The sequence below is a fragment of the Pseudomonas sp. MOIL14HWK12:I2 genome (assembly GCF_000510745.1).
GTDB lineage: Bacteria > Pseudomonadota > Gammaproteobacteria > Pseudomonadales > Pseudomonadaceae > Chryseomonas > Chryseomonas oryzihabitans.
The window spans coordinates 1-57671 of record NZ_AZOA01000014.1; the positions used below are offsets into that span (position 1 = coordinate 1).

General features: G+C 67.6%; 46 protein-coding genes and 1 pseudogene (1 of these 47 running past the window's edge). 21 read left to right on the forward strand and 26 right to left on the reverse strand.

Annotated elements, in window-relative coordinates; genetic code table 11:
* The coding region (gene ilvA / locus PSK12I2_RS0113105) for a threonine ammonia-lyase, biosynthetic (protein ID WP_027598762.1) at positions 1 to 1010 on the reverse strand (1010 nt) is incomplete at its 3' end.
* Between the two features lie 125 nt (positions 1011 to 1135).
* Here ilvA and rpiA point away from each other — a divergent pair.
* Complete coding sequence (gene rpiA, locus PSK12I2_RS0113110; protein ID WP_027598763.1) at positions 1136 to 1810, forward strand: ribose-5-phosphate isomerase RpiA; 675 nt, start codon at positions 1136 to 1138, stop codon at positions 1808 to 1810.
* A gap of 250 nt (positions 1811 to 2060) precedes the next feature.
* On the opposite strand, the gene serA is transcribed toward rpiA, so the two are convergent.
* Positions 2061 to 3290 (reverse strand): phosphoglycerate dehydrogenase, encoded by a 1230-nt coding sequence (serA, locus tag PSK12I2_RS0113115; RefSeq protein WP_027598764.1) that lies wholly within the window; start codon positions 3288 to 3290, stop codon positions 2061 to 2063.
* A 224-nt stretch (positions 3291 to 3514) separates the two neighbouring features.
* On the opposite strand from serA, the gene PSK12I2_RS0113120 reads away from it, so the two are divergent.
* The 3 genes from PSK12I2_RS0113120 (at position 3515) to PSK12I2_RS0113130 (ending at position 6168) form a co-directional block, all read left to right on the forward strand.
* Positions 3515 to 4180: a fumarylacetoacetate hydrolase family protein gene (locus PSK12I2_RS0113120; RefSeq protein WP_027598765.1), complete on the forward strand. Its 666-nt coding sequence runs from the start codon at positions 3515 to 3517 to the stop codon at positions 4178 to 4180.
* Positions 4181 to 4268: 88 nt separating this feature from the next.
* A complete protein-coding gene (locus PSK12I2_RS0113125; protein ID WP_027598766.1) occupies positions 4269 to 5174 on the forward strand; it encodes an SdiA-regulated domain-containing protein in 906 nt (301 codons plus the stop codon).
* A gap of 70 nt (positions 5175 to 5244) precedes the next feature.
* Positions 5245 to 6168, forward strand: a complete 924-nt coding sequence (locus tag PSK12I2_RS0113130; protein ID WP_027598767.1) for an SdiA-regulated domain-containing protein — start codon at positions 5245 to 5247, stop codon at positions 6166 to 6168.
* 511 nt (positions 6169 to 6679) lie between these two features.
* Here the strand turns inward: PSK12I2_RS0113130 and PSK12I2_RS0113135 are convergent.
* Positions 6680 to 7204, reverse strand: a complete 525-nt coding sequence (locus PSK12I2_RS0113135) for a gamma carbonic anhydrase family protein (RefSeq protein WP_027598768.1) — start codon at positions 7202 to 7204, stop codon at positions 6680 to 6682.
* A gap of 301 nt (positions 7205 to 7505) precedes the next feature.
* On the opposite strand from PSK12I2_RS0113135, the gene PSK12I2_RS0113140 reads away from it, so the two are divergent.
* From PSK12I2_RS0113140 to PSK12I2_RS0113160, 5 genes are all read left to right on the forward strand, one after another.
* On the forward strand, positions 7506 to 8957 hold the full coding sequence (locus PSK12I2_RS0113140; RefSeq protein ID WP_027598769.1) for an anion permease: 1452 nt from the start codon (positions 7506 to 7508) through the stop codon (positions 8955 to 8957).
* 1039 nt (positions 8958 to 9996) lie between these two features.
* Positions 9997 to 11532, forward strand: coding sequence for an acetyl-CoA hydrolase/transferase family protein (locus tag PSK12I2_RS0113145; protein ID WP_027598770.1), 1536 nt, complete (start codon positions 9997 to 9999; stop codon positions 11530 to 11532).
* Positions 11533 to 11774: 242 nt separating this feature from the next.
* On the forward strand, positions 11775 to 12686 hold the full coding sequence (gene pbpG / locus PSK12I2_RS0113150; protein WP_037006760.1) for a D-alanyl-D-alanine endopeptidase: 912 nt from the start codon (positions 11775 to 11777) through the stop codon (positions 12684 to 12686).
* Positions 12687 to 12862: 176 nt separating this feature from the next.
* Positions 12863 to 13579 carry a carbonic anhydrase gene (locus PSK12I2_RS0113155; protein ID WP_027598772.1) on the forward strand — a complete coding sequence of 239 codons (717 nt, stop codon included), beginning with the start codon at positions 12863 to 12865 and terminating at the stop codon, positions 13577 to 13579.
* Positions 13580 to 13638: 59 nt separating this feature from the next.
* Entirely contained in the window at positions 13639 to 13881 is a 243-nt protein-coding gene (locus PSK12I2_RS0113160) for a hypothetical protein (protein ID WP_027598773.1), read from the forward strand.
* Between the two features lie 12 nt (positions 13882 to 13893).
* Here PSK12I2_RS0113160 and PSK12I2_RS0113165 read toward each other — a convergent pair whose 3' ends face one another.
* The 8 genes and pseudogenes from PSK12I2_RS0113165 to PSK12I2_RS0113195 all read right to left on the reverse strand — a co-directional run bounded on the left by PSK12I2_RS0113165 (position 13894) and on the right by PSK12I2_RS0113195 (position 26820).
* Positions 13894 to 14328, reverse strand: a complete 435-nt coding sequence (locus PSK12I2_RS0113165; RefSeq protein ID WP_037007716.1) for an NUDIX hydrolase — start codon at positions 14326 to 14328, stop codon at positions 13894 to 13896.
* A complete protein-coding gene (locus tag PSK12I2_RS0113170) occupies positions 14328 to 15338 on the reverse strand; it encodes an AI-2E family transporter (RefSeq protein WP_007161081.1) in 1011 nt (336 codons plus the stop codon). The genes PSK12I2_RS0113165 and PSK12I2_RS0113170 overlap by 1 nt, the downstream gene beginning before the upstream one ends.
* Before the next feature lie 309 nt (positions 15339 to 15647).
* Positions 15648 to 16589: a diguanylate cyclase domain-containing protein gene (locus PSK12I2_RS0113175; RefSeq protein WP_027598774.1), complete on the reverse strand. Its 942-nt coding sequence runs from the start codon at positions 16587 to 16589 to the stop codon at positions 15648 to 15650.
* A complete protein-coding gene (locus PSK12I2_RS0113180; protein ID WP_027598775.1) occupies positions 16586 to 21448 on the reverse strand; it encodes a PAS domain S-box protein in 4863 nt (1620 codons plus the stop codon). Before PSK12I2_RS0113180 ends, PSK12I2_RS0113175 begins: the two co-directional genes overlap by 4 nt.
* 344 nt (positions 21449 to 21792) lie before the next feature.
* Complete coding sequence (locus tag PSK12I2_RS0113185) at positions 21793 to 23682, reverse strand: methyl-accepting chemotaxis protein (protein ID WP_027598776.1); 1890 nt, start codon at positions 23680 to 23682, stop codon at positions 21793 to 21795.
* A 120-nt stretch (positions 23683 to 23802) separates the two neighbouring features.
* Positions 23803 to 24567, reverse strand: coding sequence for a methyl-accepting chemotaxis protein (locus PSK12I2_RS25540; protein ID WP_371100587.1), 765 nt, complete (start codon positions 24565 to 24567; stop codon positions 23803 to 23805).
* A gap of 93 nt (positions 24568 to 24660) precedes the next feature.
* Positions 24661 to 25695: pseudogene (locus tag PSK12I2_RS25545) on the reverse strand (cache domain-containing protein); the annotation flags it as partial.
* A gap of 183 nt (positions 25696 to 25878) precedes the next feature.
* On the reverse strand, positions 25879 to 26820 hold the full coding sequence (locus PSK12I2_RS0113195) for an AEC family transporter (RefSeq protein WP_027598778.1): 942 nt from the start codon (positions 26818 to 26820) through the stop codon (positions 25879 to 25881).
* Between the two features lie 333 nt (positions 26821 to 27153).
* Between PSK12I2_RS0113195 and PSK12I2_RS0113200 the strand changes: the two genes are divergently transcribed.
* From PSK12I2_RS0113200 to PSK12I2_RS0113235, 9 genes are all read left to right on the forward strand, one after another.
* Complete coding sequence (locus PSK12I2_RS0113200; RefSeq protein WP_051398725.1) at positions 27154 to 29586, forward strand: glucose/quinate/shikimate family membrane-bound PQQ-dependent dehydrogenase; 2433 nt, start codon at positions 27154 to 27156, stop codon at positions 29584 to 29586.
* Positions 29587 to 30050: 464 nt separating this feature from the next.
* On the forward strand, positions 30051 to 32441 hold the full coding sequence (gene pqqF, locus PSK12I2_RS0113205; protein ID WP_027598780.1) for a pyrroloquinoline quinone biosynthesis protein PqqF: 2391 nt from the start codon (positions 30051 to 30053) through the stop codon (positions 32439 to 32441).
* 184 nt (positions 32442 to 32625) lie between these two features.
* Positions 32626 to 32697, forward strand: coding sequence for a pyrroloquinoline quinone precursor peptide PqqA (gene pqqA, locus PSK12I2_RS24610; RefSeq protein WP_003243383.1), 72 nt, complete (start codon positions 32626 to 32628; stop codon positions 32695 to 32697).
* Between the two features lie 55 nt (positions 32698 to 32752).
* Entirely contained in the window at positions 32753 to 33664 is a 912-nt protein-coding gene (pqqB, locus tag PSK12I2_RS0113210) for a pyrroloquinoline quinone biosynthesis protein PqqB (RefSeq protein ID WP_027598781.1), read from the forward strand.
* Between the two features lie 5 nt (positions 33665 to 33669).
* A complete protein-coding gene (pqqC, locus tag PSK12I2_RS0113215) occupies positions 33670 to 34419 on the forward strand; it encodes a pyrroloquinoline-quinone synthase PqqC (protein WP_027598782.1) in 750 nt (249 codons plus the stop codon).
* Positions 34416 to 34691: a pyrroloquinoline quinone biosynthesis peptide chaperone PqqD gene (gene pqqD / locus PSK12I2_RS0113220; RefSeq protein WP_027598783.1), complete on the forward strand. Its 276-nt coding sequence runs from the start codon at positions 34416 to 34418 to the stop codon at positions 34689 to 34691. The genes pqqC and pqqD overlap by 4 nt, the downstream gene beginning before the upstream one ends.
* Positions 34692 to 34838: 147 nt before the next feature.
* Entirely contained in the window at positions 34839 to 35990 is a 1152-nt protein-coding gene (gene pqqE, locus PSK12I2_RS0113225; protein ID WP_027598784.1) for a pyrroloquinoline quinone biosynthesis protein PqqE, read from the forward strand.
* A 163-nt stretch (positions 35991 to 36153) separates the two neighbouring features.
* Positions 36154 to 36678, forward strand: coding sequence for a GNAT family N-acetyltransferase (locus PSK12I2_RS0113230; protein ID WP_027598785.1), 525 nt, complete (start codon positions 36154 to 36156; stop codon positions 36676 to 36678).
* Positions 36679 to 36797: 119 nt separating this feature from the next.
* Positions 36798 to 38204, forward strand: coding sequence for a YncE family protein (locus PSK12I2_RS0113235; RefSeq protein ID WP_051398726.1), 1407 nt, complete (start codon positions 36798 to 36800; stop codon positions 38202 to 38204).
* Between the two features lie 974 nt (positions 38205 to 39178).
* Here PSK12I2_RS0113235 and pcaC read toward each other — a convergent pair.
* The 7 genes from pcaC to PSK12I2_RS0113270 all read right to left on the reverse strand — a co-directional run bounded on the left by pcaC (position 39179) and on the right by PSK12I2_RS0113270 (position 46133).
* A complete protein-coding gene (gene pcaC / locus PSK12I2_RS0113240) occupies positions 39179 to 39574 on the reverse strand; it encodes a 4-carboxymuconolactone decarboxylase (RefSeq protein ID WP_017642968.1) in 396 nt (131 codons plus the stop codon).
* A gap of 11 nt (positions 39575 to 39585) precedes the next feature.
* On the reverse strand, positions 39586 to 40374 hold the full coding sequence (gene pcaD, locus PSK12I2_RS0113245) for a 3-oxoadipate enol-lactonase (RefSeq protein WP_027598787.1): 789 nt from the start codon (positions 40372 to 40374) through the stop codon (positions 39586 to 39588).
* Between the two features lie 16 nt (positions 40375 to 40390).
* Positions 40391 to 41749, reverse strand: a complete 1359-nt coding sequence (locus tag PSK12I2_RS0113250; protein WP_027598788.1) for a 3-carboxy-cis,cis-muconate cycloisomerase — start codon at positions 41747 to 41749, stop codon at positions 40391 to 40393.
* Positions 41750 to 41765: 16 nt separating this feature from the next.
* Positions 41766 to 43058: an MFS family transporter gene (locus PSK12I2_RS0113255; protein ID WP_027598789.1), complete on the reverse strand. Its 1293-nt coding sequence runs from the start codon at positions 43056 to 43058 to the stop codon at positions 41766 to 41768.
* A gap of 226 nt (positions 43059 to 43284) precedes the next feature.
* On the reverse strand, positions 43285 to 44499 hold the full coding sequence (gene pcaF, locus PSK12I2_RS0113260; RefSeq protein ID WP_027598790.1) for a 3-oxoadipyl-CoA thiolase: 1215 nt from the start codon (positions 44497 to 44499) through the stop codon (positions 43285 to 43287).
* Positions 44496 to 45281 carry a CoA-transferase subunit beta gene (locus PSK12I2_RS0113265; protein WP_027598791.1) on the reverse strand — a complete coding sequence of 262 codons (786 nt, stop codon included), beginning with the start codon at positions 45279 to 45281 and terminating at the stop codon, positions 44496 to 44498. The genes pcaF and PSK12I2_RS0113265 overlap by 4 nt, the downstream gene beginning before the upstream one ends.
* A gap of 3 nt (positions 45282 to 45284) precedes the next feature.
* Complete coding sequence (locus PSK12I2_RS0113270) at positions 45285 to 46133, reverse strand: CoA transferase subunit A (protein WP_027598792.1); 849 nt, start codon at positions 46131 to 46133, stop codon at positions 45285 to 45287.
* A gap of 207 nt (positions 46134 to 46340) precedes the next feature.
* On the opposite strand from PSK12I2_RS0113270, the gene PSK12I2_RS0113275 reads away from it, so the two are divergent.
* Positions 46341 to 46562 (forward strand): VF530 family DNA-binding protein, encoded by a 222-nt coding sequence (locus PSK12I2_RS0113275; RefSeq protein ID WP_027598793.1) that lies wholly within the window; start codon positions 46341 to 46343, stop codon positions 46560 to 46562.
* A gap of 102 nt (positions 46563 to 46664) precedes the next feature.
* On the opposite strand, the gene PSK12I2_RS0113280 is transcribed toward PSK12I2_RS0113275, so the two are convergent.
* Complete coding sequence (locus tag PSK12I2_RS0113280; protein WP_027598794.1) at positions 46665 to 47612, reverse strand: class I SAM-dependent methyltransferase; 948 nt, start codon at positions 47610 to 47612, stop codon at positions 46665 to 46667.
* 230 nt (positions 47613 to 47842) lie between these two features.
* Between PSK12I2_RS0113280 and PSK12I2_RS0113285 the strand changes: the two genes are divergently transcribed.
* Positions 47843 to 49996 (forward strand): TonB-dependent siderophore receptor, encoded by a 2154-nt coding sequence (locus PSK12I2_RS0113285; RefSeq protein WP_027598795.1) that lies wholly within the window; start codon positions 47843 to 47845, stop codon positions 49994 to 49996.
* 25 nt (positions 49997 to 50021) lie between these two features.
* Here the strand turns inward: PSK12I2_RS0113285 and PSK12I2_RS0113290 are convergent, their stop codons facing one another.
* The 5 genes from PSK12I2_RS0113290 to PSK12I2_RS0113310 all read right to left on the reverse strand — a co-directional run bounded on the left by PSK12I2_RS0113290 (position 50022) and on the right by PSK12I2_RS0113310 (position 55601).
* Complete coding sequence (locus PSK12I2_RS0113290; protein WP_027598796.1) at positions 50022 to 50819, reverse strand: ABC transporter ATP-binding protein; 798 nt, start codon at positions 50817 to 50819, stop codon at positions 50022 to 50024.
* Positions 50816 to 51874, reverse strand: coding sequence for an iron ABC transporter permease (locus tag PSK12I2_RS0113295; RefSeq protein ID WP_027598797.1), 1059 nt, complete (start codon positions 51872 to 51874; stop codon positions 50816 to 50818). Before PSK12I2_RS0113295 ends, PSK12I2_RS0113290 begins: the two co-directional genes overlap by 4 nt.
* Positions 51871 to 52893, reverse strand: a complete 1023-nt coding sequence (locus PSK12I2_RS0113300) for an ABC transporter substrate-binding protein (RefSeq protein ID WP_256203980.1) — start codon at positions 52891 to 52893, stop codon at positions 51871 to 51873. The genes PSK12I2_RS0113295 and PSK12I2_RS0113300 overlap by 4 nt, the downstream gene beginning before the upstream one ends.
* Before the next feature lie 358 nt (positions 52894 to 53251).
* The gene (locus PSK12I2_RS0113305; RefSeq protein ID WP_235389957.1) at positions 53252 to 54628 is read right to left on the reverse strand and encodes an MFS transporter; all 1377 of its coding nucleotides are present in this window, start codon (positions 54626 to 54628) and stop codon (positions 53252 to 53254) included.
* A 118-nt stretch (positions 54629 to 54746) separates the two neighbouring features.
* Positions 54747 to 55601 carry an IclR family transcriptional regulator C-terminal domain-containing protein gene (locus tag PSK12I2_RS0113310; protein WP_017642952.1) on the reverse strand — a complete coding sequence of 285 codons (855 nt, stop codon included), beginning with the start codon at positions 55599 to 55601 and terminating at the stop codon, positions 54747 to 54749.
* Positions 55602 to 55744: 143 nt separating this feature from the next.
* Between PSK12I2_RS0113310 and PSK12I2_RS0113320 the strand changes: the two genes are divergently transcribed.
* Positions 55745 to 56263 carry a DUF962 domain-containing protein gene (locus PSK12I2_RS0113320; RefSeq protein WP_027598800.1) on the forward strand — a complete coding sequence of 173 codons (519 nt, stop codon included), beginning with the start codon at positions 55745 to 55747 and terminating at the stop codon, positions 56261 to 56263.
* Here the strand turns inward: PSK12I2_RS0113320 and PSK12I2_RS0113325 are convergent.
* Both PSK12I2_RS0113325 and PSK12I2_RS0113330 read right to left on the reverse strand, forming a co-directional pair.
* Positions 56248 to 57012 (reverse strand): ABC transporter ATP-binding protein, encoded by a 765-nt coding sequence (locus PSK12I2_RS0113325; RefSeq protein WP_027598801.1) that lies wholly within the window; start codon positions 57010 to 57012, stop codon positions 56248 to 56250. The two genes, PSK12I2_RS0113320 and PSK12I2_RS0113325, sit on opposite strands and share 16 nt — an antisense overlap.
* Positions 57009 to 57671: the 3' portion of an iron ABC transporter permease gene (locus PSK12I2_RS0113330; protein WP_017642949.1), read on the reverse strand. 372 nt of this gene lie beyond the right edge of the window; the window shows 663 of its 1035 coding nt (coding positions 373–1035); its start codon lies beyond the right edge, outside the window; its stop codon occupies positions 57009 to 57011. Before PSK12I2_RS0113330 ends, PSK12I2_RS0113325 begins: the two co-directional genes overlap by 4 nt.

A 57671-nucleotide genomic window follows, 5' to 3' on the forward strand; every position in this document is an offset into this window, starting at 1 on the left:
TCGGGGATGGTCACGGCGATGATGGCTTCGCGCTGCTCGCCCAGTTCGGCGCGCTCGGCCACGTGTCTCAGCCGATCGAAATTGATGTTGGCGCCGGAGTCGATGGCCACCAGCACCTGGCCGCTCGAACCTTCCCGCTCGGCGTATTTCTTGATCCCCGCCACGCCCAGGGCGCCCGAGGGCTCGGTGATGGAGCGGGTATCGTCGTAGATGTCCTTGATCGCCGCGCAGATCTCATCCGAGCTGACGGTGATGACCTCGTCGACATAACGGCGGCAGATCTCGAAGGTGTGGTGGCCGATCTGGGCCACGGCCACGCCGTCGGCGAACAGCCCCACCCGCGGCAGCACCACCCGCTCACCGGCGGCCATGGCCTGCTGCAGGCAGTTGGAATCGTCCGGTTCGACACCGATGATCCTGATCTCGGGGCGCAGGTATTTCACATAGGCGGCGACACCGGCGATCAGGCCACCACCGCCCACGGGGACGAAGATGGCATCCAGCCGCCCCGGATGCTGGCGCAGGATTTCCATGGCCACGGTGCCCTGGCCGGCGATGACGTCAGGATCGTCATAGGGCGGGACGAAGGTGTAGCCCTGCTCATCGACTAGGCGCAGCGCCTCGGCCAGGGCCTCGGGGAAGGCGTCGCCGTGCAGCACCACCTCGCCGCCACGCGATTGCACGCCGATGACCTTGAGCTCCGGCGTGGTGCGCGGCATCACGATGATCGCCCGCACCCCCAGTTCGCGGGCCGCCAGGGACAGGCCCTGGGCGTGGTTGCCGGCGCTGGCGGTGATGACGCCACGGGCCTTTTCGCTGGCCGAAAGGCTGGCCAGCTTGGTGTAGGCACCACGGATCTTGAAGGAGAACACCGGCTGCAGGTCTTCGCGCTTGAGCAGCACCTGGCAGCCCAGCCGCTCGGACAGCGCCCGCGCCGGTTGCAGGGGCGTTTCGATGGCCACGTCGTAGACGGGGGCGAGCAGGGTCTTCTTCACATAGTGTTCGAGCATCGGCGGAGCGATCCGGTGGGTGCGGCGGGGGCGAAAAGTCTACTACGGGCACCTCCGGGTGGGTTAGCCAGGCCGTCCGAGCGGCTATAATCGGCGACCCTCCACCCGTTTTCGCGGATACCCCCATGAATCAGGACCAGCTCAAGCAGGCCGTCGCCCAGGCCGCGGTCGACCTCATCCTTCCCCAGCTCTCCCGCGACAGCGTGGTCGGCGTGGGCACCGGCTCGACCGCCAACTTCTTCATCGACCTGCTGGCCAAGCACAAGCTGGAGTTCGATGGCGCCGTGGCCAGTTCCCAGGCCACCGCCGACCGGTTGAAAAGCCATGGCATCACCGTCTATGACCTCAACGGTGTCAGCGACCTTGAATTCTATGTGGACGGCGCCGACGAAGCCGACGGCCACCTCAATCTGATCAAGGGCGGCGGCGCGGCCCTGACCCGCGAGAAGATCGTCGCCGCCGTAGCACGCAAGTTCATCTGCATCGCCGACGCCAGCAAGCGCGTCGACGTCCTCGGCGAATTCCCGCTGCCGGTGGAAGTCATCCCCATGGCCCGCAGCCACGTGGCCCGCGAGCTGGTGAAACTGGGCGGCGACCCCGAGTACCGCGACGGCGTGGTGACCGACAACGGCAACGTCATCCTCGACGTGCACAACATGCACATCGTCGATCCGGTGGGCCTGGAAGCCAGGATCAACAACATCGTCGGCGTGGTCGCCAACGGCCTCTTCGCCGCCCGCCCGGCGGACGTGCTGCTCTTGGGCACCGCCCAGGGCGTGGAGCGGCTGGAGCGCAGCTGAGCCACCCGTAGCGTGGAAAACCGCGCCAGCGTTTTCCACAGGTGAGCTCATGCACGGCCAGTGGATAAGGCTGCGCCGTTATCCACGCTACGGCGTTTATCGCGGCCATGGCGGTCCGCCGATGCGGCCGCTCCTACAGGGGGCGATATTTTTGTAGGAGCGGCCCATGGCCGCGATTAAAAGCACCACCTCACAAAAAAAGCCCCGGTCAGGCGAACCCGACCGGGGCTTTTTCATGCCGCCTGACGGCTTAGAACAGCACGCGGCAGCGGATGGTGCCCTTGACGTTCTGCAGCTTTTCCTGGGCCAGGTCGGAGTACTCGGCGTCGACGTCGATCACCACGTAGCCGACCTTCTCGTCGGTCTGCAGGTACTGACCGGAGATGTTGATGCCGCTCTCGGAGAAGACGCGGTTGATCTCCGACAGCACGCCCGGCACGTTCTGGTGGATGTGCAGCAGGCGGTGCTTGCCCGGGTGCGACGGCAGGGCCACTTCGGGGAAGTTGACCGAGGACACCGAGGTGCCGTTGTCGCTGTACTTGACCAGCTTCTCGGCCACTTCCAGGCCGATGTTGGCCTGGGCCTCGGCGGTGGAGCCACCGATGTGCGGGGTCAGGATGACATTGTCCAGGCCACGCAGCGGCGAGACGAATTCGTCGTTGTTGGAGCGCGGCTCCACCGGGAAGACGTCGATGGCGGCGCCGATCAGGTGCTCGTCCTTGATGGCGGCGGCCAGGGCGTCGAGGTCGACCACGGTGCCGCGGGCGGCGTTGATCAGAATGCCGCCCTTCTTGATCGCGCGGATCTCGCGCTCGCCGATCATCAGCTGGGTGGCGGGGGTTTCCGGTACGTGCAGGGTGACGATGTCGCTCATGCCGAGCAGTTCGGTCAGGGAGCCGACCTGCTGGGCGTTGCCCAGGGGCAGTTTGGTGATGACGTCATAGAAGAACACCTGCATGCCCAGGCCCTCGGCCAGGACCGACAGCTGGGTGCCGATGGACCCGTAGCCGATGATGCCCAGCTTCTTGCCGCGGATCTCGAAGGAGTTGGCCGCGCTCTTGATCCAGCCGCCGCGATGGCAGGAGGCGTTCTTGGCCGGGATGCCGCGCAGCAGCAGGATGGCCTCGGCCAGCACCAGCTCGGCCACCGAACGGGTGTTGGAATAGGGGGCGTTGAACACGGCGATGCCGCGCTCGCGGGCGGCCTGCAGGTCGACCTGGTTGGTGCCGATGCAGAAGCAGCCGACGGCGACCAGCTTCTTGGCGCAGTCGAACACCTCTTCGGTGAGCTGGGTGCGCGAGCGGATGCCGATGAAGTGGGCGTCGGCGATCTTTTCCTTGAGCTGGGCATCCGGCAGAGAGCTGGTGACGTACTCGATGTTGCTGTAACCCGCGGACTTGAGGATATCCACGGCGGACTGGTGGACGCCTTCCAGGAGAAGGAAGCGGATCTTGCTCTTGTCGAGGGAAGTCTTGCTCATCTGCGTTGAATCCAGAGTGTCCAGGGAGAAGGATGCCGGCGCGGCGCAGGCCAGGTCAGCCAGCGGCAAAGGGGTCGCTATCTTAGCATGAGCCACCGGATGCAGGTCCGGTTGCGACCTGAAGCTTTCTCAGGGCGACCATGAGCGCCTTGCGACCAGGACCGCGCCGCGGCCTCCGCTTTTGGTTAAGATCGCCAGCAGACGCCACTCACCAGGAGCACAAGATGGCCTACCAGCACCAGTACCTCGATGGCACCAAGATCCACTTCCCCCTGGGCAAGGTCGTCTGCATCGGCCGCAACTACGCCGAGCACGCCAAGGAGCTGAACAACCCGGTTCCCACCGAGCCCCTGCTGTTCATCAAGCCGGCCAGCTGCGTGGTGCCGGTGGCCGAGGGTTTCGCCATTCCCACCGATCAGGGTTCGGTGCACTACGAGGCCGAGATCGCCGTGCTGATCGGCAAGCCGCTGTCGAAGAAGCCGTCGGCCGAGGAAGTGCGCGATGCCATCTCCGGCTTCGCTCCCTCCCTGGACCTGACCCTCAGGGACGTGCAGAGCCGCCTCAAGGAAAAGGGCTATCCCTGGGAGATCGCCAAGAGCTTCGACGGCGCCTGCGTGCTCGCGCCCTTCGTGCCGGGCGATGCCTTCGAGGACCTGGCCGACATCCCGGTGCGCCTGACCATCAACGGCGAAGTGCGCCAGGACGGCAACAGTCGCGACATGCTCAACCCCATCCTGCCGCTGATCCAGACCATCGCCGGACATTTCTCCCTGCAACCGGGCGACGTCATCCTCACCGGCACGCCGGTAGGTGTCGGACCTCTCAACGTGGGCGATGACCTGGTACTGGAGCTGCCGGACGTTAGCCGCTTCGAAACGCGCGTGCTATAACCCCGCCACCCACCGTCGCCTGGCCGGTGCCTGGCGACGGTGTGTCGGCACGGCCGCGACGCTCTAACAAGAAGCCGTCCGAGCCCGCATGTCCAGACTTCCCCGCCTCATCCTGTCGCGCCTCCTCCCCGCCTTCGTTTTGCTGGTGCTGATCGTCCTCACCTTCGTCTGGCACTGGAACGACCGGGCGCTGCTCTGGTGGCAGGAATACCGCACGCCGCCGGAAGTGCGCGCCCAGGCGGTCTGGCTGCCGGACTACCAGGCGGTGATCCAGGGCAAGCCGCTGCCGGGTCTGGCCGAGGCCGAGACCTCCGACCTCACCTACGATCCCCGTACCCGCACCCTCTTCGCCGTCACCGGCAGCACCCCCTATCTGGTGCAACTGAGCCTGACCGGCGACATCCTCAGACGCATCCCGATCCGCAACGTCTCCAACCTCGAAGGGGTGACCGCTCTGGAAGACGGGCGTCTGGCCATCGTCGACGAGCGCCAGCGGCGGCTATCGCTGTTCCAGCTGGCCGACGACGCCCGCGAACTGGACGCCAACACCTTCGAACACCACGACCTGGGCTTTCCCGACGCCGGCAACAAGGGCTTCGAAGGCATCGCCTGGGATCCGCGGCACCAGCGGCTGATCCTCAGCAAGGAACGCGATCCGGCCGCTCTCTTCACCCTGGCCAGCGACGGCCGCGGCGTCTCCGGCAACCTGCAGCCCTTTGCGCTCAAGCAGCTGGTAATCGACTATTCCGCAGTGGCGGTCGATCCGCGCACCGGTCACCTGCTGGCACTGTCCGACCAGTCCCACACCCTGGTGGAGCTGACCGCGGACGGCCAGCCGGTCAGCTTCATCAGCCTCAGAAGCGGCCTGCACGGTCTCAAGGCGACCATGGAGCAACCGGAAGGCGTGGCCCTAGACGAAGCCGGCAATCTCTACATGATTGGTGAACCCAATCTCTTCCACGTGTTTCACAAGGTGTCCGGCGCGGCGCAATGAGCGCCTATTCAGCTTGAATTCAGGGTCGCGCCCTTAGGCTGCGCGGCATTACCGCCTCAGGACCCTGTCGATGTTTCCGCTGTTTTCCCCTCGCACCCTGGGTGCCCTGCTGGGCGGGGCCCTGCTGCTGGCCCTGACCCTGGTGGCCCAGCAGCACCGGCTGTTCGAGCGGCTCTGGTTCAACGTCCAGAGCCAGCTCCAGGCCGAAAGCCGCCAGGCCCGCTCGCTGTGGCTGCCGGGCTACCGGGTCACCGTCGAGGCCAGGACCATCGGCGACGGCATCACCGACGTCTCGGCGCTGAGCTTCGACCCCGACCGCCGCACCCTGGTCAGCGTCACCAACAAGCCGGCACGCTTTCTCGAACTGGACCTGGACGGCCGCCTGCTGCGCCAGGTGGAGCTCAGGGGCTTCAGCGATCCGGAGGCCATCGAATACATAGCCCCGGGCGTCTACATGATCAGCGAAGAACGCCGCCAGCGCCTGGTGCGGGTACGGATTGGCGCCGACACCCGGGTGGTGGACATCGATGATCGCCAGGTCAGCCACCCCTTCAGCCTCAGCGACGTGCAAAGCGACAACCGCGGCAACGAAGGCCTGGCCTACGACGCGGCGCGCGAGCGCTTCTTCGTCGCCAAGGAAAGCGATCCGGTGCGCATCTACGAGATCGAAGGTCTCGGCAGCGAAGCCTTCGAAGGTCTGCAGGCGCTGTCGCTGCGCACGGATCCGCAACGCGATCGCCGCCTGTTCGTGCGCGATCTCTCCAGCCTGCAATTCGACCCCGGCACCGGCCACCTGCTGGCGCTCTCGGATCAGTCGCGGCTGGTGCTGGAACTGGACGACGACGGCAAGCCGATCAGCTCGCTGTCACTGCTGCGCGGCCAACACGGCCTGAATCGCAGCGTGCCCCAGGCCGAAGGCGTGGCCATGGACGACCAGGGCCGGCTGTATGTGGTCAGCGAGCCGAATCTGTTCTATCGGTTCGAGAAGCCGTGAGGTAGAGGCTCATCGCGGCCATGCCGGTGCGCCGTAACGACCGCTCCTACAGGTGTTTCCTGATCCGTAGGAGCGGCCCATGGCCGCGATCAGTTCCTGGCCTTCCCTCACCTGGAGAGGAGTGGTTCCGCGCTAGCGGATGGCCTGGCGACAATGGAGCGAATCTACCTTTGGCGCCAAAAACGAACGCCCTCACCCCGACCCTCTCCCCTGAGGGAGAGGCGGTGGTTCCGCGCTAGTGGATGGCGTGGCGACAATGGAGCGAATCCGCCCTTGGCGCAAAAAACGAACGCCTGCTCGAACAGCCCCCTCTCCCACTGGGAGAGGGTTGGGGTGAGGGCGCGCCTGGCACCTGATCTCCCTGTGGAAAAGGCTGCGCCGTTTTCCACGCTACGCAGCCGGTGTTGAGCGCAGCGAAGCCCAACAGGCGGGAGCGGCTCAACCCTCACCCCGGCCCTCTCCCAAGGGGAGAGAGGGTCATCCAGCGCGGAGTGCGGCTCCCGAGCCCCTTCTACTCCCCCTGCTCGAACAACTCTTCCAGATAGCGCCGCGCATTGGCCACATAGACCTGGGCATTGGCTGCCAGCTGCGCCTGCTGGGCTTCGCTGAGGGCGCGGACCACCTTGGCCGGCGAGCCGAGCACCAGGGAGCCGTCGGGGATCACCGCGTTCTCGGTAACCAGGGCATTGGCGCCCACCAGGCAGTTGCGCCCGATACGCGCGCCGTTGAGCACCACGGCGTGGATGCCGATCAGGCTGCCGTCGCCGATCTCGCAGCCATGCAGCATGGCCTGGTGGCCAACGGTGACGCCGCGCCCCAGGGTCAGCGGCGAGCCGGGATCGGTGTGCAGCACGGCGCCGTCCTGGACATTGCTGTCCGGACCGATATGGATCAGCTCGTTGTCGCCACGCAGCACCGCGCCGAACCAGACGCTGGCGCCCTCATCCAGGCGTACTTTGCCGATCACCGCGGCGGTGGGCGCGACCCAGCTCTGTGGATGGGCCTCGACCCGCTGTTCTCCCAGGCGGTATTTCATGGTGTCGCTCCTCGTATTGTTGTCGTTGGCGGAACGCCCGATTGTTCGCCAGCGCGGGGCCTGGGCGCAATCGACGCCGACAGGAGCCCCGGCTTTGTTGCAAATCATTCTCGATAGCGAAAGAATGCCAGGGGAACCTAAGCCCGCCCGACTGCGACGAATGACCACGGCCAGAACGCTGGGAAAGGCCCTCGGCCTTTGCAAAGCTGGCGGCCGCTGACCGCACCGTCCTTGTAACCGCAGCGTCAGCCGTCCCGGCCCAGGCCGGTTTCCCGAGACCACCGGAATCTGCGAGCGCCCGATGCGTACCACCTGGAAATTCCTGCTGCCCCTCGCCGTCACCGGACTGCTGGCGCTGCTGCCGGCTCCCGACGGCCTGCCCGTTCATGCCTGGCTGTACTTCGCCCTGTTCGCCGGCGTGGTGGTGGGGCTGATCCTCGAGCCCCTGCCCGGCGCGGTGATCGGCCTGATCGGCGTGGCCCTGGCGGCCCTGCTGGCGCCCTGGGTGCTGTTCAGTCCGGCGCAACTGGCCACCCCCGGCTTCCGGGCGCCCCAGGAGGCGCTGAAATGGGGCCTGGCGGGCTTTTCCAACAACACCGTCTGGCTGATCTTCAGTGCCTTCATGTTCGCCCTGGGCTACGAGAAGACCGGACTCGGGCGGCGCATCGCCCTGCTGCTGGTCAAGGCCATGGGTCGGCGGACCCTGACCCTGGGCTATGCGGTGATGCTGGCGGACCTGGCCCTGGCGCCCTTCACCCCGTCCAACACCGCACGCAGCGGCGGCACCGTCTACCCGGTGATCCGCAACCTGCCGCTGCTCTACGATTCCAAGCCCAACGACCCCAGCGCGCGGCGCATCGGCTCCTACCTGATGTGGGTGGCGATCTCCTCCACCTGCGTCACCAGCACCCTCTTCCTCACCGCCCTGGCGCCCAACCTGCTGGCCGCCGCCCTGATCGAGAAGACCGCCCAGGTGCACATCAGCTGGGGCCAGTGGTTCATCGCCGCCGCGCCCATGGGCATCCTCCTGCTGGCCCTACTGCCGCTGCTGGCCTACTGGCTGTATCCGCCGGAGATCAAGCGCAACGACCAGGTGCCGCTGTGGGCGGCCAAGGAACTGGCCGCACTCGGCCCGCTGACGCGCGACGAAAAGCTGCTGCTGGCCCTGGTGATCGGTGCCCTGGCGCTGTGGATCTTCGGTGCCGCCTGGGCCGATCCGGCGCTGGTGGGCATCCTGGTGATCGTGCTGATGTTGTTGCTCAAGGTCATCACCTGGAACGACGCCCTGGGCAACAAGGCCGCCTGGAACACCTTCGCTTGGTTCGCCACCCTGGTGGCCCTGGCCGACGGCCTGACCCGGGTCGGCTTCGTCGCCTGGTTCGGGCAGTGGGTCGCCGGCCATCTGGGCGGCTTCCATGCCGGCACCGCCATGGTGGTGCTGGTAGCGGTCTTCTATCTCGCCCACTACCTGTTCGCCAGCTCCACCGCCCACACCACCGCGCTGCTGCCGGTGATGCTGGCCGCCGGCATGGGCATTCCCGGCATCGACCTGCCGGTGTTCGCCCTGCTGCTGGGTACCTCCCTGGGGCTGATGGGCATCATCACCCCCTACGGCACCGGACCGAGTCCCGTGTACTACGGCAGCGGCTACCTGCCCAGCGCCGACTACTGGCGGCTGGGGACGATCTTCGGGGCGCTGTTCCTGCTGGTGCTGCTGGGGATCGGGGTGCCGTGGATCATGATGGTGGCGTGAGGGGTAGTTGGGCGTTCGGTGCCCAACGCCTGGGTCGTGGTGATCCGGGCGGATCGGCGTAGGTTGGGCTGAGCAATAGCGAAGCCCAACTAAGCGGAGCCAGTACCAAGACTCATTGGTGCCCTGGCTGTTTACCGAGTTTTGCTGGCACTTCTTGTTTCGCTCTCCCGAGCGAGTCACTTTTGTCAGTCGCGACAAAAGTAACCAAAATCGCTTGCCCCGACCATCCGGCCCTACGCTTCGCTCCGGGTCCGCTCACACCAGCGCCGTTCCGGGGTCGTTCCAGATGGGCCGTCCTTGGCCCACTGGACCTCTCGCCGCATCCATGCGGCTCGACCCACTCCACGACACCGGCGTTCGCCCTTCTGAACGGGGCGGTTTCGCGCGCCTGAAGTTTTAGTTGAAGAGCCATAACCGTCCGTAGCGTGGACAACGGCAAAGCCTTATCCACTGGTCCCGACTAAGCTCACTTGTAGAAAACGCCGTTGCGACCTGACACCGGAAATCGCGGCCATGGGCCGCTCCTACGGGATATCTGACTTCTGTAGGAGCGGCCCATGGCCGCGATAAGGACGTGGTTTTCACGCTACAGATCTTGTGAACACTGAAGTCCTAGGCTGGCGCCCCCGTCCCCGTCAGTGAGGCCGAGTTCCGGTGTCGTGGCGGGGGTTGCGAGGCAGGACGCCGAGCAAGGCGCGAGGGGCAGGAGGCCCCTTCGTGCCGTGCCCCTGCCACGGCGCCGGAGCGAGGGGACCCGGAGCGCAGCGGAGGGCCGAAACGTGGGGACAAGCGTTTTTGGTTACTTTTTTGGCGAATGCAAAAAGTAACTCGCCCGGGTGGGCGAAACAAAAGCCCTCAGAGCACTCGATAAACAGCCAGGTCACCCATAACTCTAATCCGTTGGGCCTCGCTATCGCTCAACCCACCCCACTTTCCAAATTTCCCCTTCCACCCGACCTTTTGCTTAGGGACCTAAGCATCCCTTCGGCGTAGAATCCACATTCTTAGTGTGCTTTCGATAACACCCGCAGAGGTCGTCATGTCCCACCGTATTCGCCATCCCGGTTTCGCCGCCAAGCGCCAGAGCGCCGAGCAGGCCTCGCAGTTCATTCGTCACGGCATGACCGTGGGCATGAGCGGCTTCACCGGGGCCGGTTATCCCAAGGCCGTGCCCGGTGCCCTGGCCCAGCGCATCACCGCCAGTCACGGCGCCGGCGAGCCCTTTCGCATCAAGGTGCTGACCGGCGCGTCCACCGCACCGGAGCTGGACGGCGCCCTGGCGCGGGTCGATGGCATCGAGTTGCGGGTGCCCTTCCAGTCCGATCCGGAGCTCCGTAGCCGCATCAACGCTGGCGGCCTGGACTACATGGACATCCACCTGGGCCAGCTGGCGGAAAAGGTCCGCTATGGCTTCTTCGGCAAGATCGACGTGGCCGTGGTGGAGATCGCCGCCATTCGCGAAGACGGGCTGCTGGTGCCCTCCTCCTCGGTGGGCAACAACAAGACCTGGCTGGACATGGCCGATGCGGTGATCCTCGAGGTCAATCGCTGGCAGCCCGACGCTCTGGACGGCATGCACGACATCTACACCGACGGCGCCCTGCCGCCCCACCGCACGCCGATTCCACTGGCGCACCCCGGCGACCGCATCGGCTCGCCCTATCTCGAGGTGCCGCTGGACAAGGTGGTGGCCGTGGTGGAGACCGACGCCCCCGACCGCAACAGTCCGTTCAAGGCGCCGGACGCCTCCTCCCAGGCCATCGCCACGCACCTGCTGGATTTCCTCCGCTTCGAAGTCCGCCAGGGGCGCATCCCGGCCAATCTGCTGCCCATCCAGTCGGGGGTCGGCAACATCGCCAACGCCTTCATGCAGGGCCTGGCCGAGAGCGAGTTCGAGGGGCTGACCGCCTTCACCGAGGTGATCCAGGACGGCATGCTGGAACTGCTCATCAGCGGCAAGATGGAGCTGGCCTCGGCCACCTCCTTCTCCCTGAGCCCGGCGGGCATCGAACGCTTCGTCGAGCACGCCGAGTCGCTGCGCAAGCGCATCATCCTGCGCCAGCAGGGGGTCAGCAATCACCCGGAACTGGTGCGGCGGCTGGGTTGCATCGCCCTCAACGGCATGCTCGAAGCCGACCTCTATGGCAACGTCAACTCCACTCACCAGATGGGCACGGGGATGATGAACGGCATCGGCGGCTCCGGCGACTTCGCCCGCAACGCCTATCTGTCGGTGTTCATGGCGCCAAGCACCGCCAAGAACGGGCTGATCTCGACCCTGGTGCCCATGGTCAGCCACGTCGACCACACCGAGCACGATGTCTCGGTGATCGTCACCGACCAGGGCCTGGCCGACCTGCGCATGCTCAGTCCCAAGCAGCGCGCCCGGGCCATCCTCGAGCACTGCGTGCACCCGAGTTTCCGTCCGGCGCTGGCGGATTACTTCGAGCGCGCCCTGGCCGGCAGCCACGGCAAGCACACCCCGCACCTGCTGCCCGAGGCGCTGGCCTGGCACGAGCGCTACCTGGTCACCGGCAGCATGCTCGGCCCCGCCGCCCAGGAAGCCCACGACTGAAAGGCAAGGCGCCCGAGGCCTCTCGGGCGCCCTTTCGCTCCGCCATCCCTGCCGTCCGTCGCCCATCTGCAACTAATTGTGACTTTTTGCCAGCGCGCTGTGTAAAAAGCTGCCTTGTCGGATTCCCAGCCGACATTCCGGGTGATAAAAGACGTGAAATCTCTGAGCAATGTCCTTGATCTGCAAGGGGCATTGCCGTTCGCGGTTGTTCTAACCCCGCCCCCTTTTCGAGAGCTGCCACCGTGAAGATCTGTCATCAACTTGCCGGCCTGTTGCTGGCTGGCTTGGTCGGGCTGAGTCCGGCCGTCCTGGCCCAGACCCCACCGAAGGTCAAGGCCGCGGCCGCCGCCACCGCCCAGCGCCTGGCCTCGAACCACGCCCTGGTCGTCGACCTCAAGACCAACCAGGTACTGTTTTCCCAGAATCCCGACCAGGTCGCCCCCATCGCTTCGGTGACCAAGCTGATGACCGCCATGGTGGTGCTCGATGCCCGGCTGCCGCTGGAGCAGACCATCGACATCGACATCAGCGAGAATCCGGCCATGCGCGGCATCTTCTCGCGGGTGCGCCTGGGCAGCCAGCTGACCCGCCGCGACATGCTGCAACTGGCGCTGATGTCCTCGGAAAACCGCGCTGCCACCAGCCTCGCCCACCACTATCCGGGTGGCCAGCGCGCCTTCGTCGCCGCCATGAATGCCAAGGCTCGCGCCCTGGGCATGAGAAACACCCGCTACGCCGAGCCCACCGGCCTGTCGCCGCTCAACGTCTCCACCGCGCGTGACCTGGTCACCCTGCTCAAGGCCACCGAGCACTATCCGCTGCTCGGCCAGCTCAGCACCACCCCGGAAAAGACCCAGGCCTTCCACAATCCCAACTATGTGCTGGGCTTTCGCAACACCAACCACCTGGTCTACAACGCCGACTGGAGCGTGCAGCTGACCAAGACCGGCTACACCGACAAGGCCGGTCACTGCCTGGTGATGCGCACCGTGATGGCCGGTCGTCCGGTGGCCTTCGTGGTGATGGACGCCTTTGGCAAGTTCACCCACATGGCCGACGCCACCCGCGTCCGCCGCTGGCTGGAAACCGGCGCGCTGAGCCCTCTGCCGGGCGCGCCCAAGGCCGGTCGCAGCACGGTGCTGGCCCGCCAGTAAGCCCTGCCTGAGCCCACCCCGAAGCCGCGTCTCGACGCGGCTTTTTCTTGCCCGGCGCCTTTCCGCGGGTCGGATACCGGGCGCCGCGCCTGGCGGGATCGGCGGCGGGCGACAATAGTTGTCTCAAGCGCTGGAGACCGCAGTACCGGCACGCCCCCACGCCAAGAGGTGTCCCGATGAAGCCCACCCTGTCGCGTCGCCAAGTCCTCCAGTGCGCCTGCTGCCTGCCGCTGGCCGCCGCCCTGGCACCCCTGGCCCTGCCCGCCCTGGCGGCCCCGACCAAGGCCCACACCACCCTCACCGCCGAGCAGGCCCTGCAACGGCTGATCGACGGCAACCAGGGCTTCATGGACGACCAGCCGCTGCACGGGGAAACCAATCGCGACCGGCGCCTGGCGATCGCCAAGGGCCAGACCCCCTTCTGCGTGCTGGTGTCCTGCTCGGATTCGCGGGTCTCGCCGGAACTGCTATTCGGTCGCGGCCTGGGCGAGCTGTTTATCGTGCGCAACGCCGGCAATACCCTGGACACCACCGCCCTGGGCTCGGTGGAGTACGCCATCAGCCAGCTGGGGGTGCCGCTGATCGTGGTGATGGGCCACGAGAAGTGCGGCGCGGTGGAGGCCGCGGTGGCCGTGGTGGAGCAGAACGCCCTCTATCCCGGTGCCATCGGCGCCATGATCGAACCCATCCTGCCGGCGGTGCTCAGCGCCCGGGTCGGCAACCCGCCGGATCTGCTGGAAGCGGCGGTGCGCAGCAACGTGCAACGCACGGTCAGGCGGCTGCGCGCAGCCTCCGAACCGACCCTGCTCGCGCCGCAACAGAAGGGCCAGGTCAAGGTGGTGGGCGCCTACTACACCCTGGAAAACGGCCACGTGGATTTCTTCGACGTCTGAGGCGGGCACCCCCGGCGTCAGCCGCGGTCTAGGGCTGTATCCCCTGCCTGGAACGCCCCATGAGCAAAGACGCGATCGCCCACGAGTACTACGAGACCGTCACCGGCCGCTGCTGGCTGGATGACGTGCGCGAATGGCGCCGCCTGCAGGCCGAGGCCCAGGCCGCCGCGGATCGCTACCTGGCCTGCCCGGAGGATCTCGAGGCACCCGAACGCCTGCGCCTGGAACAGACCTGGCGCGCCAGCAACGAAGAGGCCGGCGCCTTCTGGCAGCGCATGTGGTCGAATCTGGATCGTCAGTGAGGGTGCGCGGCTTCAGGTAGCCCTGGCGAGCAGCGCCAGCAGGCCTTCGGGTACCAGCCGACAGCTGTCGTCGAAGGAATCGAGCGAGCGCCAGGTAGCCATGAAGGCCTCACCATCGCTCTCCTGACCGGGCAGCTCTGTTTGCGCATAACGCTGCCGATCGACAAAGTCGGCAGCGTAGACCAGCACCACCTCGTGGCCCGGCCGTCCCGCGTAGCTGAACAGCGATTCCAGGGTGCCCAGCAGCCTGACCTCGGTCAGCTCGACGCCCAGTTCTTCGCGGATCTCGCGCCGCACCGCCGCCTGGCTGGTTTCGCCGAACTCTACGCCACCGCCCAGGGGCCGACAAAAGCGTTGGCCATCATGCGGATCCTGCGTCTCACGCACTAGGATGCGGTCGTCCTGACGCAGGATGCAGAGCGCCAGGACGCGGATCTGACCGCCCATTACACCAGCCCTTCCGCCTTCAATTCGCTCTTCAGATAGGCGTAGTACACCGGCGCCGCCACCAGCCCGGGCAGGCCGAAGGCCGCCTCGAACACCAGCATGGCCACCAGCAATTCCCAGGAGCGGGCGCTGATCTGGCCGCCGACGATGCGGGCGTTGAGGAAGTATTCCAGCTTGTGGATGGCGATCAGGTAGCCCAGCGCCGCCACCGCGACCCAGATCGACAGCGACAGGCCGGCGATGAAGATCAGGGTGTTGGACATCAGGTTGCCGATCACCGGCAGCAGGCCAAGGATGAAGGTCAGGATCACCAGGGTCTTGGCCAGCGGCAGGTGGACGTCGAACAGCGGCAGCACGCCGAGCAGGAAGATGCCGGTCAGGGTGGTGTTGAGCAGCGAGATCTTGATCTGGGCGAAGACGATGTTGCGAAAGGCCTGGGCCACCAGGCCGAGGCGCACCAGCAGCGCGCCGGACAGCGGCCTCAGGCGCTCGGGATCGGGGGTGGGCTGCAGGGCGACGATGGCGCCGAGGATCATGCCGATCAGCACGATGACGAAGGTCCGCGCCGCATCGCGACCGAACAGCTGCAGTTGCGCCACATGGGCGCGCACCCATTCCACCAGCTCCTGCTTCATGCTGTCGGCGTTGGCCGGCAGGTAGGCGTCCAGGGAGGGCGGCAACTGGGCGCGGGCGCGCTCGGTGAGCACCATGAACTTGTCCAGCAGGCGTCCGGGGTTCTGTACCTCCTGGATGATGAAGCTGGTGAACCAGACGAAGAACAGCGTCAGCAGGCTCACCACCAGGGTGCCGAGCAGGGCCACGGCGAGCCAGCGCGCGCCGCCGCCGGGCAGATGACGCTGCAGGCGCCCGGCCAGGGTGTTGACCAGTTCGTACACCAGCAGGCCGGCCAGCAGGCTGGGCAGGAGCTTGAGCGGGAGAACCAGATAGAGCGCGGTGAAGACGATGATCCAGCTGGCCAAGATGGCCTGGCGTTGCGTGAAGGCGTACATAGATTACCGGCGGCAGAATCCCTGCCCGCAGTCTGACAGTCTGCCGCCTCGCCGCCCAGCCTAGTGTGGTGTTTCAAAAGTTATCTACGCAATTTTGCCGGCGCTTTTTGTCCTTGGACGTCGTTGCCCCTCCTCGCCATAGCCCTGCTATGACTCGGCCCGGCGCCTCGCCCACTCGGGGCGCCGAACCGAACAAAAATCACTCGCCAATTCTTGCGCGAACTTCTGAAACACCACACTGGACCACGAAGAAAGCCCGGACCTCTGTTACCCGGCATTACCCGAGCAGGTGCTTCGGCACCCCTCGCCTCAGCCGACCAGTTCCGCCGCGCAGACCCGGGCGCGGCCCTGGTGCTTGGCCGCATAGAGCTGGGCATCGGCGGCGGTGATCAGGGCGGCCGGATCGACGGCGCTGGGCGGTAGCGCCGTGGCCACGCCCAGACTCAGGGTGACGTAGCCGGTCACCGAGGAATAGCCATGGGTCAGGCGCTGGTCGCGCACCTGCTGCAGCAGTCGCTCGGCGACCTGGGTGGCGCCTTCCAGGTCGGTGCCCGGCAGCAGGCAGCCGAACTCTTCGCCGCCATAGCGCGCCAGCAGGTCGTAGGGGCGGAACAGCCCCTGCCCCAGCGCCTGGGCCACCTGGCGCAGGCACTGGTCGCCGGCGAGATGGCCATAGTGGTCGTTGTAGGCCTTGAAGTGATCGATATCCATGAGGATCAGCGAAAAGGGCGTGCCTTCGCGCTGACTCTGGCGCCAGCCACGCAGCAGTGCCTCGTCGAACTGGCGGCGATTGGCGACGCCGGTGAGGCCATCGACCAGGGCGATGCTGCGCAGGGCGTCGCGCTGCGCCTTGAGGGTCAGCTGGGTGCGCACCCGGGCACGGACGATGACCGGATTGATCGGCTTGCTGATGAAATCCACCGCGCCCAGCTCCAGGCCGGTCACCTCTTCGTCGGGGCCCTCCTGGCCGGTGACGAAGATCACCGGGATGGCGGCGGTGGCCGGATCGGCCTGCAACCGGCGCAGGACCTCGTGACCGTCGAGCTGCGGCATCATCACGTCGAGCAGGATCAGGTCCGGCTGCTGGGTCAGGGCCAGTTGCAGGGCCTGGGCGCCGCTGGTGGCCATCAGCGTCTCGCAATCCTGGCGAAAGAGTTCGTGGAGGATGCGGATGTTCAGCGGTTGGTCGTCGACGATCAGCAGTTTGGGTTTGCTGCGCCGTCCGGCGGCCTCGGCGGTCGGCGGAGTCATAGGGCTTCCTTCAGGTCAGGCAGGGTGGTGAGCGCCGCCGCGAAGTCGAGGGTCTCGACCTGGGCGCGCAAGAGGTCGTAGCGCACCTGGGCTTCGGCGCGGCAGTGCACGGGCAGCTCGGCGATCAGCGCCAGGGCGTCGAGATTGCCCTGGCTGAGCAACTCTTCGAGTTCGTTCAGGCGTGCGCGCCAGTCGAACGGGGTGTCTCCGTCGGTTGGGCTGTCCGCTTCCGCGATTGCCGGCCCGGGAGGTGGCAGGACCTCGGCCAGGGCGCCGCGCAATTCGCCGAGGGCTTCGTCGAGCAGTTGTCGCAGGGTCGTCAATTCCACCGCCACCTCCGTGGGGACACCCGCTCCGGCCTTGCCGGCGCGTTCGCCCTCGGCGGCGCGCGCGGCCAGGCGCTGGGCACCCATGGTGCCGGCGCTGCCCTTGAGGGAGTGTAGTACCGCCACCGCCGCCTCGCTGTCGGCGGTATGCCAGGCCTGGGCGAGCCTTTCCAGCAGGCCGGCGGAATCCTCGGCGAAGCGTTCCAGCAACGAGCCGAACAGCCGGGCATCGCCGCCGAAGCGGCGCAGTACGATGCTCAGGGGTTCCACCTGGCGATCCTCGGCGACCGGGGCGGCAGCGGGCGCGGCGCTCACCTCCTGGCCGGTCAGGCGCCGCAGACGGGCGACCAGCAGTTCCAGGTCGATGGGCTTGCCGATATGGTCGTCCATGCCGGCGGCCAGGCAGGCGTCGCGATCGGTGTGGGAGGCATTGGCGGTCATCGCCAGGATCGGCAGGGTGCGGAAGCGCCCATCGGCGCGGATGCGGCGGGTCGCCTCCAGGCCGTCGATGTCGGGCATCTGCATGTCCATGATGACCACGTCCAGCGGCGCGCCGGAGAGCACCCGCTCGACGCCTTCCAGGCCGCCCTCGGCCAGTTCCACCTGGGCGCCCTGGGCCAGCAGCAGCTCGGCGGCCACCTGGCGGTTGAGGGCATTGTCTTCCACCACCAGCAGGCGCAGGCCGGCCAGGCGATGGCTTTCGTCGACCACCGCGGCGGCGTGCACGCCGGCCGGGATCTCCGCGCCCAGGGCGCGCTCCACCACCTCGACGATCTGCGCCGGGGTCACCGGCTTGGTCAGGTAGTCGTCGAAGGGTGCGTCGTCGCTCTGCTGGGCCTCGGTAAGGAAGTCGCGGCCGAAGCCGGTGAGCATGATGACCTTGGGGCGGTTGTCGGCCTGCCGCTCGCGCAACTGCCGGGCCGCCAGCAGGCCATCGCCGTCGGGCATGCGCCAGTCCATCAGCACCGCCTCATAGGGCTGTGCCTGCTGCTGGGCCTGGGCGACCCGCGCCAGGGCGGCGGCGCCGCTGGTGACCAGATCCACCTGCCAGCCGAGGGCCGCCAGGGTCTCCACCAGCACCTCGCCGACCAGGGTGTTGTCGTCGGCCAGCAGCACCCGTCGGCGTACCGGCGCCAGCTGGGCCTCGCCCTGACTATCCACCGCCAGGGCGGCATCGAACCAGAAGCGGCTGCCCACGCCCAGTTCGCTTTCCACCTGCAGCTGGCCATCCATCAGCTCCACCAGGCGCTTGCAGATGGCCAGGCCCAGGCCGGTGCCACCGAAGCGCCGGCTGATCGACGCCTCGGCCTGGGTGAAGCCCTGGAACAGCTGTTCCTGCTGGGCCGGACTGATACCGATGCCGGTGTCCTGCACCGAGAAATCCAGGCGCAGCTGACCGTCCGCTCGCGACAGCTGGCGCACGCTGACCAGCACCTGTCCCGCTTCGGTGAACTTGAGGGCGTTGCCGGCCAGATTGATGAGGATCTGCTGCAGCCGCAGGCTGTCGCCGATCAGGGCGGTGGGCAGCCCGGCGTCCAGGTGGTAGTTGATCTCGACGTTCTTCTCGCCGCTGTTGCCGGAAAGCACCACGCCCAGGTTGCGCAGCACCTGCTCCAGGCTGAAGGGATGGACATCCAGCTGCAGCTTGCCGGCTTCGATCTTGGAGTAGTCGAGCACGTCGTTGAGCAGCCCCAGCAGCGAACGCGCCGCCTGCTGGGCCTTGGTCAGGTAGTCGCCCTGGCGCGCGTCCAGGGCGGTGCGTTGCAGCAGCTGCAGCATGCCCAGCACGGCATTCATCGGCGTACGGATCTCGTGGCTCATGTTGGCCAGGAAGGACGACTTGGCCTGGCTGGCCAGGTCGGCGCGGGTGCGCTCCTCGCGCAGCCGGTGCTCCAGCTCCAGCTGTTCGGTGATGTCGCGGTTGATGCCCACCACCCGCAGCACCCGGCCGCGCGGATCCCGCTCGGTGCGGGCGCCGGCGATGATGTGGCGCAGCGAGCCGTCCTGACGGCGCACGCGGAACACCGGATCGAACACCGCGCGCCCGGCCATGGCGGCGCCCAGGCGCTCTTCGGCGCTGGCCAGGTCGTCGGGGTGCACGCGGCAGCGCCAGTCGTTGTAGGTGATGCCGGCGGCGCGCTGGGCATCGGTCCACTCGTAGAGTTCGAACATCCGGTCGTTGCACTGCACCTGGCCGGTGTCGGGCTGCCAGCACCAGATGCCCAGCTGGGCGACGTCGGCGGCCATGGTCAGCTGGTCGCGGGCCTGCAGCAGCGCCTGGCGCTGGCGACTCTGCTCGGTGATGTCGGCGATGATGGCCACTGCCAGGCGCTCGCCGTCGGTCCACATCACCCCCAGGCTCAGGGTGAGGGGGAAGACGCTGCCATCCGCGCGGCGCCCTTCCATCTCCTGGCCCTGCGGGCTGGCCTGGTCGTCGGGGATCTCCTGCGGGCAGCTGAACAGCGCTTCGTAGCCGGCCAGGTAGCCGGGGATCAGCCGGCGGACCGGTTGACCCACCACCTCGGCGGCGCGATAGCCGAAGATGCGTTCGCCGGCCGGGTTGAAGGAGCGCACCAGGCCCTGGCTGTCCACGGTGACGATGGGGCTGACCGCGGTGTCCAGGATCGCCCGGGTCAGGGCCAGGCTGGCCGCCAGTTCCTGTTCGGCGGCCTTGCGCTCGGTGACGTCCGAGGCGATGCCCAGGTAGCCGCTGATCCGCCCGCCGGCGTCGCGCATGGTGGTCACCACCAGGCTGACGTCGCGGTGCTCGCCGTCGCGGCGGACGAAGGTCCACTCGCGGGCGTCGGCGCCGGTGCGCTCGGAGCGCTCCACCAGCACCCGGAAACCGGCGACCGGCAGGCCGTACTCGGCTTCCAGGGCCGCACCCTGGGTGGCCAGTTCTTCCGGCAGATGGAGGTCACTGGCATGCCAGAGTCCCACCACCTCCTCGGCGCGATAGCCGAGCAGCCGCTCGGCGCCCTCGTTGAACAGGGTGATCAGGCCGTCGCGGTCGGTGGCGATGATGCCCACCTCGGAGGCCGCGCGCAGCACGTCGCCGAGCAGGCGGTTGGTCTGGCTGAGTTCGGCGGTGCGTTGGGCCACCTGCTCTTCCAGGCGGGCGTTGAGCGCCAGGATCTCGGCCTGGGCGGCCTTCTGCAGCGAGATGTCGCGCACCGTCTTGGAGGCGCCGACCACCCGGCCGTCACGGCCACGCATGGGCGAGACGCTGACCAGCACATCGATCAGGTGACCGTCGCGGTGCTGGCGACGGGTCTCGAAGTGCGGCACCGGCTCGCCTCGGCCGATGCGTTCGAGCACCCACCACTCCTCGTGTTCCAGTTCGGTGGGCACCACCAGATCGAGCAGGCGCTGGCCCACGGCTTCGCTGGCCGGATAGCCGAACAGCTCTTCCGCCGCGTGGTTCCAGCTCAGTACCACGCCGTTGAGGTCCTTGCTGATGATACCGTCGGAGGAGCTTTCCACCACCGCAGTGAGGTTGGCCTGGTCCTGCTGATACTGGCGGCGCCGCTGGCGCGTGGTCAGCACGGCGAAGGTGAGGCCGGCAGCCAGCAGGCTGACCAGTTTGCCGACCAGGTGCACCAGAGGTATTGAGACCAAGTTGAGACCGGCGACGAAGGCCGGGGTGGCGGTAAAGGCCATCTGCCAGCGCCGCCCATAGACATCACGGGTAGCGACCACCTCCGAAAGTCCTTCGGCCGCCGGCTCACTGGTATCGCCGCGGGTATAGAACGGCGTGGGCCTGGCAGGCTCGGTCACGTCGGTCAGGCGGATCAACAGACCCGGAATGTCCAGGCGCAGGCTGCCGAACAGCTCCTCGATGCTCAGCGGCACATAGGACCAGCCCAGGGTGGCGCCCTCGCGTTGCGCCGGGTCCTTGGGTAGCAGGCCGTCACGATAGATCGGCAGCATCAGCAGCAGGCCACGTTCCGGCGGCTGATAGGCCTGCAACTCCACTGGCCCGGACAGGTGCATGCTGCCGCGCTGCATGGCCAGCACCGCCGTTTCACGGCGGACCGGTTCGGACGCCGCATCCATGCCGACGGCGCGCTGGTTGAGCGCCACCGGCTCGACGTACTGGACGACAAATCTGTCACCGTCGTGGGGCGCGAAGCTGCGAATGGCGAAGTCCGGCCAGCCATCGGCGCGTGCGGCGTGGACGAAGCGCTCCTCCTCGCCGGCGGGAACCCGGCGGATGAAACCTATGCCACGCGCACCGCGAAACTCCTGGTTCAGGTCGTGGGTACGACCATAGTGCTGCAGCAGTTCCCGCGACAGCCCCGCGCCGGCCACCACGATGACGTCACGCATGCCGCTCAGGCTGTACTCATAGACCCGCAGTCGCTCGGCGATCTGCTCGCGCACGTCGGTCGCCGCCGCGTTGAGGGCCGCCTGTACCTGTCGCTCGTTGCGCTCGGTCAGATGGCGCATGGTCAGGCTGGTCAGCAGGACGCCGAACAGAAAGACGCCGAGACTCCAGCGTACGCGAGAGGATTTGCACAGCCTGCTGAACATGGAGCCCCTGGTGGCAAAAGGTGCCACGCCGTTGGTTAGGCGATGCCAGGAGCGGGAAGCGCGAACGGAACGGGGCCTCCACCAGACCTGGCGGTAACAGCTAGCCCATCGGCGGGAAAAAAGGCTTTCTTGATACCGCGGATCGGCCGCCAGGCTGAAGCGCAGCGGCGGATGCGTGCAAAGCGGCAGCCCAGAGCAAGTTCACGCGCTAATTAGTTTTACTGTTTCTGACGAGTGGTCGAGGAAAGATCGGCATTCACGCAAGTCTTCCTGACCTTCCGGACAGCAAAAAGGGAGAGCCGACCTGACGTCGACTCTCCCTTTTTGCGGACTTTTCGCGCGAATCAGATGCGGAAGCCACCCACCAGGCGCTGCAGGCGACCGGCCTCGGCTTCCAGGGCGGTACAGGCCGCCAGGGTGGCCTGGAGGTTGTCGACGCCCTGCTGATTCAGCAGGTTGATCTCGCTGATGTCCATGTTCAGGGTCTCCACCACCGAGGTCTGCTCCTCGGTCGCCGTCGCGACGGACTGGTTCTGGCCGTCGATCTCGCCGATGCGCTCGGTCACGCTGCCCAGCCGCTCGCCGGCGCTCTTGGCCACCTGCATGCTGTGGGCGCTCTGCCGCTGGCTNTCCTGCATCAGNGCCACGGCGTCGCGNGAGCCGGTCTGCAGCTCTTCGATCATCTGCTGGATCTGCTGCGCCGAACTCTGGGTACGGCTGGCCAGGGAACGTACCTCATCGGCCACCACGGCGAAGCCACGCCCGGCCTCACCGGCCCGCGCGGCCTCGATGGCGGCGTTGAGCGCCAGCAGGTTGGTCTGCTCGGAGATGCCGCGGATGACTTCGAGGATCTGGCCGATGTTGGCGGTCTTGCCGTTGAGCGCTTCGATATGCTCGCAACTGGTGCCGATCTTGCTCGACAGTGCCTGCATGGCGTGGAGGGCTTCGTCGAGTACCTCGCGGCCCTCTTCGCCCTGGGCGCGCGCCGTGCTGGCCTCGCCGGAGGCATGGGCGGCATTGCGGGCGATCTCCTGGGCGGCGGCGCCCAGTTCGTTGATCGCCGCGGCCACGCTGGTGGTGCGCTGGGCTTGGAGGTCCGACTGCTGCATGGACGATTGCGAAGACTCCAGCACGCGCCGAGTGCTCTGATTCAGCTCGCCAGTGGTCTGGGCCACGTCACGGATCGAGGTGTGGATGCGCGCCACGAACTTGTTGAAGGCCTCGGCCAGGGCGCCGAATTCGTCCTGCGCCTGTACGGGCAGGCGGCGGGTCAGGTCGCCCTCGCCTTCGGCGATGTCGGCCATGGCGCGGGTCAGGTCATGCAGCGGGCGCAAGAGGACGCGGATCAGCAGCCCCAGCAGCAGGATGATGGCGAACACCGCCACCAGGGTGGCGACGATGGCCAGGTTGCGGGCCTGGGTCACCGGGGCATAGGCCTTGGCCTGGTCGATGGACAGGCCCAGGTACCACTTGACCGAGGGCAGGCCATTGACCGGGGTGAAGCTCACCAGGCGGTCGCTGCCATTCTGGGTGACGGCGTGCAGCCCGGGCTGCAGGGATGGGGTCTGCTCGGGGAAGACGTCCTTGAGGGTCTTGAGCACCTGCTCGGGATGGCTGCTGACCAGCACCTTGCCGTCGCCGTCGACCAGGAAGGCTTCGCCGAGGCCGCCGACGTTGAGCGAGGTGATGATTTCCACCAGCGCCGAGAGGTTGAGGTCACCGGCCACCACGCCGGCCAGCTGGCCGTCACGCTGCAGCGGGGTGGCGATGGTCACGCCCAGCTGGCCGGAGGAGGCGAAGATATAGGGCGGGGTCAGCACCGTGGTGCCGGCGGCGGTGGCGGCCGCGTACCAGGGCCGCTTGCGCGGGTCGTAGCCGGCCGGCAGGCTGCGCAGCGGACGGGTGGTGTAGGTGCCGTCCACTTCGCCCAGGTAGGTGGAATCGAAGGTGCCCGTGTAGATCTTCTGGTCCAGCAGACCGACCAGGCCTTCGGGCGAACGATCGCGCGCCAGGGTCTGGGCTTCGCCTTCGATGAGCTTGACCCGCGCGTCCAGCCAGTAGGCGATGTTGCCGGCGGTGACCCGACCGGTTTCCGCGAGGTTGGCACTCAGGCTCTGGTCGATGGCCTGGCGTTGCAGATAGGCATTGAAACCGGCGGAAGCGGCCAGCGCGGTGGTGATCACCAGCGCCGCGACCAGCAGGATCTTGTGGCTGAATTTCAGGTGTCGCTTCATACAGGTCTGCATCCGTAGCTAGGGAGCCATGCCGGATTCAGGGCATGGCTATCGCACTCGTTATCGGGCATGTACGTTACGACTTGAGCGGAGCGGCAGCCTCTTTTCCGCCTGCGCGCGCTAGATGCGGAAGCCACCCACCAGACGCTGCAGGCGACCGGCCTCGGCTTCCAGGGCGGTGCAGGCCGCCAGGGTGGCCTGGAGGTTGTCGACGCCCTGCTGGTTCAGCAGGTTGATCTCGCTGATGTCCATGTTCAGGGTCTCCACCACCGAGGTCTGCTCCTCGGTCGCGGTGGCCACCGACTGGTTCTGGCCGTCGATCTCGCCGATGCGCTCGGTCACGCTGCCCAGCCGCTCGCCGGCGCTCTTGGCCACCTGCATGCTGTGGGCGCTCTGCCGCTGGCTCTCCTGCATCAGCGCCACAGCGTCGCGCGAGCCGGTCTGCAGCTCTTCGATCATCTGCTGGATCTGCTGCGCCGAACTCTGGGTGCGGCTGGCCAGGGAACGCACCTCGTCGGCCACCACGGCGAAGCCACGCCCGGCCTCGCCGGCCCGCGCCGCCTCGATGGCGGCGTTGAGCGCCAGCAGGTTGGTCTGCTCGGAGATGCCGCGGATGACCTCGAGGATCTGGCCGATGTTGGCGGTCTTGCCGTTGAGCGCTTCGATATGTTCGCAACTGGTGCCGATCTTGCTCGACAACGCCTGCATGGCGTGGAGGGCTTCGTCGAGCACCTCGCGACCCTCCTCGCCCTGGGCGCGCGCCGTGCTGGCCTCGCCGGAGGCATGGGCGGCATTGCGGGCGATCTCCTGGGCGGCGGCGCCCAGTTCGTTGATCGCCGCGGCCACGCTGGTGGTGCGCTGGGCCTGGATGTCGGACTGCTGCATGGACGACTGCGAGGCTTCCAGCACCCGGCGGGTGCCCTGGTTGAGTTCGCCGGTGCTCTGGGCCACGTCGCGGATCGAGGTATGGATGCGCGCCACGAAGTGGTTGAAGGCCTCGGCCAGGGCGCCGAATTCGTCGCGGGACTGCACCGGCAGGCGGCGGGTCAGGTCGCCCTCGCCTTCGGCGATGTCGTCCATGGCGCGGGTCAGGTCATGCAGCGGGCGCAGCAGGACGCGGATGAGGAAGCCCAGCAGCAGGATGATGGCGACCACCGCCACCAGGGTGGCGACGATGGCCAGGTTGCGCGCCTGGGTCACCGGGGCATAGGCCTTGGCCTGGTCGATGGACAGGGCCAGGTACCACTTGACCGAGGGCAGGCCCGCGACCGGGGTAAAGCTCACCAGCCGCTCGCTGCCGTTCTGCAGGACGTGATGGAAGCCCGGGGCCAGGGTCGGGGTCTGCTCCGGGAAGACCTCCTTGAGCGATTTCAGCACCTGGTCGGCGTGGCTGCTGACCAGGATCTTGCCGTCGCCGTCCACCAGGAAGGCTTCGCCCAGACCGCCGGCGTCCAGCGAGGTGATCATCTTCATCAGGCTGTCCATCACCAGGTCGCCGGCCACCACGCCGATCAGCTTGCCGTTCTGCAGGACCGGCGCGGCGATGGTGATGCACAGAAAGCTCTGCGGCGGCGCGGTCAGGTAGGGCTCGGTGAGGATGGGACCGCCAGCGCTGACCGCGGCCTTGTACCAGTCGCGCTGGCGGGCATCGTAGCCGGCCTCCATGGGGGTATGGGGGCGGTCGGTGAAGGTGCCGTCGACCTCTCCCAGGTAGGTGGAATCGAAGTTGCTCGTGTAGAGCTTCTCTTCCAGCAGGCCCACCACGTTGGCCGGGCTGCTGTCGCGGCTGAGCGCCTGGGCCTGGCTGTCGATCAGCTTGACCCGCGCGTCCAGCCAGTAGGCGATGTTGCCGGCGGTGATGCGGCCGATCTCGCCCAGCGAGGCTTCGAGACTCTGGGTGATGGCCTGGCGCTGCAGATAGGCGTTGAAGCTGGCGAAGCCGGCCAGGGCCAGGGTCACCACCAGGGCGGCCGCCAGCAGGATCTTGTGGCTGAATTGGAGCGAGCGTTTCATGGTTACCACACGTAAGACTTGGGAAGTGGGCGGCCGCTCTCCTCGCAAATACTTATTGCGATAGGCATCGAGAGGGCAAAGCGACCGGGGACGGTCGAGGCCGCACTATTACGCATGAATCCGACTTTTAGCTGGCGCCAACCGATAAACGTTCTCACAACGCCGATGTCTGGGCGGCGTGCACTACAGCAGGCTGAAACCTTTCAGCAGGAGCAGCCCCAGATTGGTGGTCAGCATCCCGCCCAGGGTACTGAGCACCACGATGGTCGCCGCCAGCTGGGCATTGCTGCCGGCGGCGCGGGCCATGACGAAACTCGACGCCGCCGTCGGGCACCCGAGGTAGAGAAAGAGGATGCCCAGCGCCGGTCCCTGGATGCCCAGCGCCAGGGCGCCCAGCACGCCCAGCAGCGGAATCCAGACGATCTTCCACAGGCTGGCGCCCACCGCCAGGCCGCTGCTCTCGCGTAGCGAGGCCAGCGACAGGGTGGCGCCGATGCACATCAGCGCCAGTGGCAGGGTGAGCCCGGCGAAATAGCGCGCCGAGGTGTCCAGCCAGCGCGGCAATTGCCATTGGAAATAGGCGAAGGGAATCGCCAGCAGGATGCCAATGATCAGAGGATTGCCGAGGATGCTGCGCAGCAGGGTGCGCCAGTTGGCCTCCAGGTGCGGACTGTAGAGCGCCAGCACGATGGCCGAGAGCACGTTGTAGAAGAGGATGACCATGCCGGCCATGATCCCGCCCACCGACAGCCCATAGTCGCCGTACTGGGTCGCCGCCAGGGCCAGGCCGACGATGCCGCAGTTGCCGCGAAAGGCGCCCTGCACATAGACCCCGCGATCGGCATGGGGACAGCGCCAGATCGCCCAGCCCCAGGCAGCCAGGAAACTCACCACCGTGGCCAGGGCGAAATAGCCCAGCAGCAGCGGCTGCAGCGCCTCGCCGAGATCGGCCTTGAGAATGCCGAGAAACAGCAGGGTCGGCATGGTGGCGCGAAACACCAGGGCCGAGGCGGTGTTGATGAAGGGGGTGTCGATCCAGCCCAGCCGCTTGAGCACGCAGCCCAGCAGCACCAGGGCGAAGACCGGGGCGGTGACGTCGAAGGTCGCCTGGACCAGGGCAAGCACGTCGGACATGGCGGAAGGCATCGCGGAAACGGCTCGCGATGGTAGCAGGCACGACGCGCTGCGGGGTTCTTCCTTCCGTCATCGCGAAGTGACATCAGTCAATGCTTAGCTTACTATCTACCCGCCCGATTCAGACGACGCCCCCGATCCATCCCCCGCTTCGCCTCAGCGCGACCGCTCTAACTTCCTGCCAGGGAAGCCGGCGAAGGGGTGGAACAATAAGACAGACAACAGGTTCAGACGTAGCAGACGACAGATCCGCATGCGGTTCCGATTTGCGATGTCGTCGATCGAGTCGAAGTCTCTTTTCACGATTGCATTGCGAGCGCTGCCATGACTGTCACTTCCAACGCGAGACCGGGAGGCCTGCCTGCCAGGTTACTCGGCATCCTGTTCATCCTCCTGGGCCTGGCCCTCTTGGGGCTGGGCATCAAACTGGCCACCCTCGGGGGCTCCCTGTACTACCTCGGCGGCGGCGTGCTGCTCGCCCTGAGTGGTTACCTGCTGTGCATCCGGCGGGCCAGCGGGGTCTGGGTCTATGCCTTCTTCCTGGTGATGTCCACCGCCTGGGCCGTACTGGAAGTCCAGTTCGACTGGTGGCAGCTGGTGCCGCGCCTGGCGCTCTGGTTCGTCCTTGGCCTGGTGCTCCTGATCCCGGTGTTCCGCCGTCCGCTGGACAGCCGCAGCGGCGGCCTGCCGCTGGTCGGCTCCCTGGTGATCGCTGCGGTCGTCGCCCTGGTCGCCCAGTTCGTCAACTACAACCGTCTGGACGGTGACCTGGGCCGCGACACCGCCGGCACCCAGAGCGCCGCGCCGACCGCCGCCGATGGCGACTGGCCGTCCTATGGCCGCACCGCCTTCGGTGATCGCTACTCGCCGCTCAAGCAGATCGACGTCAACAACGTGAAGGATCTGCAACCGGCCTGGACCTTCCGTACCGGCGACATCCCCGGCCCGAACGATCCCCAGGAGACCACCGCGGAAAACACCCCGCTCAAGGTCAACGGCAAGCTCTATGTCTGCACGCCGCACAGCCAGGTGATCGCCGTGGATCCCGACAGCGGCAAGGAAATCTGGCGCTTCGATCCCAAGCTGAGCACCCAGCACGCCGACAGCTTCAAGGGCTGGGCGCACATGACCTGCCGCGGCGTGGCCTACCACGATGACGCCACCTATGCCGGCACCACTACCGCGGGCCAGAGCCCGGCCACCGGCAGTGCCGTCCCGGTCGACGAGCAGAGCACCCCGGCTGCCAGCAGCTGCCCGCGCCGCCTGTTCCTGCCCACCGCCGACACCCGCCTGATCGCCATCAACGCCGACACCGGCAAGGTGTGCAGCGACTTCGGCGACAATGGCCAGGTCGACCTGACCGCCAACATGGGCAGCTTCACGCCCGGCGGCTACTACTCCACCTCGCCGCCGGCGGTGACCCGCAACCTGGTGATCATCGGTGGCCACGTCACCGACAACGTCTCCACCGACGAGCCGTCCGGCGTGATCCGCGCCTACGACGTGCACACCGGCAAGCTGGTGTGGAACTGGGACAGCGGCAATCCGGACGCCACCGCGCCCATCGCCGCCGACGGCATCTACACCCGCAACTCGCCCAACATGTGGTCGATGATGGCCGTCGACGAAAAGGTCGGCATGGTCTATCTGCCCATGGGCAACCAGATGCCCGACCAGTGGGGCGGTGACCGTACCCCGGCCTCCGAGAAGTACAGCGCCGGCGTGGTCGCCCTCGACATCGCCACCGGCAAGGTGCGCTGGAACTACCAGTTCACCCACCATGACCTCTGGGACATGGACGTGGGCGGTCAGCCGACCCTGGTGGACATCAAGACCGAAGGCGGCGTGAAACCCGCGCTGATGGCCTCGACCAAGCAGGGCAGCATCTATGTGCTGGACCGCACCAACGGTCAGCCCATCTACCCGATCACCGAAACCCCGGTGCCCCAGGGCGCGGTGGAAGGCGACCACACCTCGCCGACCCAGCCGGTCTCCTCGATCAACCTGGCCGCGCCGACCCTCAAGGAAAGCGACATGTGGGGCGGTACGCCCTTCGACCAGGCGCTGTGCCGCATCGCCTTCCGCGAGCACCGCTACGAGGGCATCTACACCCCGCCGTCCACCCAGGGCTCGATCGTCTACCCGGGCAACTTCGGCGTGTTCGACTGGGGCGGCATCTCGGTCGATCCAGTACGCCAGATCGCCTTCCTCAACCCCAGCTACATGGCCTTCACCTCCAAGCTGGTACCGCGTGACGAGATCGCCAACCAGCCGGCGCGCAAGAGCGAGACCGAGGGCATCCAGCCCAACAAGGGCGCGCCCTACGGCGTGATCCTGTCGGCCTTCCTGTCGCCCCTGGGCCTGCCCTGCCAGGCACCCGCCTGGGGCTACGTGGCGGGTCTCGACCTGACCACCGGCAAGCTGGTCTACAAGCACAAGAACGGCACCGTGCGCGACAACTCGCCGGTTCCGCTGCCCCTGCCCATGGGTGTGCCCAGCCTGGGCGGCACCGTCACCACTGCTGGTGGCGTGGCCTTCCTGAGCGGCACCCTGGACCAGTACCTGCGCGCCTATGACGTGAAGAACGGCAAGGAACTGTGGAAAGGCCGCCTGCCGGCCGGTGGCCAGACCACCCCCATGACCTACACCGGCAAGGACGGTCGCCAGTACGTGCTGGTCTATGCCGGCGGCCATGGCTCGCTGGGCACCAAGCAGGGTGACTACGTGATGGCCTTCGCCCTGCCCGAGAAGAAGTAAGGGCGCCCGCGCCCGAGCTCCCCTCTCCTTCGGGAGAGGGTCCGGGGCGAGGATGCTTCGAGCATTTTTGACATCCTGTTGGAATCCCCCTCGCCCCACCCAAGAATCCCGGCCCAGCCGGGATTTTTTCGCCTGGTTTTTCTTTCCATGAAAAGGGCTTTGCTCCTTCCGGAAGGGAACGGGGACGAGAGCCCCCTGGCACCCGGGGGCCAGTGGAAAAGGCTGCGCCGTTTTCCACGCTACGGTGTCGAGGCCACGCCTCACCCGCAGGGAGAGGGCAAACCAAGCACAACTCTCGCTTTTCCCCCTCTCCCCCAGGGAGAGGGCCGGGGTGAGGGCAAACCTCGACACTCCAACCGCTCTTCCCCCTCTCCCCCAGGGAGAGGGTCGGGGTGAGGGCAACCCCGGGCACCAGCGCCAACCCCATCAACCGTCGTTCAGCCCGACTCGGTTAAGCTACCCCCATGCCCACCTCCGCCCCCTTCCATCGCCGGCTGCGCCTGGCCAATGGCCTGGCCATCGCCCTGCTGCACGACCCCGAGCTGCCCCAGGCCGCCGCCCTGGTGCGCATCGGCGCCGGCAGTCACCAGGCGCCGCGGGCCTTTCCGGGGCTGGCGCACTTTCTCGAACACCTGTTCTTTCTCGGCAGCCGGCGCTATCCGGCGGCGGACGGCCTGATGCCGCTGGTGCAGCGCCTGGGCGGCGAACTCAACGCCAGCACCCGCGAGACCACCACCGACTTCTTTTTCGCCCTGGCTCCCGAGCACCTGGCCGCCGGGCTCGCCCGGTTGCTTGACATGCTCGCCGCGCCCCTGCTGGCAGCCGACGCCCAGCGCCGCGAGCGCGAGGTGCTGCACGCCGAATTCATCGCCTGGTCGCGCAGCGCCGACACCCGCCGCGACCTGGCCCTGTCCGCCGGCCTGCCCGCCGACCATCCGGCCGCCGGCTTCCATGCCGGCAACCGTTACAGCCTGCCGCTGCAGAGCCCGGCCTTCCAGGCGGCCCTGCGCGACTTCCAGCGCCAGCACTACCGGGCCGACAATGCACTGCTGGTGCTGGCCGGGCCGCAACCGCTGGCCGAACTGGTCGACCTGGCCCGGGAACAGGGCGCCCTGCTGCCCCCTGGCCCGGCGCCCAGCGCCGTAGCGCCGCAAGCACTTCCGGCTGCAGGCGAACGCTGGCAGACCACCGCCACAACGCCCCCGACGCTGGCCGTGCAATTCGCCCTCGATGACCTGCCACCCGGCAGCTGGGAAGCGGCGGAGTTGCTGGAAACCCTGCTGCTCGGCGACCATCCCGGCGGCCTGCCCGCCCTCCTGCGCCAAGCGGGCCAGGCCGAACGACTGAGCCTCGCCTGGCCCTATCGCCAGGCCCGCCAGGGCCTGCTCCGGCTGGATCTCGTGCCCGGCCCCCAGGCCAGCCCGAGCCACCTGACCGGCATCCTGTTCGCCTGGCTGGACGCCCTGCGCCAGACACCCCTCGCCGCACTGCAGCAGGGCCACGCCGAACGCACCCAGCGCCTCTGGGCGACCCTGCCCGCCCTGGGGCTGGCAAGGCGCCTAGGTGAGCGCCTCTGGCTGGATCGGCCAGGAGACGCCTGGCCACAACCGGCGCTCTCCCCGGCCGCCCAGGCCGCCTGGCCCCGGCTGCTCGCGCAACTGGTCCCCGAGCGCCTCAGCGGCTTCGCCGCCGGCCTGGCCGACTCCCCGTGCACAACAGCTCCCGTCGCCGTCCCCTTTGCCCTGCCTCCGATCAATCCTTTGCTCGCCGACCCCGTCACGCCGAGCGCCCCGACGAGGCAGTCCTGGCCGATCAGCCAGGCCCTCGCCCCCCAGCGGCGCGAAGGCCTGCTGTTTTTGCGCTGGCAATGGCCGGGACCGGCACCGGTCGCGCCCGATGTCCGGGTGCTGGGCGCGTTACCCCGGCTGGCCGCCGAGGCGGGCGTCAGCCTGCGCTGGAGTCCGCCCGGGACGCCCTGGGAATTGCGGCTACAGGGCTGGGCCATGGCGCTGCCGGCGGTGCTGGAGCAGGCGCTCGGCCGCCTGACGAACGCGCTGGACGTTTCCCAGCCGCTCCCCGCAGCCTCGATCGAGCCCATGCTGATCCGCCAGTTGCTCAAGGTCCTGCCCGAGCGACTAAATGCGGTCATGCCGCTGACAGTCAATGAAGCAGACCCGCGCTGGCAGGCCCTGGCCTGTGGCCTGCCCGAGGCGGCGCAGGCGTCCCTGGCCGCCCTCACGCCGCCGCCTCGGCCCCAGGCCGGGCCGCTGGGCGAACCGCCGGGCTGCACCGGTCGCCACTGGCACCACGAACCCAGCGCCGATGCCCAGCAGGCGCTGCTGCTGTTCTGTCCGCAACCCGATGCGCGCCCCGCCACCGAAGCCGCCTGGCGGCTCTTGGCGGCGCGCCTGCAAGGACCGATGTTCCAGCGCCTGCGCAGCGAGCGGCAACTGGGCTATGCGGTGTTTTCCGCCTATCGCCTGCTGGACGATCAAGGTGGCCTGCTGATCGGCGTGCAGTCGCCCCAGGCCCGGGCGGCGGAGATCCTCGCGGAAATCGAAGGCTGCCTGGCCGACAGCCGCAACGCGGTGCAGGCCAAGGCCATGACGCTGGCAGAAGACATCGGTCAGCTGGGGCGCGACTTCAGCCCCGCCACCCCTCAGCGCGCCGCCCTGGCCGAGCGGCTCTGGTGGGGCTTCCAGCGCAGTGGGGCGCTGGATCTCGCGCCCCTGCAGCAGGCCCTGGCCGCCCTGGATGACGGGGCCCTGCAGCAGGCCTGGCAACAACTCACCGCCAGCGACGCGCCGCGCTTCGCCCTGGCCAATGCCCACGCGCCATCCGGCTGGATGTCATAGCTTTCAACACTTTCCCGGGAGCGTCGGCCGGCCTTGGCGGTCAATCTGTTGCAGGATCGGTAAGACAGTTATGTCCGCCGGACCGCCAGCGATTCGTCGCGGCAAAAACCCTTAGCTAGGTAACATTTGTTAGACTTGACGACCGGATCCTTCCGGCTTTCGCAGTCAAAAGAGGAGACCTCCCATGTGGACCAAGCCTGCTTACACTGACCTGCGCATCGGCTTCGAAGTCACCATGTACTTCGCCAACCGTTGATGCGCCCCACGCCCCGGTTCGCCGGGGCGTACTTTTTCCAGGTTTAGCCTTTCCCATGCATATCCAGATTCTCGGCTCCGCCGCCGGCGGTGGCTTTCCCCAGTGGAACTGCAATTGCGTCAATTGCGACGGCTTCCGCAAGGGCACCCTCAGGGCCCAGGCCCGTACCCAGTCTTCCATCGCCCTGTCCGACGACGGGGTGAATTGGATCCTGTGCAACGCCTCGCCCGACATCCGCGCCCAGCTGGCCGGCTTCGCCCCGCTGCAGCCGGCGCGGGCCCTGCGTGACACCGGCATCCGCGCCATCGTCCTGCTGGACAGCCAGATCGACCACACCACCGGCCTGCTCAGCCTGCGCGAAGGCTGCCCCCACGAGGTCTGGTGCACCGAGATGGTCCACCAGGACCTCACCACCGGCTTTCCGCTGTTCAACATGCTCGAACACTGGAACGGCGGGCTCAGTTGGCAGCCCATCGCCCTGAGCGGCAGCTTCACCATCCCGGCCTGTCCGAATCTGGAATTCACGCCCTTCCCGCTGCGCAGCGCCGCACCGCCCTATTCGCCCCATCGCCACGATCCGCACCCGGGCGACAACCTGGGCCTGCTGGTGCACGACCGACGCACCGGCGGCAAGCTGTTCTATGCTCCGGGTCTGGGCCAGCCGGACGCCGCCCTGCTGGAGCTGATGGGCCAGGCCGATTGCCTGCTGGTGGACGGCACCCTCTGGACCGACGACGAGATGCAGCGTCGCGGCGTGGGCACCCGCACCGGCACCGAGATGGGCCACCTGCCGCAGATCGGCCCCGGCGGCATGCTGGAGGTGCTGGCCGGCTTCGAGCGCCAGCGCAAGGTGCTGATCCACATCAACAACACCAATCCGATCCTGGACGAAGACTCCCCCGAGCGCGCCATCGTCGTGCGCCAGGGCGTGGAAGTCGCCTGGGACGGCATGTCCATCGAGTTGTGAACGCCATGCCCGACGCCCTTACGCCCGCCGAATTCGAAGCCGCCCTGCGCGCCAAGGGCGACCTCTACCACATCCACCACCCCTATCACGTGGCCATGTACCAGGGCCGCGCCAGCCGCGAGCAGATCCAGGGCTGGGTGGCTAACCGCTTCTACTACCAGGTCAACATCCCGCTCAAGGACGCCGCCATCCTGGCCAACTGCCCGGATCGCGAGATCCGTCGCGAATGGGTGCAGCGCATCCTCGATCACGACGGCGAGCCCGGCAGCGAAGGTGGCATCGAGGCCTGGCTGCGCCTGGCCGAGGCCACCGGCCTGGACCGCGAGCAGGTGCTCTCCCAGGAACTGGTGCTGCCCGGGGTGCGCTTCGCAGTGGACGCCTACGTCAACTTCGCCCGTCGCGCCTCCTGGCAGGAAGCCGCCAGCAGCTCCCTGACCGAACTGTTCGCGCCGCAGATCCACCAGTCGCGCCTGGACGCCTGGCCGACCCACTATCCCTGGATCGATCCGGCCGGCTACGAGTACTTCCGCACCCGCCTGGGCCAGGCCCGCCGCGACGTCGAGCACGGTCTGCAGATCACCCTGCAGCACTACACCACCTGGGAGTCCCAGCAGCGCATGCTGGAGATCCTGCAGTTCAAGCTGGACATCCTCTGGACCATGCTCGACGCCATGAGCATGGCCTACGAACTGCACCGCCCGCCCTATCACAGCGTCACCGCCGAGCGCCGCTGGCACCGAGGAATCGACCTATGAGCTTCGACCGCACCCAGGTGCCGCGCTGGCGCCCCGGCTATCGCTTCCAGTTCGAGCCGGCGCAGAACGCCCATGTGCTGCTCTATCCCGAGGGCATGATCAAGCTCAACGACAGCGCCGCCGCCATCGGCGGGCTGATCGACGGCCAGCGTGACGTGGCCGCCATCATCGCCGTCCTCGACGAACGCTTTCCCGGCGTGCCCGAGCTGGGCGCCGACGTCGAACAATTCATGGAGGTCGCTCGTGCAGAGCACTGGCTCCTGCTCGGCTAAGCCTTATTCGAGAAGTCGCCGAGCGAAGGTTAGGCAAGGCAGAAACCCGCGAGGAAGCGGAGTTTACAAATGGTAAATGAGCATTCCGAGCGGGTTTCTAACGCAGCATCACCGAGCGCAGGCACTTCTCAATTGCCTGGGGTGCCCATGCAACTCCCGCAGCCGCCGGCGGTAGGCAAGCACAACGTCGGCCTGCCGCTGTGGCTGCTGGCCGAGGTCACCTATCGCTGTCCGCTGCAGTGCCCCTATTGCTCCAATCCCCTGGACTTCGCCGCCCAGGGTCGCGAGCTGACCACCGAACAGTGGTTCAAGGTGATGGCCGAGGCGCGGGAGATGGGCGCCGCCCAGATCGGCTTTTCCGGCGGCGAGCCCCTGGTGCGCCAGGACCTCGCCGAGCTGATCCGCGAGGCGCGCCGGCTGGGCTACTACACCAACCTCATCACCTCCGGCATCGGCCTCACCGAGGCGCGCATCGCCGAATTCAAGGAGGCCGGCCTGGACCATATCCAGATCAGCTTCCAGGCCAGCGACGAACAGGTGAACAACCTGCTGGCCGGCTCGAAGAAGGCCTTCGCCCAGAAGCTGGCCATGGCCAAGGCGGTCAAGGCCCATGGCTATCCGATGGTGCTCAACTTCGTCACCCACAGGCACAACATCGATCGCATCGACCAGATCATCGACCTCTGCCTGGCCCTGGAAGCCGACTTCGTCGAACTCGCCACCTGCCAGTTCTACGGCTGGGCCGAGCGCAATCGCGCCGGTCTCCTGCCGACCAGGGCCCAGCTGGAGCGCGCCGAAGGCATCACCAACGAGTACCGCGCGCGCCTCAAGGCCGAGAACCATCCCTGCAAGCTGATCTTCGTCACCCCGGACTACTACGAAGAGCGCCCCAAGGCCTGCATGGACGGCTGGGGCAAGCTGTTCCTGACCATCACGCCGGACGGCACCGCCCTGCCCTGCCACGGCGCCCGGCAGATGCCCATCGCCTTCCCCAACGTGAAGGAGCAGGACCTCAGGCACATCTGGTACGACTCCTTCGGCTTCAACGTCTACCGCGGCTACGACTGGATGCCCGAGCCCTGCCGCTCCTGCGACGAGAAGGAAAAGGACTACGGCGGCTGCCGCTGCCAGGCCTTCATGCTCACCGGCGATGCACGCAACGCCGATCCGGTCTGCGCCAAGTCCCCGCACCACGACCTCATCCTCGCCGCCCGCCAGGAAGCCGAGACCGCGACCCAGCGGATCGAAGATCTGCACTTCAGGAACGAGCGCAACTCGCGGCTGATCGCCAAGGCCTAGGGCCGGCGGCGGCGCCAGGCACGCCAAGGTCGCCGCTGGAATCCAGGTCCCCGCGCCAAGGCGCAGGCTAGCGACGGGACTCACCACCCACGGCTCCGAGGCGTTTGCCTCCCGGCCGGGCAGTGACCATACTGCCCGGCCGGACCTTTTCCCCCGCCTCGTCATGCCTTCGATACGCCCGCTGCGCCCCGCCGACCTCCCGGCCGTCCTCGCCATCCAGGCGGCCAACTACCCCGCCGACCTGCTCGAAGACCACGCCTTCTACGCCAATCGCCTGGAGCTCGCCCCGGAACACTGCTGGGCGGCCCTGGACGCCGAGGCGCGGCTGCAGGGCTATCTGATCGCCTATCCCTGGGACGACGGCCTGCCACCGGTGCTGGGCGCCCGCCTGGAGCAGCTGCCGGGCGCGGCCTCGACCTGGTTCCTGCACGACTGCGCCGTGCACCCTGACGCCCAGGGCCAGGGCGTGGCCGGGCGGCTCTATCGCCACGCCAAGGGCCAGGCCCGACGCGCCCGCCTGCGCCAGGGGCGGCTGGTGTCGCTGTCCAACGCCATCGGCTACTGGCAGCGCCATCACTATCACCCGGTTCCGGCCGATGCCGCGCTCGAGGCCAAGCTGGCCGGCTATGGCGCCGGCGCCTGCCTGATGCAGCGCACCCTCGATACCCCGGACAGCGACCCCGCGTAAAACCTGCAAATCTAAATGCAAGTATTTCGCTTTCGCCTTAACATGGCCTAGCCCAGGAGGGCCTCCGCTGCCCGGCGCTCTGGCGCGGGTATCTTGATCGCCGCTACAAGGAATCCCTGATGAACATCGCTCCAGCGTCTTCGGCCAAGGGCCGGCGCGTCTTTTCCGTCACCCTGCTGGCCGCCCTGCTGACGCTGGGCGGGCAAGCCGCCCAGGCGCGCTCCAGCTTCGAAGCCCCCGATCCGGACTACCACGGCGAGATCAAGGCCAGTCCCGTCACCGGCACCGCCATCCTGGCCGGCAGCGAGGTCGCGCTGGACGGCCGCGGCTTCACCCCCGGTCAGCAGATCACCCTGTCGCGCGGTGGCGTGGCGCTCAACCCCGACGCCGCCTACGTGGCCGACGCCCAAGGCAACTTCAAGGCGACCCTGCGCATCCCCGAAGACGCCGCCCCCGGCCAACACCCCATCGTCATCAGCACCGCCCAGCCCTCGGGCGCCGCGGTCTTCCCGCTCAAGGTCTCGCCGGTGGTGCCGCTGTCCGGCGCCGAGGCCTATAGCCTCACCGCGGTCAAACTGGTCCCCGGCCTCTACCAGGTGGACAGCAGCGCCAAGACCGGCGCCCTCTTCGTCACCTCGGCCGTGGGCCGCCCGCCGGTCAAGGTCTCGCAGCTGCTCAAGCTCGACCCCAAGGACCTGTCCATCCAGCGCCAGATCACCCCGGCCGCCGCCCCGGGCGAGGACGCCGGTGTCTACGCCGTCTACGGCGTGGGCGTGGACGATCGCAACGGCACCGTCTGGACCACCAATACCCGGCAGAACACCGTGGCGGTCTATCGCCAGAGCGACCTGGGCCTGGTCAAGCAATTCGAACCCGGCCTCGTGCCCCATGCCCACACCGTGGTGGTCGACGAGAAACTCGACCGCGCCTTCGCCTCGGCGGCCATGACCCCGGACATCGTCAGCTTCGACGCCAAGACCCCGGCCGTGCGCAAGCACATCGCCATCGAATCGGGCGTGCGCGGCGAGCAGTTCGCCGTGGTCGGCATGCACCTGGACCCGGCGGTGCACAAGCTCTACGCCGTCAGCCTGAAGACCAACGAAGCCGCGGTGATCGACGCCAAGACCGAGCAGGTCGAGAAGGTCTTCCCGATCCAGGGCGCCAAGACCCCCATGGGCGTGGCCCACGATCCCCAGACCGATCGCCTGTTCATTACCGCCCAAGGCAGCGACAACCTGCTGATCGTCGACGCCAAGACCGGCAAGACCCTGCACAACGTCACCACCGGCGCCGGAGCGCTGAACGTGGCCTTCGACACGGTCAAGCGCCTGGCCTACGTGACCAACCGCGGCGCCGGCACCCTGACCGTGGTCGACCCGGACGGCACCATCAAGGCCAACCTGGAACTGGGCACCTACCCCAACCACGCGGTGGTGGATGGCAAGGGCGTGGTGTACGCGGTCAACAAGGCCAAGGGGCAGGATGATGCCGAGGGGGATCGGATTACGCGCGTGATGGCGAAGTAACAAGCTCCGGGCTGATGGCCGCTTGCGTAGGAGCGGTCCACGACCGCGATAAGGCGTAAATCCACGCTTGCATTGGCCGTTAGCGAAGCCTGACAAGACAGAGCTGATAGGGGTGCCGGTTTCGTTGGTTGGGCTGAGCGAAGCGAAGCCCAACACAGCTGAGTTTGGCCGGGATGCCTTGGCTTACCGGTGCCCTAGCTGCTTATCAAGCTTTGCTGATACCTCTTGTTTCGCCCACCCGGGCGACTCACTTTTTTCAAGCGCGAAAAAAGTAAGCAAAAACGCTGTCCCCACGTTTCGGCCCTTCGGGTCCCCTCGCTCCGGCGCCGCTCCAGGGGCACGGCACGAAGGGGCCTCCTGCCCCTCGCGCCTTGCTCGGCGTCCTGCCTCGCATCCCCCTCCGCGACACCTGCACTCGGCCTCACTGACGGGGACGGGGCGCTAGCCTGGGAGTTCGTGTTTTCAGGGAGAACCCATAGCGATTCGTAGCGTGGAAAACCGCGCAGCGTTTTCCACTTAGGGAGTAACGCTTAACACGTGGACAAGGCTGCGCCGTTGTCCACCCTACCGGTTTGCACCCAAGGCATCAGGCGCGTGAATCGCCCCGTTCAGCAGGGCGAACGCCAGCGTCGTGGAGTGGGTCGAGCCGCAGGGATGCGGCGAGAGGTCCAGTGGGCCAGGGACGGCCCATCTGGACCGACCCCGGAACGGCACTGGTGTGAGCGGACCCGGAGCGAAGCGGAGGGCCGGATGGTCGGGGCAAGCGTTTTTGCTTACTTTTTTGGCGACTGCAAAAAGTGAGTCGCCCGGGTGGGCGAAACAAGAACCTTCAAAGCACTCGATAACCAGCCCTGGCACCCAATAGCACAGGCGTTGGGCTTCGCTAACGCTCAACCCAACCTACGCCCAACAACCAACGCCCGCCGAATCCAACCCGGCGGGCATCATCCAAACAGGGGCCAAAGGGGGGAAACTCACCCCTCCAGCGACTCCACCCCCAACTCATCCCATACCGCCTCCGCCAGATGGAAGGTGGCATTGGCCGCCGGGATGCCGCAGTAGATGGCGCTCTGCATGATCAGCTCCTTGATCTCCTCCCGCGTCACCCCGTTGCTGCGGGCGGCGCGCAGGTGCAGGCGCAGTTCGCCTTCGCGGTTCATGCCGATCAGCATGGCGATGGTGATCAGGCTGCGGGTGTGCCGCGGCAGACCCGGGCGGGTCCAGATATCGCCCCAAGCGTGGCGGGTGATCATCTCCTGGAATTCTTCGTTGAAGGGGGTCAGCTTTTCCAGGCTGCGATCGACGTGGGCGTCGCCCAGCACCGCGCGGCGGACCTGCATGCCGGCTTCGTAACGTTCTCTTTCGTCCAAGATCGACTCCTTCAGGCGCTGAGAAAGGCCAGCACGCGCTGGGTAAAGGCAGTGCCCATCTGCACGTTGGACAGGTGGGCGGCGGGAAACTCGACGTACTCGGCGCCGGGGATGCGCTCCTGCAGGAAGCGCCCGTCGGCCGGGGTGGTCACGGCGTCATGACTGCCGGCGACGATCAGCGTCGGGGCCTGGATGGCGTCCAGCACCTCGCGGAAGTCGGCGTCGCGTACCGCCGCGCAGTTGGCGGCATAACCCTGGGGCGAGGTGCCGGCGAGCATGGCGACGATGCGGTCGACCTTCTCCGGTTCGGCGCTGGCGAAGTCAGGGGTGAACCAGCGGCCGATGGAGGCGTCGCGCAGGTCGCGCATGGTCTGCTCGCCGCCGGCTTCGACGGTCTGGATGCGGGTGTTCCAAACCTCCGGGGTGCCGATCTTGGCGCCGGTGTTGCACAGCACCAGGCGGGTGACCCGCTCGGGGGCGTTGATGCCCAGCCACTGGCCGATGGAGCCGCCCATGGACAGGCCACAGAAGGCGAAGCGGTCGATACCCAGGGCGTCGGCCAGGGCCAGGACGTCACGGCCGTTCTGATCCATGCGATAGGGGCCGGGCGTCACCAGGGAGGCGCCGTGACCGCGGGTGTCGTAGCGCAGCAGGCGAAAGCGCTCGCTGAAGGCGGCGGCCTGGTCGTCCCACATGGCCAGGTTGGTGCCCAGGGAATTAGACAGGATCAGCACGGGGGCGCCCTCGGGGCCCTCCAGCCGGTAGTTCAGGTCGCCATCGGCGAGACGTACGCTGGGCATCAGGCAGTCCTCTGGTTTAGGAATGAGTAGGCAGGGTGCGATGTTCGGCCAGGGCGCGGGCCACCCAGGCCCGGGCCTGGCCCTGGTAATGGGCGGGGTCCAGCAGGCGATCCAGCTCGGCGCTGGAGAGTTCGGCGGTGACCTCGGGGGTATCGCCGAGCACCAGACGCAGATGGCGACCCTCCTGGACGGCGCGCTTGCAGCTCTGCTCCACCAGGTGGTGAGCGGCCTCGCGCCCCAGCCGTCCGGCGAGGGCGATGCTGACCGCCTCGGCCAGCACCAGGCCGTGGGTCAACTCCAGATTGGCCTGCATGCGCGCGGCATCCACCTCCAGCCCGGCGACGATGGCCTGGGCCTGCTGCAGGGCACCGGAGACCAGGCAGAACAGCTCCGGCAGGGTTTCCCATTCGGCATGCCAGAGGCCCAGGCTGCGCTCGTGCTCCTGGGGCATGGCGGAAAACAGGGTGCTGACCAGACCCGGCGCGCGGGTGGCAGCGGCGATCAGCACCGCCGCGCCGACCGGATTGCGTTTGTGCGGCATGGTGGAGGAACCGCCCTTGCCCGGCGCCGAAGGCTCGAACACCTCGGCGGCCTCGGTCTGCATCAGCAGCGACAGATCGCGTCCCAGCTTGCCCAGGCTGCCGGCCACCAGGCCCAGCCAGGCGCCGACCTCGACCAGGCGATCGCGCTGGGTGTGCCAGGGTTGCTCCGGCAGGCTCAGCCCCAGCTCGCGGGCCAGGGCCTCGGCCACCGGCAGGGCGTCAGCGCCCAGGGCGGCCAGGCTGCCCGAGGCGCCGCCGAATTGCAGCACCAGCACCCGCGGCCGTAGTTCGGCCAGGCGCTGGCGGTGCCGGGTGATGGCGCCCAGCACCCCGGCCAGCTTCATGCCCAGGGTCACGGGCGTCGCATGTTGCAGCCAGGTCCGGCCGGCCAGCACGGTGCCGGCATGGCGCTCGGCCTGAGTGGCCAGGGCCTCGGCCAGTTGCGCCAGGTCGGCGTCCAGCAGGTCCAGCGCCTGGCGGAGCTGCAGGACCAGGCCGCTGTCCATGGCGTCCTGGCTGGTGGCACCGCGGTGCACATGGCGCTCGGCCTCGGGGTCCTGGGCGGCGATCTGCCGGCCCAGGGCCTTGACCAGGGGAATGGCCGAGTTGCCGGCGCTGACCACGGCCCGGGCCAGCTCGGCCGCGTCATAGCGTTCGGCGCGGCAGGCGGCGGCGATGGGCGCCACCGCCGTCTGGGGGATTACCCCCACCGCCGCCTCGGCGCGCGCCAGGGCCGCTTCGAAGTCCAGCATGCCCTGCAGTCGCCCCTGGTCACAGAACACCGCACGCATGGCGGCCTGGGTGAAGTAGGCGTCGAACAGCAGGTTGGACATGGGGATTCCTCGGGGCTCAGTGGTCGTGATGCAGGTAGGTGGCTTGCCGCGGCAATCTCAGGCTGACCAGGAAGGCCACCGCCAGCATCACCGAGACATAGATGTAGAAGACTTCTTCATGCCCCTGGGTCTTGAAGCTCAGGGCGACGAATTCCGCCGAGCCGCCAAAGACCGCATTGGCCACCGCATAGGACAGGCCCACGCCCAGGGCGCGCACTTCCGGCGGGAACATCTCCGCCTTCACCAGGCCGCTGATGGAGGTGTAGAGGCTGATGATGGCCATGGCCAGGCAGATCAGCAGGAAGGCCACGAAGGGACTCTGGACGCTGGCCAGCGCGGTGAGGATCGGCCAGGTGCAGACCGTACCCAGGCCGCCGAACAGCAGCATGGAGGCGCGCCGGCCGATGCGGTCGGAGAGCATGCCGAACAGCGGTTGCATCAGCATGAACACCAGCAGGGCGCAGGTCATCACGGCACTGGCGGTCTTGGCATCCATGCCGCTGGTGTTGACCAGGTACTTCTGCATGTAGGTGGTGAAGGTATAGAAGATCAGCGAGCCACCGGCGGTGTAGCCGAGCACGGTGAAGAAGGCCGCCTTGTGGTGCTTGAATAGGCCGCTCAGGGTACCGGCTTCCTTGTTGGCGCGGGTCTCGGCGGTGGTGGTCTCTTCCAGCGAACGCCGCAGGAACAGCGAGATCACCGCGGCAGCGGCGCCGACCAGGAAGGGAATCCGCCAGCCCCAGGCACGCAGGTCGGCGTCGCTCAGCACCTGCTGCAGGATCACCACCACCAGCACCGCCAGCAACTGGCCGCCGATCAGGGTGACGTACTGGAAGGAGGCGAAGAAGCCGCGCTGGCCACGCAGCGCCACCTCGCTCATGTAGGTGGCGGTGGTGCCGTATTCACCACCCACCGAGATGCCCTGCAGCAACCGCGCGAGCAGCAGCAGGGCCGGCGCCGCGACGCCGATGCTGGCATAGGTGGGCAGGCAGGCGATGGCCAGGGAGCCGGCGCCCATCATCAGGATGGAGATGACCATGGAGGTGCGCCGGCCGTACTTGTCGGCGATGCGCCCGAAGATCCAGCCGCCCAGAGGCCGCATCAGGAAGCCCGCAGCGAAGACGCCGGCGGTGCTCAGCAACTGCACGGTGGGATCGCTCTTGGGGAAGAAGGCGGCGGCGAAGTAGATGGAGCAGAAGGCGTAGACGTAGAAGTCGAACCATTCCACCAGGTTGCCGGACGAGGCGCCGACGATGGCGAAGATGCGCTTCTTGCGCTCCTCGAAGCTGTAATGCGGGTGAGTGCTCATGGAGATCCTTAATTATAGGTATGGATGGACGGAGGACAGCCTACCGCCATCGGACCAGGAGAGACACACGCGGTTACAGGGGGGTGTGGGCATGGGGATGGGTGAGATTTGGGACATTTGCTGAGCAATGGCTCTACGATCAGCTCTGGCCATCGCGGCCATGGGCCGCTCCTACAGGGTCATGCTCTTGTAGGAGCGGCCCATGGCCGCGATTAACCTAGGAACCTCAGGCTCCGTCCACCCGCTCCACCGCCAGCGCCAATCCCTGGCCGACGCCCACGCACATGGTGGCGAGACCCAGGCGGCCGCCGGTCTTCTGCAGGTGGTGCACCGCGGTGAGCACCAGGCGGTTGCCGCTCATGCCCAGGGGATGACCCAGGGCGATGGCGCCGCCGTTGGGATTGACCTTGGGACTGTCGTCGGCCACGCCCAGCTCGCGCAGCACGGCCAGGCCCTGGGCGGCGAAGGCTTCGTTGAGTTCGATGACATCGAAGGCGTCGATGGTCAGGTCCAGTTGCTTGAGCAGCTTGCGCACCGCCGGGGTCGGGCCGACGCCCATGATGCGCGGCGCCACCCCGCCACTGGCCATGCCCAGCACCTTGGCCCGCGGCGTCAGGCCGTGCTTCTTAACGGCCTCCGCCGAGGCCAGGATGATGGCCGAGGCGCCGTCGTTGAGGCCCGAGGCGTTGCCGGCGGTCACGGTCTTATCCGGGCCGTTGACTGGCTTCAATTTGGCCAGGCCTTCGGCGGTAGTGTCCGCACGCGGATGCTCGTCGCGCTCGACCACCACGTCGCCTTTCTTGCCCTTGATGGTCACCGGGACGATTTCCTCGGCGTAGTAACCGGATTCCTGGGCCGCGGCGGCGCGCTGCTGGCTGCGCAGGCCGAAGGCGTCCTGGTCGGCGCGGCTGACGCCATAGTCGGCGGCGACGTTGTCGCCGGTGACCGGCATGCTGTCGACGCCATAGGCCTCTTTCATTGCCGGATTTACGAATCGCCAGCCCAGGGTGGTGTCTTCCAGTTTCTGGCCACGGCCGAAGGCGCTGTCGGCCTTGCCCATCACATAGGGCGCGCGGGTCATGGATTCCACCCCGGCGGCGATCACCAGGTCCATCTCGCCCAGGGCGATGGCGCGGTAGGCCTGGCCCACCGCTTCCATGCCCGAGGCGCAGAGGCGATTGAGGGTCACGCCCGGCACCGTTTCCGGCAGTCCCGACAGCAGCACCGCCATGCGTGCCACGTTGCGATTGTCTTCGCCAGCCTGGTTGGCGCAGCCCATGAACACCTCGTCCACGGCGGACCAGTCCACCTGGGGATTGCGTTCCTGCAGCGCCTTGAGCGGGATGGCCGCCAGGTCATCGGCACGCACGGCGGACAGCCCGCCGTTGAGCCGGCCGATGGGGGTGCGGACGGCGTCGCAGATATAGACGGGGCGACTCATTCCTCGCCTCCCTTCTGGCCGCCGTGGGCCGCCGTGGTGCGGGCCTGCAGATCGCGCAGGGCCTCGAGTTCGGTGGCGGTCGGCGCCTCGGTGGTGGCGACCTGATCGGCGAAGCGCAGGGCCCAGCCGGTGGCGGCCACCACCTGCTCGCGAGTCACCCCGGGATGCAGGGCGGTCACCACGAATTCGTTCGTGCCGGCTTCCGGTTCCATGATGCAGAGGTCGGTGATGATGGCGGTCGGGCCCTTGCCCGGCAGGCCCAGTTGCTGGCGGTGATCGCCGCCCTCGCCAAAGCCCACCGAGGTGATGAAGGCCAGCTTGTCGACGAAGCTGCGGTGCGACTGCTTGAGGATGATCAGCACCTCCTTGGCCGAACCGGCGATCTCCGGCGCGCCGCCGGCGCCCGGCAGGCGTACCTTGGGCTGGTGGTAGTCACCGATCACCGTGGTGTTGATGTTGCCGAAGCGGTCGACCTGGGCGGCGCCGAGGAAGCCGACGTCGATGCGCCCGCCCTGCAGCCAGTAGCGGAAGATCTCGCCGGTGGGCACCACGGTGTCGGCGGTCTCGGCCAGTTCGCCGTCGCCGATGGACAGCGGCAGCACCGAGGGCTTGGCGCCGATGGGGCCGGATTCGTAGATCAGCACCACGTCCGGCGCATGGGTCAGGCGCGCCAGGTTCGCCGCGGTGGACGGCAAGCCGATGCCGACAAAGCAGACGCTGCCATTGCCGAGGCGGCGCGCGGCGGCCACGGTCATCATTTCATTGGTGGTGAAGTCGCTCATGGTTCAGGCCTCCGCAGCCAGCTTCGCCTGGAAGGCGGCGAAGTCCGCGGTACCGCGGATGTAGGTGTCGATCCACTGGGTAAAGGTGTCGCGATCGCGGGCGATCGGATCCCAGGCCTGGTAGAAGCGGTTGTCGCGCTCGTAGTAGCCGTGGGCATAGGACGGATGCGCCCCGCCCGGCACCACGCAGACCGCGCTGAGCGCCCAGGTCGGCAGCACGCAGGCGTTCATCGGCGCCTGGAGGTCGTCGACGATCTCCTCCACGGTGACGATGCAGCGCTGGGCGGCCAGGGCCGCTTCCTTCTGCACGCCAAGGATGCCCTGGATCAGCACGTTGCCCTGGCGGTCGGCCTTTTGCGCGTGGATGACGGTGACGTCCGGACGCACGCTGGGCACAGCAGCCAGTTTTTCGCCGGTGAAGGGACAGGCGATGAACTTGATGTCCGGATTGACCTTGGCCAGGTCCGAGCCCTGGTAGCCGCGCAGGACGGCGAACGGCAGGTTGGAGGCACCGGCGACATAGGCATTGGCCAGGGCCGCGTGGCTGTGCTCGGAAATCTCCAGCGGGTGCGGCCAGCCCTTTTCCACCGCATCGCGCAGCCGGTGCAGGGAGCCGACACCGGGGTTGCCACCCCAGGAAAAGATCAGCCGCTTGGCGCAGCCGGCACCGATCAGCAGGTCGTAGACCAGGTCGGGGGTCATGCGCACCAGGGTCAGGTCGCGCCGGTTCTGGCGGATCAGCTCGTGGGCGGCGGCGGTCGGAATGAGATGGGTGAAGCCTTCGAGGGCGACGGTCTCGCCATCGTGGACGAAGCGCTGGATGGCTTCGCTCAGGGACAGGATCTGGGCCATGGATTGTCGACTCGCGTCTTTGTTGTCGGCGCCGCCCGGTGCGGCGGTCTGGGGTCAGACTACAAAGCCCCATCGGCGCAAACAATCCGATAATCGACTAACAGTTCGATTATCGAACAGCATCGTTCCGCAGGCGGGCGACCGCTTCGCTGCGCAGCGCGGCGTCGTAGCGGCTACACTGCCCTGCCCTCACCCAGAGCCCTGCCGATGTCCGACAAGCCCCGCGCCTCCCTGGAAGGGATCACCCTCGAAGCCCTGCTCACCCGCCTGGTGGAGCATCACGGCTGGGAAGAACTTGGGCGGCGCATCCCGCTGCGCTGCTTCACCCATGAGCCCTCCATCAAGTCCAGCCTGACCTTCCTGCGCCGCACGCCCTGGGCACGGGAAAAGGTCGAACAGCTCTATCGGCGCTTGCCCAAGCAGGGTTGAGCCTGGCCCGGTATAGGTTGGGTTGAGACGGCTCCACCGTCGAAGCCCAACGAGCCAGAGCCGAACCCGGGCACCGTTGGGCTTCGCTGCGCTCAATCCAAACTACGACGCCTGTTCCTGCCGGAACACCAGCACCTTGAGTCCGCCCTCGGGATCCTCGTCGGCGAATTCCGGTGGATTGGCCAGGCGCTCGACGAAGGCCAGTCCGGGGGCTTCCTGGGCCATGCCAGCGATGAGGAAATCCGCGCCCACGCCGGGGTCGTTGACGCAGGCCAGCACCCGGCCGCCGGGGGTGAGCAGTTCGGGCAGGCGGCGCAGGATGCGGGCGTAGTCCTTGGTCAGGGCGAAGCTGCCCTGCTGGAAGCTGGGCGGATCGACGATCACCAGGTCATAGGGCCCCAGCTTGCGTACCTTGCCCCAGGACTTGAACAGTTCGTGACCGAGAAAGCTGACCTTGCCCAGGTCATGGCCATTGAGTCGGTGATTCTCTCGGCCGCGGGTCAGGGGCCCGCGGGCCATGTCCAGATTGACCACCTGGGCCGCGCCGCCGGCCAGGGCGGCCACCGAGAAGCCGCAGGTGTAGGCGAACAGATTGAGGATGCGCAGACCGGCGGCCTGCTCGCGCACCCAGCGGCGGCCCAGGCGCATGTCGAGGAACAGCCCCATGTTCTGGTGGCGGGTGAGGTCCAGGCCGAACTTCAGGCCGTCCTCGTGGATGACATGCTCGCCCACCGGCGCGCCGATCAGCGCCTCGCTGGCGGCATCCAGGCGATAGCGATGCTGCAGCAGGAGACTACGGGCACCGCTGGCCATCCACACCGGGGTCACGCCCAGGGCGGTCAGGGTGGCGCGCAGGGCCTCCAACTCGGCCGCGGGCAATTCGCGAAACAAACCCACCCGCACCACGCCTTCCAGCCAGTCGACGGTGAGTTGCTCCAGCCCCGGCAGCAGCCGGCCACGTCCATGCACCAGTCGGCGTGCCTCGGCGGGCGGCGAAGCGAGGGCGGTAAGCAGGAGCTCGGAGAGGCGGGCAAGGGTGGCGGTATTCATGGGCGGTCACGACGGCAAAGGAGCGGCATGCTACGGCAAAAGCGCCGGCCCCGCCTCCCGCAGCGAGTGCGGTAACCGTCTGCCGGCGACTCGGCGCGGACACCCGGGCCGGACGTCGCCAGCGAACCGACCAGTCCGATGAAAATATGTCTCAGGCGGTAACGACTCGCAGTTGTATCCAGTTTGTAACCCGCTCTAGAATCCGCCTCCCCAACCCCAGGACGATAACAATGCGCCGGCTGGTCCCTGCTCTCTATCTGCTGCCCCTCTGTGCCCTCCCCCTCGCCGGTCATGCCCAGGAGCAGACGGAAGACTCGCCACAGGCGCTGTCCGATCTCACCATCGTCGGCGCGGCCGAATCGCCAACCGGTCCGGTACAGGGCTACAAGGCAGAACGTTCCAGCAGTGCGACCCGTACCGACACCCCGCTGCACGAGACGCCCCAGTCGGTGAGCGTGGTCTCCCGCGAGGCCCTCGACGACCTCTCCGCCACCCGCCTGCAGCAGGCGCTGGACCAGGCCGGCGGCGTCGGCCGTGGCAACAACTTCGGTGGCCAGGGCCTGACCAGCTACACGGTGCGCGGCTTCACCAGCTCCGAGTATTTCCGCAACGGCTTCCCCATGAATCGCGGCTATCCCAGCGCGCCGGATGCCGCCACCCTGGAGCGGGTCGAGGTTCTGCGCGGCCCGGCGGCGACCCTCTATGGCCGCAGCGATCCGGGCGGCACCTTCAACGTGGTCACCAAGCAGCCGCTGGGCGAGCGCAAGACCACCCTCGGCAGCCAGTTCACCGACCAGGGCCTGCGGCGCGGCACCCTGGACACCACCGGCCCGGTGGATGAAGACGGCCGCCTGGCCTATCGCCTCAACCTGATCGCCGAAGGTGGCGACAGCTTCCGCGACGATGTCGAGCACGAGCGCTACGAAGTGGCCCCGGTGCTGAGCTGGCAGGCCACCGACGCCACCCTTATCACCTTCGAGGCGGACATCATCCGCAGCAACGCCCCGCTGGACCGCGGCCGCACCAACTACCTGACCCAGCGCGCCGAAGCCAGTCGCTCCACCAATGCCTGGGAAAAGGGCACCACCAACCTGCTGCACAACGACAGCGAGGCCTATCAGCTGCGCTTCGAGCACCAGTTGAACGACGCCTGGACCCTGGCCGGCGGCTTCCAGTACCTCGACGGCAGCCTCAAGGGCAATGCCGTGGAAGCCAATGGCGTGCAGGCCGACGGCGTGACCCTGGGTCGCAACTTCAACTACCGCAAGCTGGAATGGAGCGATCGCGACCTGCAGCTGAACCTGACCGGTCGCTTCGACACCTTTGGCCTCGGCCACACCCTGATCACCGGGATCGAGGTGGAAGACTATGACTACCGCTCCATCATCCAGCGCTCCCCCGGCGGCGCCAACGTCTATCCGGTCAATCTGGTCGATCCGGTCCTGGGTCAGCCGCGCCCCGCCCTGACCCGCGTTGCCACCCACGACCATGAGACGCTCAAGACCTGGGCCGCCTTTGTGCAGGACCAGATCGCCCTCACCGAGCGCCTCAAGGTGCTGGGTGGCGTGCGCCTGGAGCGCTTCGAGCACGACTACGATAACAAGATGCCACCCCAGGTCCTCGCTAACGGACGGATTGTCACCGGTGACTGGAGCAAGGACTCGAACGCCGTCACCCCGCGCCTGGGCGTCAGTTATGACCTCACCCCGGAACTGGCCCTCTACGCCAGCGCCTCCAAGTCGTTCAAGCCCAACACCGGCGCGGCGTTCCAAGGTGGGGGTTTCGATCCCGAAGAAGGCAAGGCCTACGAGGTGGGCATGAAGTGGGCGGCGCTGGACGGCCGCCTCAGCGTCGACACGGCGATCTTCCATACGGTCAAGGAAAACGTCCTGACCCCGGATCCGGTCGAACCCACCTTCAACGTCGCTACCGGCGAGGTACGCAGCCGCGGCTTCGAAGTCAACTTGACTGGCGACCTGACGCCCAACTGGCGCATCCTCGGCGGCTACGCCTTCACCGATGCCGAGGTCACCAAGGACAACACCCTGGCCCGCGGCACGCGCCTGACCAACATCCCGCGCAATGCCGTCAACCTGCTCAACGTCTACGAATTCCACGACGGCGTGCTACGCGGCCTGGGGCTGGGCGCCAACCTCAAGTACATGGGTGAGCGCGAAGGCCAGAAGACCGCGGTCAGCGACTACACGATGGACAGCTACACGGTCACCGACCTGCTGAGCTTCTACAAGGTCGACGAGCACCTGCGGCTGAACCTGGACGTGCGCAACGTCTTCAACAAGGGCTACGACGAGAGCTCCTGGAACGCCTACAGCTATCCGGGCGAGCCGCGTACGGTGCAGGCCGGTTTCACCTACACCTTCTGACGCCCTACCCTCTGCAGCTCCGCGGTCAGGCCTCGCTGAAGGCCTGACCGGTCAGCGGCTGCACCACCGGGCGGCCCTGGCGGTCGTGGAGGATGTCCACCGCCACGCCGTAGGTGGCTTCCAGCAGGTCGGCGGTGACGATGGCGGCGGGTCGGCCGGCGGCCAGCAGGCCACCGTTGACCAGCACCAGCAGCGAATCGGCGTACTGGCAGGCCAGGTTGAGGTCGTGCAGCACCACCACGGTCACCCGCTGGTGCAGGCGGGTCTCGTGGCGCACGCGATCGAGCAGGTTGATCTGGTGCCGCAGATCCAGGGCGCTGACCGGTTCGTCCAGCAGCATCACCTCGGGTTCGCGCATCAGCACCTGGGCAAAGAACACCAGTTGCCGCTGACCGCCACTCAGGGCGCCCAGCTGGCGCGAGGCCAGATGGCCGATGCCCACCTCGTCGAGCTTGCCCAACGCGCGTTCCAGCAGCTCATCGTCCAGGTGCAGGGTCAGCCGTTCCAGGCTGCCCATGGCCACCGTCTCCAGCACCGACAGCGCCGCCTCGGCATGGGAATCCTGGGGCATGTAGGCCACGCCCTGGCGCCAGCCGTCCCGCTGACCACGCAGCGAAGCCCCCGCCACCAGCCGCCTGGCGCCGCGCTCGATCCGGCCGGCCGCCAGCGGCAGGTCACCGGCCAGGGCGCGCAGCAGGGTGGTCTTGCCGGTGCCGTTGGGGCCGAGGATCACATGCACCTGCCCCGCGTGCAGCTCGGTGCAGAGTCCGGAGATGACGGTACGATCACCGCGCTTCAGCGCGAGGTCCTGGAGGCGGATCATGGGCTGGACCTGCGGGGGGCGAAGATGAGCCAGAGCAGAAAGGGCACCCCGACGATGGCGGTGACGATGCCCACCGGAAACAGCGCCCCGGGCAGGATCGACTTGGACAGCACCGAGGCGAAGGACAGCATCAGGGCCCCGCAGATGGCCGACAGCGGCAGCAGGAAGCGCTGGTCCTCGCCCACCTGCCAGCGGGCGATATGGGGCGCGACCAGGCCGACGAAGCCGATCACCCCGACGAAGCTGGTGGCGGTGGCGGTCATCACCGCCACCAGGATCAGCACCTTGAGGCGCAGCCGGCGGATATTGACGCCGAGGCTCTCGGCCCGTGCCTCGCCCAGCCGCAGCGCGGCCAGCTTCCAGGCATCGCGCAGGAGCAGGAGGCAGCACAGCAGGGTCACCCCGGCGACGATGGCCAGGGTGGTCCAGGTGGCGCGACCGAGGCTGCCGAACAGCCAGAAGAGGATCTGCTGCGACAGCTCCGGCGAGGAGAGGAATTGCACCAGGGACAGCAGCGACTGGAAGAGGAACAGCAGGGCGATGCCGCCGAGGATGATGGTGTCGCTGCCGGTGCGCTTGAGCGAGGCCAGGGCGAAGAGAAACAGCGCCGCCAGCATGGCGAAGGCGAAGGCCCCCAGCGGCACCCCGATCAGCGCGCCCAGGCCAAAACTGCCCAGCGCCAGGCTGAGGGCGGCGCCACAGCCGGCGGCGGCAGCCATGCCCAGGGTGTAGGGACTGGCCATGGGGTTGTTGAGCAGCGTCTGCATCTGCGCCCCGCCCGCGCCGAGGGCGGCGCCCACCGCCAGCGCCATCAGCGCCACCGGCAGGCGCAGGTCACGGACGATGGCGTCGGTCATCGGCTGCCGCTCGCCGAGCCCGGTCAGCGACTTGAGCACTTCCAGCGGCGAGAGCAGCGACGGCCCGGTGGCGATGTCCAGCACCAGACCCGCCAGGGTCAGCAGCAGAAACACCCCGCAGGCCCGCCAGCGGCGGCGCTCGCGGGCGCGTTGCTCGGCGATGGCGTTGCCGTGGCTGGCGTTCGCGGCCTCGCTCATGGCGTCAGGCCTATGGCAAAGGTGCCCTCGGGCTGGATCGGCATGTAGCGGCGGTAGTACTCGCGGTAGTTGGCCATCGGATCCACGTCCTGGAACAGATCCGGATAGAGCTGCTTGGCGATGAATTGCAGCATGGCGAAGTCTTCCAGGCTGCGCGAGGCGCCTTGGTAGACGCCATAGAGACGCCCGTCGCGGATCGCCGGCAGATTGGCCCAGCCCGGTCGCTGCATGAAGGCGCGCAGGTGGCTGCGGGCGTCGTCGGCGGTGACCCCGGGGCCCATGGGCAAGGCGGAGGGATTGCTGTTGTCCTCGCGCCCGGAGATGAAGATGACCTCCGGCTGGGCCAGGAGCACCTGCTCCGGATTCATCACCCCCCACCACTGGATGAAGGGCGCGGCGATGTTGTCGCCACCGGCCAGGGTGACCATGGCGCCCCACATGTTGCGGCCATAGGTGAAGGAGTATTCGGCCGGGCCCTTGTTGCCGAACTCGGCATAGACCCGCGGTTTCGGGCGATGAGCCGCCGCGATGCGGGTCTGGATGTCCTGCACCACCTTGGCGTAGAAGTCGGCCAGCTCGTTGGCGCGCGCCTCCTGGCCGGTGATCACCCCGAGCAGGCGGGTGGACGCCAGGTGGCGCTCCAGGGTCTGGGCGTTGTAGTCGATCGCCACCACCGGGATGCCGAGCTGTTCCAGGCGCTTGACCTCGCTGTCCAGCGCCTGGAATTGCCAGGCGGCCAGGACCACCAGATCCGGCTTGAGGGCGAGCACCTTTTCCACGGAGAAACTGTTGTTTTCCGTCTCGCCCACATCGGGAAGGCTGGCCAGGGAAGGTCGGTGGGCGACATTGAGCGCCCAGTTGGCCGGCACCTTGCGCTCCCAGGCGCCACGGGAGACACCGACCACGGCGTCGAAGGCCTGCTCCCCACCGACCGCCAGGTAGTCGCCATAGTGGAATCCCAGCACCACCCGCTTGGCCGGCGCCTCGATGGTCACCGTGCGCCCGAGGACGTCGGTCACCTGGCGCGTCTCGGCGAAGGCCGGCGCAATCAGAAAGCAAGCGATAAGCGTTACCAGCCGGACAGCCCACTGCCCGCTACAAGCGAAACCTTTCATGGAACCCCTTGGACGTCTGCACCTGCTCTAGGCAAGCGATTACAGCGCATGCAAAGGGTGCAACTTTACGCGGTGGCAGCGCCTGCGCCTAGCGCCCGCCACGCTCCCAGAGCCCGCTTATAATCTCGCGAGCTAGAGCTAAACAAGGCGAAGGCCCTAGGAAACGGAGTTAGCCCCGGTAAATGAGCATTCCGACCGGGCTGGCGACCCAGGGCCTTTTCAACGCAGTTTGGCCGACGCGCAGCAGATTAGGAGCGGGCTCTCAGGTCGCATCGGCGTGACTGACCACCCCCTTGATCAGCACCGCCAGGGCCGCGAGACCCGCCGGCAGGAGCAGCGCGGTGAGCACCTGGGTGAAGCTCCAGCCCAGGCCCAGCAGGGTCGCGCCCATCCAGGCGCCGGTGATGGCGCCGAAGCGGCCGATGCCGAGCATCCAGGACACCCCGGTGGCGCGGCCGTGGGTCGGGTAGTAGCGCGCCGCCAGCGAGGGCATGGCCGACTGGGCGCCGTTGATGCACATGCCGGCCACCAGCACCAGGGTGGCGACCAGGGCGACCTGGCCCAGGCTCTGGCCGACGCAATAGGCGAAGACGCCGGCCAGGACATAGAACAGGCCGATCACCTTGTGCGGATTGAATCTGTCCATGGCCCAGCCGACGAACACCGCGCTGAGCACCCCGCCGAACTGGAACAGCGCGCCGATCAGGGCGGCCTGCTCCAGGCTGGCGCCGGCGTCGCGCATCAGCGTCGGCAGCCAGCTGGTGAGCAGGTAGACGATCACCAGGCCCATGAAATAGGTCAGCCACAGCAGCAGGGTGCCGGCGCTGTAGCTGCGGTTGAAGATCACCGCGAAGACGTTGCCGGTCTTGACCGACTTCTGCTCGGGCACCACGAAGTGCCGCGCCTCGGCGGCTTCGCGGCCGATGGGCGCCAGCACCCGGCGGATGCGCTCGGCGCTCTTGCCGTGCACCACCAGATAGCGCGCCGATTCCGGCAGCCAAAGTAGCAGCACCACGGCCAGCGCCAGGGGCAGCACGCCGCCCAGCACCAGCAGGCTGTGCCAGCCGTAGGCCGGGATCATCCAGGCCGAGACGAAGCCGCCGCCGGCCATGCCCAGGTTGAAGCCGCAGAACATGCTGGTCACCAGCAGCGACTTGAGGCGCTCGGGGGTGTATTCCGAGAGCAGCGTGGTGGCATTGGGCATGGCGGCGCCCAGGCCCAGCCCGGTGAGGAATCTCAGGATCACCAGCTGTTCGAGGTTGCTGCTGAAGGCCGACAGCAGGCTGAAGCCGCCAAAGATGAAGGTGGCGACCACCAGCACGCCCTTGCGACCGAAGCGATCGGCCAGCGGCCCGGAACCCAGGGCGCCAAAGACCATGCCGCCCAGCGCGGCGCTCATCACCGGCCCCAGGCTGGCCCGCGGGATGCCCCATTCCACCGACAGCGCCGGGGCGATGAAGCCCATGGCCGCGGTGTCGAGGCCGTCGAGAAAGACGATGAGAAAGCACAGGGCGACGATGCGCCACTGGTAGGCGGACAGCGCCTGGCGATTGATGAACTGCTGGACGTCCAGGGTGCCGGCTGTCGCCGTGGCCGAGGAATCGGCCAGGGGCACGGCGCCCGCGAGGGTGTGCGTCATGGTGGTCTGCTCGTGTTGTTGTTATCGGCGTGTTGCGCCACTGCGCCGACGTTAAGCCCAACCCCAGACAGCTGACAATTCGATTATCGGCGATATGGCCGATAATCGACCGGATTCGCTAGTGAAACAACCGGGTGCTCAACTCCTGGCTGGCGGCCAGGAGCACCGGCAGGAAGCGCGTCTCCAGTTCCTGGCGACTGACCCGACTGGCGTGGGTGCCGACGTTGAGCGACGCCAGCACCTGGCCGGCGGCGTCTCTCAGGGGCACCGCCAGGGATCTCAGCCCCACCTCCAGCTCCTGGTCGACGATGACGTAGCCCTGCTGGCGCACCTGGCCCAGGCACTCGATGAGCGCCGGCGGCTGATAGAGGGTACGGCTGGTCTTGGCCTGCAGATCGGCGTGTTCCAGATAGTCGTGCAGGGCGGCATCGTCCAGGGCGGCGAGCAGGATGCGGCCCATGGAGGTGCAATAGGCCGGCAGCCGGCTGCCGACGCTGAGGTCCACCGAGATCAGCCGCTGCGGCGTGGCGGAGCGGGCGATGTAGAGGATCTCGTCGCCTTCCAGGGTGGCCATGGAGCAGGCCTCGTGCAGTTGCTCGCTCAGGCGATCGAGCACCGGCTGGGCGGTGACCGCCAGCGGCGTCGACGACAGATAGGCGTGCCCCAGGGTCAGCACCTTGGGCAGCAGCGAATAGGTGCGCCCATCGGTGGTGACGTAGCCCAGCTTCATCAGGGTGTGCAGGCAGCGACGCACCGCGGCGCGAGGGATCTCGGTGCGATGGCTGATCTGGGCGATGGTCAGCTGGCGCTTGCGCTCCTGGAAGGCGTGGATGACCGCCAGGCCGCGGGCCAGGGAGGTCATGAAATTCGGGTCGCCGGTGAAGGCTTCGATGCGCTTGGCCGGCGAGGCGATGATGGGCGGCGCGGCCAGTGGCGGCAGGCCGGTGGCGTGAGCGGTGCGGTTATCGTCCATCGACCCTATCCTCGGCAGGCTTTTGATCGATTATCGAGCGAGGGGGCGATTATCGCAATCGCATTTCTGCCGACACCCGCAGACGCGCAGGGGCATCCAGGTGCATGCTGAGGCTTCCCGCCCAGCCGCCTGGATGCCTGTCGATGAAGACCCTGGAAGATCATCTCAGCCAGTACGCGAGCTACCACCGCGATCCGCGCAATATCGCCAGCCACTTCCCCGGCATCCTGCTGATCGTGCTGGCGGTGGCCATCCTGCTGTCCCGACCGGTCTTTACCTTGGCCGGCTGGCCGCTGTCACCCGCGGCGCCGGTGGCCGGTGCGGTGGCGCTCTTCTATCTGCGCCTGGATCGGCCGCTGGGGCTGCTGATGAGCGTCCTGCTCGCGCTCGCCCTCTGGCTGGGCGCCGCGCTGGCGGCCCAGACCACGGGTGTCTGGCTGGCCTGGGGGCTGGGTCTGTTCCTGGTCGGCTGGGCCATCCAGTTCGTCGGCCACCACTACGAGGGGCGCAAGCCGGCCTTTCTCGACGACCTGGCCGGCCTGGCCATCGGTCCGCTGTTCATCGCCACCGAAGCCGTCTTCTGGCTGGGCGGTCGCCAGCAGCTCAGGCAGGCGATCGAAGAACGGGCCGGCCCGGTGCGGCGCCGTCAGCCCAGCCGATAGCGGATCGACGGCCGACCGTCGGGACCGTCCAGCGTCACCTGCGCCCTCACCCCCCAGACCTGCTGGATCAGCGCGGCCGTCAGCACCTCGCCGGGGGCGCCTTCGGCGACCAGGCGGCCGTCGCGCAGCACCGCCAGGCGATCGCAGAACAGCGCGGCCAGGTTGAGATCGTGGATGGCCAGCACGCAGGTCGCCGGCAGGCGGCGGACCAGGTCGAGGATCTCCAGCTGGTGCTGGATGTCGAGGTGGTTGGTGGGTTCGTCCAGCAGCAGTTCGCTGGGCTCCTGGGCCAGGGCGCGGGCGATCTGGGCGCGCTGGCGCTCGCCGCCGGAGAGGCTGTGCCAGCGCCGTGCCGCCTTGTCGACCAGGCCGACCTGAGCCAGGGCGCGCTGGCAGACCTCGGCGTCGCGCGCGCTCCAAGCATCGAGCAGGCCACGATGGGGCGTACGCCCCAGGCGCACCACTTCGGCCACCGACAGATCGGCCTCGGTACCGGCCTGCTGCTCCACTAGGGCGACCCGGCGCGCCAGGTCGCGCCGGCGCAACTCGGCCAGCGGCGTCCCGTCGAGACTGACCCTACCCTCCTCCGGCCGCCGCAGCCCCGCCAGCAGCCGCAGCAGACTGGACTTGCCCGAGCCATTGGGGCCGAGCAGTCCGAGCACCCCACCGGGCGGCACCGCGAGGGTCACCCCGGCGAGGATCGGCTGGCCGCCGGCGCTCCAGGCCACGTCGCGCGCAGCGAGGCTCATCGGACCTCCCGTGCGCGATAGAGGATGAAGGCGAAGGCCGGGGCACCGACCAGGGCGGTGACCACGCCGATGGGCAGGGTCTGCTTGGCCACCAGGGTGCGGGCGACGATGTCGGCCAGCACCATGAACAGCGCGCCGATCAGGGCGCAGGTGGGCAGCAGCCGGCCATGCCCCGGACCGACCAGGAAACGCGCCACATGGGGGATCACCAGGCCGACGAAGCCCACCGCGCCCACCAGGCTGACCAGGCAGGCGGTGATCAGGCCGGTGACGGCCAGCAGCAGCAGGCGCAGCGGTCCCACCGCCACCCCGAGGCTGGCGGCGGCGTCTTCGCCAAAGGCGAAGGCATCCAGCGCCCGGGCGCAGGCCAGGCACACCAGCAGCCCGGCGAGCACCACCCCGGCGGCCAGCCAGACATCCGGCCAGCGCACCCCGGCCAGGCTGCCGAGCAGCCAGAACATCACGCTGCGCGCCTGCTCGGCATTGGCCGCGGTGGCGACGATATAGGCGGTCAGGGCATTGAACAGCTGGGAAGCCGCCACCCCGGCGAGGATGATGCGGGTACTGCCGCCGCTGCCGAGAAAGGGCAGCACCACGGCGAAGGCCAGCACCGCGCCGAGAAAGGCACCCAGGGACACGCCAAGCACCCCGCCACCGAC

Bases quoted from the DNA above. Each gene is read 5' to 3' on its own strand.
- rpiA (WP_027598763.1), top strand. From the start codon at position 1,136: ATGAATCAGGACCAGCTCAAGCAGGCCGTCGCCCAGGCCGCGGTCGAC.
- serA (WP_027598764.1), bottom strand. From the start codon at position 3,290: ATGAGCAAGACTTCCCTCGACAAGAGCAAGATCCGCTTCCTTCTCCTG.
- PSK12I2_RS0113120 (WP_027598765.1), top strand. From the start codon at position 3,515: ATGGCCTACCAGCACCAGTACCTCGATGGCACCAAGATCCACTTCCCC.
- PSK12I2_RS0113125 (WP_027598766.1), top strand. From the start codon at position 4,269: ATGTCCAGACTTCCCCGCCTCATCCTGTCGCGCCTCCTCCCCGCCTTC.
- PSK12I2_RS0113130 (WP_027598767.1), top strand. From the start codon at position 5,245: ATGTTTCCGCTGTTTTCCCCTCGCACCCTGGGTGCCCTGCTGGGCGGG.
- PSK12I2_RS0113135 (WP_027598768.1), bottom strand. From the start codon at position 7,204: ATGAAATACCGCCTGGGAGAACAGCGGGTCGAGGCCCATCCACAGAGC.
- PSK12I2_RS0113140 (WP_027598769.1), top strand. From the start codon at position 7,506: ATGCGTACCACCTGGAAATTCCTGCTGCCCCTCGCCGTCACCGGACTG.
- PSK12I2_RS0113145 (WP_027598770.1), top strand. From the start codon at position 9,997: ATGTCCCACCGTATTCGCCATCCCGGTTTCGCCGCCAAGCGCCAGAGC.
- PSK12I2_RS0113155 (WP_027598772.1), top strand. From the start codon at position 12,863: ATGAAGCCCACCCTGTCGCGTCGCCAAGTCCTCCAGTGCGCCTGCTGC.
- PSK12I2_RS0113160 (WP_027598773.1), top strand. From the start codon at position 13,639: ATGAGCAAAGACGCGATCGCCCACGAGTACTACGAGACCGTCACCGGC.
- PSK12I2_RS0113165 (WP_037007716.1), bottom strand. From the start codon at position 14,328: ATGGGCGGTCAGATCCGCGTCCTGGCGCTCTGCATCCTGCGTCAGGAC.
- PSK12I2_RS0113170 (WP_007161081.1), bottom strand. From the start codon at position 15,338: ATGTACGCCTTCACGCAACGCCAGGCCATCTTGGCCAGCTGGATCATC.
- PSK12I2_RS0113175 (WP_027598774.1), bottom strand. From the start codon at position 16,589: ATGACTCCGCCGACCGCCGAGGCCGCCGGACGGCGCAGCAAACCCAAA.
- PSK12I2_RS0113180 (WP_027598775.1), bottom strand. From the start codon at position 21,448: ATGTTCAGCAGGCTGTGCAAATCCTCTCGCGTACGCTGGAGTCTCGGC.
- PSK12I2_RS25540 (WP_371100587.1), bottom strand. From the start codon at position 24,567: ATGCAGCAGTCCGACATCCAGGCCCAGCGCACCACCAGCGTGGCCGCG.
- PSK12I2_RS0113200 (WP_051398725.1), top strand. From the start codon at position 27,154: ATGACTGTCACTTCCAACGCGAGACCGGGAGGCCTGCCTGCCAGGTTA.
- pqqF (WP_027598780.1), top strand. From the start codon at position 30,051: ATGCCCACCTCCGCCCCCTTCCATCGCCGGCTGCGCCTGGCCAATGGC.
- pqqB (WP_027598781.1), top strand. From the start codon at position 32,753: ATGCATATCCAGATTCTCGGCTCCGCCGCCGGCGGTGGCTTTCCCCAG.
- pqqC (WP_027598782.1), top strand. From the start codon at position 33,670: ATGCCCGACGCCCTTACGCCCGCCGAATTCGAAGCCGCCCTGCGCGCC.
- pqqD (WP_027598783.1), top strand. From the start codon at position 34,416: ATGAGCTTCGACCGCACCCAGGTGCCGCGCTGGCGCCCCGGCTATCGC.
- pqqE (WP_027598784.1), top strand. From the start codon at position 34,839: ATGCAACTCCCGCAGCCGCCGGCGGTAGGCAAGCACAACGTCGGCCTG.
- PSK12I2_RS0113230 (WP_027598785.1), top strand. From the start codon at position 36,154: ATGCCTTCGATACGCCCGCTGCGCCCCGCCGACCTCCCGGCCGTCCTC.
- PSK12I2_RS0113235 (WP_051398726.1), top strand. From the start codon at position 36,798: ATGAACATCGCTCCAGCGTCTTCGGCCAAGGGCCGGCGCGTCTTTTCC.
- pcaD (WP_027598787.1), bottom strand. From the start codon at position 40,374: ATGCCCAGCGTACGTCTCGCCGATGGCGACCTGAACTACCGGCTGGAG.
- PSK12I2_RS0113250 (WP_027598788.1), bottom strand. From the start codon at position 41,749: ATGTCCAACCTGCTGTTCGACGCCTACTTCACCCAGGCCGCCATGCGT.
- PSK12I2_RS0113255 (WP_027598789.1), bottom strand. From the start codon at position 43,058: ATGAGCACTCACCCGCATTACAGCTTCGAGGAGCGCAAGAAGCGCATC.
- pcaF (WP_027598790.1), bottom strand. From the start codon at position 44,499: ATGAGTCGCCCCGTCTATATCTGCGACGCCGTCCGCACCCCCATCGGC.
- PSK12I2_RS0113265 (WP_027598791.1), bottom strand. From the start codon at position 45,281: ATGAGCGACTTCACCACCAATGAAATGATGACCGTGGCCGCCGCGCGC.
- PSK12I2_RS0113270 (WP_027598792.1), bottom strand. From the start codon at position 46,133: ATGGCCCAGATCCTGTCCCTGAGCGAAGCCATCCAGCGCTTCGTCCAC.
- PSK12I2_RS0113275 (WP_027598793.1), top strand. From the start codon at position 46,341: ATGTCCGACAAGCCCCGCGCCTCCCTGGAAGGGATCACCCTCGAAGCC.
- PSK12I2_RS0113280 (WP_027598794.1), bottom strand. From the start codon at position 47,612: ATGAATACCGCCACCCTTGCCCGCCTCTCCGAGCTCCTGCTTACCGCC.
- PSK12I2_RS0113285 (WP_027598795.1), top strand. From the start codon at position 47,843: ATGCGCCGGCTGGTCCCTGCTCTCTATCTGCTGCCCCTCTGTGCCCTC.
- PSK12I2_RS0113290 (WP_027598796.1), bottom strand. From the start codon at position 50,819: ATGATCCGCCTCCAGGACCTCGCGCTGAAGCGCGGTGATCGTACCGTC.
- PSK12I2_RS0113295 (WP_027598797.1), bottom strand. From the start codon at position 51,874: ATGAGCGAGGCCGCGAACGCCAGCCACGGCAACGCCATCGCCGAGCAA.
- PSK12I2_RS0113305 (WP_235389957.1), bottom strand. From the start codon at position 54,628: ATGACGCACACCCTCGCGGGCGCCGTGCCCCTGGCCGATTCCTCGGCC.
- PSK12I2_RS0113310 (WP_017642952.1), bottom strand. From the start codon at position 55,601: ATGGACGATAACCGCACCGCTCACGCCACCGGCCTGCCGCCACTGGCC.
- PSK12I2_RS0113320 (WP_027598800.1), top strand. From the start codon at position 55,745: ATGAAGACCCTGGAAGATCATCTCAGCCAGTACGCGAGCTACCACCGC.
- PSK12I2_RS0113325 (WP_027598801.1), bottom strand. From the start codon at position 57,012: ATGAGCCTCGCTGCGCGCGACGTGGCCTGGAGCGCCGGCGGCCAGCCG.